This is a genomic window from Erysipelothrix anatis (genome assembly GCF_009828745.1).
Classification (GTDB): Bacteria; Bacillota_I; Bacilli_A; order Erysipelotrichales; family Erysipelotrichaceae; genus Erysipelothrix; species Erysipelothrix anatis.
Genome location: NZ_WTSX01000007.1, coordinates 1 through 57671, shown reverse-complemented (window position 1 = coordinate 57671; position 57671 = coordinate 1). Strand labels below are relative to the sequence as shown.

Genomic DNA, 57671 nt, shown 5'->3' with positions numbered 1-57671 from the left:
CACCGAAAGGTGTGTTTTTTTATGATTGAACATAGGAATAAACCACTTAATCACAAAAAAGTGCCTCAAAGACATTTTGCGAATGTTATACATTGGGAACATGATAATATACGAAAGGAAAAAGATTAGAAAGAACATATTTGATACTAGAGAGGTGAGTTATGAAAAAAAATGTGATAATAAGTTGCTTGCTATTAACAATGATGACAGGACATATTTCAGCAGATAGTGGTTGGTATAACGAAGGATGGTCGAACATAGATTTTGCTGGCAAAGCGTGCAATTCCAAGACAACCGTCTATAGTCCAAACTACGAATATATACGGACATGGGTAAAAATGGGGAATCGACGACATACCAACACAAAATATTTTCCAAATGAAGGTGATTCGGTTCATACCTGGATTGTTGGACGCTTCGACCAAACATGTGAATATGGTGGCGATGCAGATGATTAGATAATCTGAACGTAGAATGACTTTTGGGAGAAAATATGAAAAAACATATAGGATTATGGATTAGTAATTTAATAGTTTCAAGTGTAGTTATCACATCAACGTATGCGCTCATTCATCTTGGTGTGAAGCACTGCACTAGAGACTCTATAGCTCGAAGTTCGTGTTCAATATTTACGTTTATAAGTGAACAGAAGCTCCTTTCTCTTTTGATTGTTTTAGTGATAGCATCTGCAGGTTTGTTTTTCTTCAAAGTTTTAGAGTATTGGATTTTTATAACAAAGGATATCTATAAGGTACAACGGCTCGTTGGATACAGTCTCTGTGAACAACGGAGGTACATGGTTCGAAAAATAATCATACATTATCTATCTAGTTTTGCAGGCGCATTTATGCTGTTCTTCATCATAATTCGTCCAGTTGTAAGTACCGTAGTGATTAGTGGAATGGTTGCTATCGTGATAGAAAGCGTTGCTACACTATGGGGAATAACCAAAATTTTGATTGAGATTGATAAGCCAGACGAGCACGTAAGCTCCGAATCCATGCGTTATATATCGAAATCGTTTACTGCTGGATTAAATATCATGCAAGTAACATTAACCTTAGTGGTAATTGCGTTCTTTGCAACTGTGCTTGAAAATAAATTAAAAGATACAAAAGCATATCAGCAGTACAGTAATAATGAAAACCTACATGCTATACGCTTGATCGAAGATAGCGGTCCTAACAATATGTTCGTTCATAAACTACGTAAGCAGACACCAGAAGAGAATGCATCGTTTCTTAATAATTTTAGAGCAATGCTTATTGACCACGAACAGGATATGTTTACTTTTTATGAACCTGCTGGTAGTGCATCGTCAACCCTTAAAGTGAAAGTTGATCATTACTACAGTTCCAGTGAGTATGTAATGAAAGCCAATGAGATTCAAGTCGCTTCAGGAAGAATGATCAAAGATGACGATTTTACAAGCATTAGAGAACCAATCCCAGTTTTGATTGGAGCTGATTTGTCCGACAAATTAGTCATTGATCAAATGTATCAAATGATGGGAAATACGTATCAGGTTGTAGGTATTATGAAAGCAGGAGAAACTGTTTTAGCACCAAGTGACTTTAAATCAACAACGGTAAATAAAAGTATCATTGCACCGTTCAATCCGCGTTTAATTCGCGACGATACGCTTAAATATCATGAAGCAATCTATAATAATCTTTATGTCAAAAATATGGACATATCGGAACTAGAGTTCAAGATTAAAAAGATATCGATGAGCTCGTTAAAACATGAAGCTGTAGATATTAAAGACTCAGTAACGAAGACGCATCAAGCTGCATTGAAAATTGCATATTTTTGGTTAGTGTTAGCGTTGGTTTTCTTAATATTTGTACAATTCACCTTTACGAGCAGTGCAATTATGGATATTGATAAAAAAGCATATCGAAATGCTATTTATCTGAAATTGGGATATCGCGTAAGGTATATCATCTACAAAACAATAATACCAACTATAATCTATTGCTTGGTGGGGTATATCGTTGCAGGTGCACTAATTACTGTCATGGGGATTTACTCGGTTACGTACGCATTCTTAGCGATTTCTGTATGCTTCACAATTATTGGAGCAACGGTTATATGTCTCCAAATCAAATATAAGAAGCAATCATTGATTAATGACATGGTCGCACATGAAGACTAAAATAAAAATGAATGTAACCGCTATCGAATTTCATTGCATGACTGTTGGAGACATAGTATGATTGACACAATAAATACGTAACAAGAAAGGATCTACTATGAATCGGATAATAGAAAAATTTGATACCTTAACTGAAAGTGAACGCCGTGTATGTAATTACATTGTGCAAAATATGCATGAGGTAGAAACCATCAATATTAATGAATTGGCTGATAAATCATTAACCTCAAAAACAGTTGTAATTACAATGTCTCAGAAGCTAGGTTTTTCGGGTTTTTCGGATCTAAAGTACTACATTAAGACCTACAATGCGTCTCAACATGAGCATATTACGACGGAGGCTTTCAACGATTCAGTCATTGCGCTAACAAAAATGACGGGTAACTTAGTGAACTACAGTAATTTACAAAAATCTGCTGAAGCAATACTAAATGCTAAAACGGTTTATATTGCTGCAAGAGGAACATCAAAATCAGTTGCACAGCATCTTAATCATTTATTATTAACTATTGGATTAAAATGTATTATTCTAGATGATTATAATTTGCTATCAATTATCACGCCGACAATTGATCCTCGTGAAGTAATTATTTTAATTTCATTATCAGGAGAAACACGAAAAATAGTAGAAGCAGCTAAAATTGTTAAGTCACGAAATGTTCCTATCATTTCCATTACATCGTTCACACATAATGTTCTTGCTAGAATGTCTGATATTAATCTGTACACTGCATCAGATTCAGTGGCTACAGCAACGAATGATGGAATATCTCGAGTTGGGATGTTTATGATTGTCGAGATGCTCGCAAACGAAATTTTGTATCAGAAAAATCCGACCTAGGTCGCAAGACACGACCTAGGTTTTCTAATGCGTCCAATTCCGTGAGAATTAAAGAGTAAGCGGTTACGAAGTTTTGTATTATGGTCTTAGAAACGTGATATACGTTACAGGAGGAAGAAGATGTTCAAGAAGTATAGTAAGCAAATTCAGACATTTGGTCGATCACTGCTTCTTCCAATTGGAGTTTTAGCTCCGGTTGGAATGATTCTTGGTATTAGTGGTGCGTTCGTACAACCGTACATGATTGATAAATTACCATTTCTCGGAAATGAAGTAATTCAAACAACTCTGAAAAGCACACGCACGATTATGAGTGTTGTCTTTGACAACATTCCATTACTATTTGCAATGGGGGTTGCATATGGTATGAGTAAGCGCGATAAGGGGATCGCGGTCTTTGCATCCGTTGTTGCCTATTTAGTCCTTATCATTACGATGAGCGTATGGCTCACGGTTACTGGAAATTTAGCAGATCCAGAACTTATCTCACAAATGGGGCAAATCAAAGTGCTCGGTGTTCAAACCATGAACTTGAACACAGCAGGTGGAATCTTTGCCGGATTAATGGCAGCATGGGCTACTGACAAATTCTACAACTTAGAATTACCGATTGCGTTTGCCTTCTTTGGTGGAAAAAAATCTGTTCCAATTATTACATCAGCACTTATGATTGGATTTGGTTTGTTAATTCCATTTGTGTGGCAGTTCTTTGTCCAGATGTTAACGCATCTATCGGTTGTCATTCTTAGTCCACTCGGACCACTCTTTACAGCAGGTGGAGAACGCTTGTTCATTCCATTTGGTTTACACCATATCTGGAATGCAATGTTCCGCTTTACCGAAGCTGGTGGAACATATGTCATTAATGGTACAACCTTTGTTGGTGTTGTTCCTGCGATGCAAGAAATTCTATTCAATCTTGGACCTAACAGCGAATATTGGTCAATGATGCCGAGCCTTACACGTTTCATGGCTCAGCAACAAATGTTGGTTACGTTGTTTGCTTTCCCAGCAATTTCATTGGCGATGTATCATACAGCAAAACCAGAAAACAAAAAATTTGTAAAACCATTACTGATTACTTTATGGATGACAGCGTTGCTTGGAAACGTCACTGAGCCTCTTGAATTCACATTCGTGTTTATAGCTCCATTCTTATATGTAATCTATGCACTCATAATCGGTATAAGTGCAGCAATCCTACCACTCTTCAATGTTGCGATTGGTTATATTCGTGGAACTATCTTCGATTTTGCAATCTTTGGATTAATGTATGAAGATACACAATGGATTTACTTTGTTTTAGTGGGATTAGTGATGGCGGTCGTCATGTATTTTGTATTCCGTTGGTACATTCTCAAGTTTGATATTAAGACACCGGGACGTGAAGATGAACAAAATCTCGACAATACACTTATCAAAGAGAAAAATTATAAACGAATTGCTGAATTAGTAGTTGAAGGGCTCGGTGGAAGCGGAAATATTGCCCATGTTGATAACTGTATTACTCGACTTCGCATTGATGTTGTAGATACCCAATTAATTAACAATGATATCTTGAAGGAATCTGGAACGACAGGTATTTTCCTTCCTTCAAAAAACCATATACATATTGTATTTGGTCCATTAGTAGAGTTTGTGCGTAATGCAGTAGATGATGAAATTAGAAAGTAGTGATAATCGTGAGACAAGCATATTCAATCACAATAGTAGGGGCAGGAAGTTCCAGAACTCCCGCTCTTGTAGGATCAATAGTGGACTACAAAGAACGTTTTCCACTGAAACAGGTAGTATTCTTCGACATTAACAATGATCGTATGAGTAAAATGGATGATTATATTCGATTGGTGTTGGCACAAGAAATGCCGGACACCGAAGTTATCTTTACTACCGATAAAGCAGTTGCCTATCAACAAGCGGATGCAGTACTCGTACAAATGCGTGCTGGCGATACTCACATGCGTAGTTTGGATGAGAAAATTCCATTACAATTTGGTCTTGTTGGCCAGGAAACATGTGGTCCGGGTGGCTTTGCATATGGCATGCGATCCATCGGTGCTATGGTTGAAATGGTTCATGACATACGAGCTGTTAATGAAGACGCATGGATTTTAAACTATACGAATCCAGCGGCTATTGTAGCTCTCGCTCTCCATAAAATCTTTCCGAACGATAAGCGATTGCTGAACCTTTGTGATCAGCCATACTCAATGATGCGCTCATATGCAAAAATTCTAGATGTTCCGCAGGAATCTTTACGAGCAACCTATTTTGGGTTGAATCATTTTGGATGGTTTACGGACATATATGATACTGACGGAAATTCACATTTTGATGTCTTAAAAGCGTTCTTAAAAGATAATGAATTCAAACCCTATAATGCTGAACAACGATCGGCATCATGGCTTGAAACATATAAACGAGTCAATAAATACCTTCAATTTTTCCCAGAATATTTACCGAACACTTATCTTCAATATTACTTCTTTCCAGAAGAAATAGTTGCTGAAAGTAATCCAACATATACTCGTGCGGATGAAGCGAAAGATAGTCGTGAAAAAGAAGTATTTGAACTGTGTGCTCAAGCAGTTGGTCGAGATACACTCGGTAATCTTGAAATTTTAACTGGATCTGTTTTCGGTAACTTGATGATTGAGATTGCGGAGTCGATTCTGCATGATCTGAACAACGAGTTCGTGATTATGGTTCCGAATAATGGATTAATTCCAAATTTCCCTCAAGAAGCAATTGTTGAGCTTGCGGGAAGATTAGGCTCTAATGGTCCAGTATGTAAACCTTATGGTGACATTAAACCGTTCTACAAAGGGTTAATGGAAGGGCAATATGCTTACGAATTGTTAACAGTGGAGTCATGGATTGAGCGTGATTATACTAAAGCACTCCAAGCACTAACCTTAAATCGTAGTGTGGTTGATCCGCAAAAAGCCAAAGCCGTTTTAGATGCACTCATGGAAGTCAATAAACCGTATTGGACTCTTGAAATGAAATGAGTAGAGCATTAGATTTACACGATAAACTTCGCGGAAAACTAACTGTTGAGGCAAAGTGTGATATACAAACTGCAGATGATTTGGCGTTAGTTTACTCACCAGGAGTAGCAGACCCATGTCTCAAAATTAAAGAAGATGTGGATCAAGCCTATACCTATACATGGAAACAAAATACAGTTGCGGTTATTTCTGATGGTAGTGCAGTTCTCGGGTTAGGAAACATTGGACCCGAAGCCGCATTACCAGTTATGGAAGGAAAAGCAGCTCTTCTCAAGCGTTTTGCGAATATTAACGCAGTTCCAATTGTTTTAGATACTCAGGATACGGAAACGATTATTGAAGTATGCAAAGCGATTGCTCCTGGATTTGGTGGCATCAATCTTGAGGATATTTCCGCGCCTCGCTGTATTGAAATTGAACAAAGGCTAGAAAAAGCACTCAAGATTCCAGTTTTTCATGATGACCAGCATGGAACCGCGATTGTGACGCTTGCAGCACTCATTAATGCGTTAAAACTCGTCAACAAATCTGTAGATTCAATAAAAGTCGTTGTAAGTGGAACCGGTGCTGCAGGGAGTGCAATTGTAAGACTCCTAAAGGACTACGGTATAAAAACTATCTACGCATTTGATGTTCACGGAATCGTTGCTTTAAAAACTGCGACCACAGAGCATCAAAAGATGATCGCGACCTTAACAGAAAATCAAGATGATTTGTTTACGATGGACGAAGCGTTGGTGAATGCGGATGTATTTATTGGTGTCTCCGCCGGAAACATCATAAAAACATCAATGATTAAACATATGGCGGAGCACGCAATTGTCTTTGCAATGGCTAATCCAATACCTGAAATTTCCTATGATGATGCACTTGATGCCGGTGCCATGGTTGTTGGAACAGGGCGCAGTGACTATCCCAATCAAATTAACAATGTTCTCGTATTTCCGGGTCTTTTTAAAGGGCTACTTAAAGTTAAAGCGATTTCTGTTCCGCAATCAGTGCATATTGCAGCGGCCCAAGCAATTGCCGAATGTATTGGTGATATAGAATTAAGTGCAACAAATATCGTGCCTTCAGTGTTTGATCCACGCGTTGTAGATAATGTAGCGGACGCCGTTGCTCGTACGGTCATGACACTCAGAAAAAAAGGAGTGAATATATAATGTTTAAGAAATTATTTGGAAAAAAGGAACTTGAATTTTTTGCACCCGTCACCGGGAAACTTGTTCCATTAACCGAAGTATCAGATCCTGTTTTCGCATCCTTTGCAATGGGGGATGGATTTGCAGTAATTCCAACGACTCATGAAATCTATGCTCCTGTTTCAGGGACTGTTGTTGCTGTATTTCCAACGAAGCATGCGATTGGCATAAAAACACCAGACGGTACAGAAGTGTTAATCCACATTGGAATTGATACAGTGACACTTCAAGGAAATGGCTTTAAAAATTTCGTTGATGTTGGCGATGAGGTCACAGAGAATTCAATGATTGCAACGGTGGAATTAGCGCTGCTTCAAGATAAGAACATTGAGGCAACGACAATGGTCATTGTAACGAATCAACCGACCTCACGGTTTATGGTTGCTGAGAATCATCAAAATGTAAACCAAGGCCAACTAATTAACCTTCAAAAAATATAAAAGGACGGGCTCCACATGCCTGTCCTTTAGTATTATTGTTGCCAAAAAAAATCGAGAATGGTATGATACAGAAAATGCAGAAGGAGTTGCTGATGAAACGTATCAATAAATTATCTTTATCATTTGGAATCAGCAATATGACTGCTGTTTTCTTCGAAAAATCCCACTAAGATGGGATAAGTGCGTCCAAACTAAGCCGAAATTGCACTCAGCAGGATTAGAATAGAGGACAAATAATGAAAAAAATAATAAGAAAAACACCACATAATGTAAATCAACCAGTCGGCAAGTATGCACATATTACGCGTATTCCCGCAGGTCTGGATACCATTGTATTCTCAGGACAAATAGGTGTCCAAGAAGATGGAACACTACCAACTGATTTTAAAAAAGAAATAGAACAGATGTTCTATAATATTCGCGATTTACTCAATCATGAAAGCATTACACCTGAAGACATCACAAAAGTAAATATATGGTCCGTTAAGGAAATAGATTGGGACCATTTCTATGCTACATGGGACGACTTCTTTAGTTATGATTATCCTTCCATGACAATCGCATATATCAGCGCTCTTGGTTTGCCGGAAATTAGTATCGAAATAGATATTTGGGCAGCTAAATAGTTTTAAAGGCTTAGTTTAATTGGGTTACCCGTGGGTAACCTTTTTTTGTGCGGACGGTTATTCAAATAACCTTTTATACAAAAGAATATGCCGTTCGCTCCAAAGCTGAGATTATCGAAAAATGTGATGCTAAAATAACAATACAATCGTAGGATTAAACTTGCTTTAGACATACTTGAAATAAAAAATGATTATAGCTGATATCGAAGATAGAGTTATTGAGTGAGGTGATACTATGAAAAAATACTTTGTTGCAATATTAGTTTTTTTGTTTTTAGCGGGAAGCATTAATCAGGTAAAAGCATATCGACATTATCAAGATGTCTCGCATCATGAATGGAGAACACCAGATTTTTTTGGATATGGATGCAATTCGAAAACCACCGCACGTAATTCAGGTCTAAAATGGATGAGAGCATGGGTTAAAGTTGGTCAAAAAAGGCATGCAAATACCAAGTGGTTTCCTAAAGTTGGAGATACAGTTCAAACATGGCTCGTAGCAAGACCAGGGCAATCCTGCACAACTGGTTCAGAATCCAAAAGGTAATTTTAGGCCATGTTAATTCATGGCCTTCTAGGAGATAAATTAATGAATTTTAATAAGTCAATTAAACTAAAGATACTCATGTGGGCAAATCAGTTTATAACCTCGATACTCTTCATTTGCATTATCGAAGTTATTATGTCAAGTTTTGGAGTTCACTGCTATCATCAATCGAAAAGTACACCACCACAGGTATGTACGATGCAAAGTTACATCATGGAACAAGGGTTTATCTTGATAAATGTCATTGCGTTGGTTATTACAGGTGTGATAGCTTTGAATCTCGTCATTAAATACTGGATCTACTATTATGCTGATATTACAAAGGTACTTCGACTTATTGGATATTCGACTCTGGAACAGGTTAAATATCATATCGTTGCTCTTAGATGGATTACGTTAAGTGCATACTTAATAAGTGCTCTGGTAATTGGATTTCATTACGGAAGTCTCAAAAGAGACATTCTTGTTGCATTAATTTTGAGTTTTTTGATTATTCATATATTAACTTACATCAAAGTACTTTTTCGGATTAGAAAAGAATACATTGAAGAGGCGGTAGGTATTAACAAATACAGGAATCGATGTATTAAAGTTCTCGAAGGTGTCATGAGTATAATTCAAATTGCTGTTCCTCTGACATTTAGTATGTTTCTCGTTATAAATATGCTAAATGCATATACTGATTTTCAAATGCAGCAGACGTTTAGTAAAAGTAAATCATTAACTTATTTTGAACCAATAGAAAACGATGCATTTAATGAAAGCTTCGAAGGTCATATTGGGAAACTTAATGACACGCAGTTAAATCAGTATAAAACGCGAATAGAACATTTACTCAATCAACATGAGAAGCAACTAGTTCTACTTTTTGAGCAAGTTGATCAAGAAAAATTTAACTTGAGAGTGTCCATAGAAAAATATCGATCGATGAGCAAACTGGTTGGTGAGTTCAATGACTTAGAAGTAGTAGCTGGAAGGGGTTTGATGGAAAAAGACTATGAGTTTAAAGATGGAAGAATTCCAGTATTGGTTGGATATAATTTGAGAAATAGTATTTCCTTAAATCAGACATTTGAGAAGGATACGATGCAGTTTGTTGTAGTTGGGATTATGAAACAACATCAAACAATTACATCGCCTCAGTACTTTCTACCAGAATCTATCGATAACGATATTGTGATTCCGTTTCATCCAAAACACATCCAAACAATGAATTTTGAAATAAATCATCATATATTGAAAAATGTAATCATCAATGATTTATCCGACTTTCAAATTAAGCAGGTGCAACAAACGTTGAATTATTCGCCAATTTCATATAAAACGATCGATGGACAGGTAGAACTTGTTGAGGCTTTAAAATCGAAGCTATCCTTTGCAATGGTTTGGGTATATACGGGTCTATACACATTGTTTTATGCGCTACTTTGTTACTTTATATCTATCTTTCTTGATTTGGAAATCAATAAATACAAGTACGCGGTTATGCAAACCGTTGGTTACTCGAAAAAACAGATCACGATTCATCTAATCGTGAATAAGCTAGTACAACTCATCATGGGTTTATTTCTTGCACAACTCATCACGACAGGTATGGGTGCTGCAACGAAAATAGGGATACTCACAAATAGCATTATTGCACTAACGATAATTGTTGGAATTTGGTACCTTGCGTGGGGGAGAATTGCGAATCTAGAGATCACTAAAATCATTGCCGGAAAACGATAGCAAGATAGAAAAGGAAGTTTATGAAAATTTATGAAGTTAGACGCTTGGAAAAAGTGTATGGTAAAAACGCTGCTAGAGGAATAGCATTAGATGGCATTAACTTAACAATAAATAAAGGCGAAATGGTCGCAATTGTGGGAAAATCCGGGTCAGGGAAGAGTACCCTTTTGAATCTACTTGCCGGACTTATCCCATTGACACAGGGAAGTATTCTATTTAAACAAGAAAATATCTCTGAATTTAAAGATAAACAAATGGCGTCATATCGAAACAAAAACATAGGATACATTGTTCAAAATTTTGGGCTTATTTCAACGATGACTGTACTAAAAAATGTGCTGTTACCGATGAAACGGAAGAAAGATGCAGCGAAAGCACTTGTTATTCTAAAACAACTCGGAATGGACGAGAAAGCAAACAAATATCCTTTTCACCTCTCAGGCGGTGAGCGTCAGCGTGTTGCGATTGCGCGAGCTCTCATCAATGATCCTGATGTTATATTGGCTGATGAGCCTACAGGTGCCTTGGATAGTGAGAATGGTGCCAATCTAATGAAAATATTCAAATCGTTAAATCAAAATGGATTAACACTTGTTATTGTGACCCATGATGAAGGAATTGCATCACAATGTAATCATCGCATTAAGCTTAAAGATGGTAAAGTCATCGAGGATATAGTGGTAAACCAATAAAAAACTCAACAGAGCCGGACCTTAAGATAGATTTGGCTCTGTTGAGTTTTTCATTAGGTAGTCGATGAGACTAAGAAGTAAGATTCGCGTAAGTATGAACTTTGATACTTCACGGCAAGTTTATACAGGAATTTTGTGATAGATTGAATCGTAACCGTTTCCGCTCTTAATCCATCCAAGTAGGAGAAGAAACGCTTTTGTTCTGCAGAGGATGCATGATGTTTAAAATATCCCCACACATGTTCCAAAGCATTGATTTGAGTTCCAATTGTAGTAGGACCTGAAAGTGTTTGATCAACAACACGATAAAATGCTACAGGATTAACGATTTTATTTTCTCTAAACAGTAGGCGGAGTTCGTTGTATGCATGCGTTGAATAAGACATGATTAAATATTTATAACGAGCCCACTCTTGTTCCAGTACTAATTGAGATGGGTTAAAGTATTGATTTACTTTCATAAATGAACGATTCTTATCTTTGACTTCCAACATAATATCAAGGTCAAATTGTGAATATAAAAGCTCATAGTCGTCAATGAATTGATCTAAGTTGATGGTATCAGTATGGGCCCCCGGTCGCTTGTTGTAGGCTTGTTGACTGTAGTGGACTTTCGGTATTCCATCATTGACTTTCCATGTATCGATGACTTGAGCAACAATTTCATGAGGAGCGAGCGAGTCTAAAGAAGGGTTGATGAGATGATGAAGGTTATCATAAATTAGTGGTACCCCCGTCATTTTCGAGAGATAGAGTATGTCAGCTACCGTATAGAGACGATCATCATTTTCAATCACCAAAAACTTTTTAATAGCTTCTGGCAAACGGTGATTGTAAACATCAATGAAACGATTCATTGCAGCTTGTTTATCGCCATAAACACCACCAACATGAAGAACTATTTTATGATTAGGGTTTCCCGATAAAAGTTCCATAAGCTGTGTATGATACCACAAATCTTCGATGGAAGCGGCAACTACCGCCTCATTTTGAGCGTTGAGTACTGTATATTGCCCAGGGTGACAGGAAATTCGGATTTGATGCGTTTGTATCTTTGTACGAAGATTGGCGAAATAATCTGAAAACTCAAGGGCCCAATCAAGGGTATTTAGGGGTGATGAACCAAAAGGAATAAGTGAAGAAGAAATTCTGAAGAAATAATTTTTTTGTTTAATGTTATAATCGATTATTGCATTTAAAGTATCCAAATTATCGCGAATTAAATCACGCAATAGTGACTCTGTGAGGTCGTCTTTACGACAGGTTCGGAACCGCGCATGCGTATCGATATTTAAACTCGCATATCCAATTTTGGGTGTGTTTATCATTAGTAGACCTCGTATCTTAATTAATTCAATAATATCGTAAAGATTCACTCCATGCAATGACGAAAAGCCTCAATAATCTAGCACAGTTTATATGCAATCAGCATCCGGTGTGAATACTCAATTTAGATAAAATGTGATACAATAAAACAAACTGTGAAATAATATTCACAATATAGAAACTTAACTAAAATGGATAAAGGAGCGCTCAATGTTTAAAATTGCGATTGTTGATGATAACCTACAATTTAGAGATCAGGTATTTCGGTTAATTTCAGAATCATCCGACACTCTTAATATTGCTACAATTGACACATATGAGTCATCAGAAGCCTATATTAATCGTTCACCATTAATCATTTATAATTTAGCAATTCTAGATATTGAGATGCCTGGTTTGGATGGCGTATCACTGGCTAAGCAAATCCAACAAACCGAACACGCAACAAAAATAATTTTTCTAACATCGTATGTTCATTATATGAAAGATGCGTTCGGTCTAAATGTTCATAAATACATCATGAAAGAAGATGTCGCTCAAGAGTTGATCCAAGCTATTGAAGAAATACGAGACGTATTCGTTAAGTCAAAAAGTAAGAAAATATCACTCAAAACCAACAATAAAGAAATTCAAGTAGATGTGGATGACATTATAATTATCGAATACATCGATCGTCACCCTTATGTCTATACGGAATCACACAAAATTAAAGTGATCAATGCATCTTTAACAGATATATACAAACGTTTGGATTCACGTTTTTTTGTACGACCAAATAGTGGTACTATAATCAATTTACTTCATGTTGATTCGGTATCATCTAAGAGCCTAGAAATGCGCTCATTTGATAAAGAAATTAGCATATCACGAGGGCGATATAAAGATATCATTCGCGTTTATACAGAATATCTCATGTTGGGAGATACCCTATGACACTCGACATAATCCTACGCACTGGTATTGAAGTGATGTTATGTTTTGTGGATATTATATTACTTGACTTCTACTGCAGTAAACTCGCAACTAAAAAAGACATTCCAACACCGTTTAAAGCAATTGTAGCAATTCTATCAGCAGGTTTATTATACTTCGCAACGAATACCCTTTACTCGAATGAAGGTACAATTTTTTCACTACTGCTGATGCTCAGTTACGCATTTGTGTTATATGAGGGGAGTAATACCAAAAGAATTTTTGCAGTCTTTGGTTATTATGTGCTAAGTGGAATTGTAACTTTGTTAGTAACATCCCTTGCATCATGGATTTTTAACATATCCTATGCCGAACTCCTACAACAATTTAGTGTTTGGGTTGTCGTAGCACTGATGATCAAGCTCGTGATGTTAATTATCGGTATTATTTTGAGTACGACGCTTTTACCAACGCAGACACGCCGCGAAAATCTAATTGGTATTGCACAGTATCTAGGTGTCTCGTTTATCGTTCTTGTACTCCTCTATGATTATTTATTTATCAATGCACTAACCCATATTGAAAATATCATTATTTTAATGACACTCACTTATGTCGTAAGCTTTGCACTTATTCTCGCGTTGATTACACGATACTTTAAAGAAAAAAATGAACGCATGCTTATGGAATCAGCGTTATTTGAAGCCAATCAAAAAAACGAGGCCTATATTCAAAGTGTTCAAGACAAAATAGAAACAGCAAAGCTCAAGCATGACTTAAAAAATCATCTGATTACACTTCAAAGTTTTATAGAAAATGACATGAATGACGAATCCATTCGATATATTAAGACGCTACACGCTTTGCCTGAACTTAAGTCCTATGTTAATACCAACAATCTCACGATTAATGCAGTTTTAAATTCGAAAATATCGTCTTACCCGAACATTCGCTTTAAGGTACGTCATGACGATGGTCGCTTTGCGATTCCGCATGATAAACTAACAATCATTCTAGGGAATGCGACTGATAATGCAATAAATGAAACACTGCTGTGTGCACAAGATCCAAAAGAAATCCAAATTGTAATTAGCGAAAATCATCAGTATATAAAAATCTATATTGCGAATAAGCTATCACATCCAGTCACAATGGTTGATGGGAAACCAATTAACAAATCTGGAAAACGAGTTGGGCTTGGAGTCGATAATATCTTGGATGCTGTAAGATCCTTAGATGGAAAAGCAATGTTTACGAGCGAAGGGGATATGTTTCAATTTAAAACTCTCATTCCACTTTCAAATAAATAATAGCTAAATTGACAACTTAAGCAACGAAAACGACGATATAAACCAAAAATCTTTAAACAAAGTTCGTTTGGACGTATTATAGATTCGGTGGGGGTATGCCATGGAATACATTTCACGAATGATTAGCAAATCGTTTTGTAAATTAGGCTATATAGAAGCAAGTCAAATTGAAGATTTGCGGTATGGATTAGAGGTCGTAATCTCTAATGCTATTACACTTCTCTCAATTTTAGTATTTGGGATTGCCATCCATAGATTTACCGAGACAATGATTTTCTTCTCGATATTCATTGTTTCACGTAGTCTTCGTGATCGCTATCATGCAAAAACATTTATGTCCTGCTTCATGATGACATTCGGTACGTACTTACTTGCTCTGGTATTATCGTATGTGATTGCAGCAGAAGTCCAAATGTATTGGGGAATATATTTGGTGCTCTTAAATTGTTTAATTGTATACTATACCAATGTATTGGGAAATGACGACCCAGAGAAACACAGTGATAAATTTGATTATTTCTTCTATGTGTTAAACTGTGTACTCTTATTAACTAGTATTCTCGCGCCATCTCAACTAACTGTTTTCTCGAGTGTCGTTACCCTAGTGATTGCTTCTACATCCTATTTCAATGTTGAAATGATAAACGAAAACGCATAATGTTTCGTTATCCGCGGTATTAACATCACGTTCATTTGGCGCTGTTTTAAAACCAAAGGAGGAGAGCAATGAAGTTCTTCATTAATGCGTTGTTGGGTCTCGCAGAGCGATCCACAACTCTTTCTATCTGGGCGTTCTACAGACCAAAAAAGTAGAAACTCTATAATATTAATTCAAAAGGATGGTGTGATTGCCATCCTTTTGCGTTTTCAAGGATGAAACAAAAAAATACCATGTTATAATTTTGTAAAAGGAGGCAAACAATGACACGAGATATCGAAATAAATTTTGTTGTATCAGATAGCTTGAACGCACTGGAAACATATCGAAAGATTTTCGAGGTGGATATCCTCGAAGTAACTAATTTCCCTCAAGGCAGTAATGAAGCAATCTTCACAATCTATGGTATGAAATTTCATATGCTTGATGAAAATGCTGAGTATGGTCTAATAGCACCATCTGGAGAAATTCAAGCGACAATTTGGTTTAATGTAACAGTGCCAAATATCATGCAAACCCATCATAATGCGCTTAGGAATGGGTGTGTGGAATTGCAAGCCGTAACTCCGATGTTGGATTATGGTGTAAGCAATTCGTTGTTCAAAGACCCGTTTGGGTATCTTTGGATGCTTCACGAGCAACACGAGCACGTTGCCGATGCGATGCGAGATGATATTCTAGCAGAGGTTTTTGAGTGATATTTACATTAAACAGATTTCGTGCTAAACTATAAAAAAATAAGGAGGTGATGACTGTGTCCATCTGTATGATTAAAAATATTAATAACAATAATGATACCATCAAGTACTTTGATGCTTTTAGTCGTACAGTTACTTTTACAACTCTTTCAATAACAAAGGGACGAGTGCGTCCAATTTAATTGAAAGAAGTGTAAGAACAGTCATTATCATGGCCTAGTTTACGCTAGGCTTTTTTCTTACCCTTCTTTAAGAAAGAAGGATAAATATGAAAATAAACTTAAATAATATAACAAAAATCTATGCTGATGAAGCAATTCTTGAGGCATGTGACCTCGAAGTAAAATTAGGAGATCATATCGCGATTGTCGGTGAAAATGGAAGTGGTAAATCTACACTCCTCAAAATAATAGCAGGTCTTGAAAACTATCAAGAAGGTCAACGTATCGTACCGAAAGATATCAAAGTGGGATACATGAATCAACAATTTCCAAGGTTTGAAGGTACTGCCCATGCGTATGTTATGGATCAATTTGGTGAACTTCTGGAGTTAGAACGAAGAATGCAAATCCTTGAACAGGGATTTGCAACTAGTGATGATCTCGATTTGGATCTTGAAAAGTATGAAAGAGTAACCCATCAATTTGAAGCACAAGGTGGCTATCAAGTGGGTAATGATATTCAACGCATCGCTACAGGTCTTGCAATCAGTAATGTTTTGGAACAGGACTATAATGAGCTTAGTGGAGGACAAAAAACGAGAATAGAGCTCGTCAAATTGTTAGTCTCAAATGTAGATGTACTGTGTTTGGATGAACCAACGAATCATCTTGATTATGATGGAATCCAATGGCTTGAGAATTATTGTAAATCTCTACGTAAAACATTAATCATTGTGTCCCATGATCGCGAGTTTCTGAATCAAGTAGTTGCTGTAATTCATGATATAGAAGATGGGAGTATCGTGACCTACCAAGGTAATTATGATAGTTTCCAAATTCAAAAGAAGGAGCGTTTTGCACGTCTCGTCCTCGATTATGAGGCCCAGCAAAAAATAATTCAAAAACTCAAATTAGCGATACGACGATATCGCCAATGGGGTCACGAAAGTGATAATGAAGACTTCTTTAAACGTGCGAAGGCAATTGAAAAACGTCTTGAAAAAATGGAGAAATTACCAAAGCCAGAAGAACTTGAACGAAAATTGAATTTAAGTTTTGATCTGAAAAACCGAAGTGGTAAACAGGTTCTTGTTGCTCAAGAACTTGAGGTCGGGTATACACAGCCTTTGGGTAATCCGAAGAATCTCAAGATTCTTTGGCAAGAGCGAGTTGCACTTCTAGGTGCAAACGGTACTGGAAAGAGCACACTTATAAAAACGATAATGGGTGAAATTCCGGCGTTGGGCGGAACCCTGAAAATTGGCGAAAGTGTATCAATTGGTTATCTGCCCCAACAACATGTCTTTGAAGATGATAATGAAAGGATTTTAAGCTTTACGCAACGCTCGTTAAGCTTGAGCGAGTTTGATGCCCGACGTATGCTTGCGCAATTCGGGTTTTACCAAAGTGACGTGTATAAACCAATTCGTTACCTTAGCGGTGGTGAAAAAGTACGTATTAAACTGATGGAGATTATGCATCGTAAACATAACTTGATTGTGCTTGATGAGCCGACTAATCACCTCGATATTCAAAGCTGTGAAATCCTTGAAGATGTGCTCATGCAATACCAAGGAACACTCATTGTCGTAAGTCATGATCGTTATTTTTTACGACGACTTAATGTCAAAAATATCGAAATTTAGAAGAGAGTCATGCTCTCTTTTTCTTGTGATTTAAATAACGTTGTACAAATTAACACTTTGTTTACACAAACGAAGAAAGCACTTACATAAATTTTGTGACTCGCTATACTAAGAACTGTAGGAGGAAAAACTGATTACTATTTATTCAATAAAGTGTTAATAGGGAGGACATATGTTGAAAAAAAGAATTCAAAAGTTTTTAGTAGTTTTACTATGCTTAGCAATTTTTCCGTTCGTAACGAATGATCTGCATGCAGAAGTCGTTACAGATTTTGAAACTAAAATAGAAGACTCATCAGTTGGTGAGGGACAATTCCAAGTCAAATATTCAAGAGGCTGGTCACAAAGTACCGGTTACCCTGACCGCTTTAGTAATGGTGATGAGCATTGGGTTAATCTGAAACCCGGTGATAAACCTTATTTAGAAGTTAATTTTATTGGGAATAAAATTGATGTTGTCGCAACAAAAGCACCAAATCATGGAATCTATGAAGTACAAGTTGATGATCTAGATTCTGTCCGCTTTGACGCTTATGCGCCAACCAAAATGGACCAACAAGTACTCGGAACCATCAAAGACTTAGATGAAGGTCCTCATACATTAAAACTTACAGTAACAGGGGATAAAAATCCGCAAGCAAGTGCCAACAGTGGTGAGATTGACTTTTTTAGAGTTTATCATAAAGCCATCAATCCAGAATCACTTGATTTAATTCAAAGCAACGAAGTTCTTGATAAAGGTCAAACTGAGATTGTAGATGCTACCGTAAAGCCATTCTATGCTACTAATAAAACAATCGAGTGGGAAAGTTCAAATCCTGAAATTGCAACTGTCGATGCACAAGGTAAAGTGACAGGAGTCGCACCGGGAACAGTAACAATTACAGCAACGATTCCTAACACAGACTTGACCCAATCAGTTACCTACCAAATTATTCATGATACACGTACATTCAATGCTTTTGTAGGAGACAGTAACCGTCATTACTTACAAAGTGATTATAACGCAATAAAAAATGGAACGAATAAGTCATATCACGATACAGCGTGGCGTAATGATGTACTATCATCATCAATCGTTGTAACTACACGAAACAGTGCAATTGAAGGTCTTGATGTAACAGTTTCTGACTTTTCAAATGGAACAGATACATTTTCAAACGAAAATATTTCAATAAAAGGACTTAAAGAAACCAATGCATATATTGGACGTGGTTTTAATTGGGGAAGTGTACCAACAGGACCAAAAGAAATGGTACCTGATGTTATTCATACAACATTACCAATGAATGTAGCAGCAGAACGTGTTCAACCGCTTTGGGTTTCAATTGAAATTCCAGAATCCACAAAACCAGGTACCTATACGGGAACCATTCAACTAAATGATGATTCAATGACAGAAACCATTGAATTAGCTTATTCATTTGAAGTTCTGGATTTAGTTGTCCCAGACTTGAATAGCACTGAAGCGTATGATTTTGGAATGGATATCTGGCAATACCCATATACATCAGCACGATACTATGGTATTGAAGCAGACGATTTATTTGGTCCATATCATATGGAAGTACTCACCAATCAGTTGAAATCATACAAAGAAAGTGGTGGCGATACCATCACTGTTACGATTGTTGAGGATCCATGGAACCAACAGACAACAGATAAATACCCATCCATGATAAAATGGACAAAATCTGTAGACGGAACCATGACATTTGATTATGAGCACTTCGATAAGTATGTCGAATTGGCAATGAGTCTTGGTATCGATAGACATATTAAGAGTTTTTCAATGATTCCTTGGGAAAATAGAATATTCTATTTTGATGAGGCACAAGGCAAAGAAGTTCAAGTAAAACCTGCACCAGGTTCCGAACTTTGGAATAAGCTTTGGGATGAATTTTTGGTCAGTTATGTCGAACATTTAGATTCTAAAGGGTGGTTTGAAAAAACATATATTGCAATGGACGAACGCCCATTGTCGACAATACAACCAGTCATCGATATTATCCAAAATCATCCAAATAAAGATGGTAAAACACTAAAAATTCATGGAGCGATGAACTATAACTCTGTCTCAGCAGATATTCTTGATAAGATTGATGATATTTCAATTAATCTTGGCCATACGAATCACGATAGTAACGAACTTCGAGAACTCTCAGAACACCGCCGTAGTTTAGGGCTAACAACAACGATCTATACATGCGTTGGTGACTATCCAAGTAGTTTTGCATTCAGCAATCCTGGTGAGAGTGCATGGACAATGTGGTATGCAGAATCTCATGGTGTGGATGGATTTATGAGATGGGCATTTGATGCATGGGTTGCGAATCCATTAGAAGACATTAGCCATTGGTATTGGGAAAGTGGTGATCCATTCTTTGTATATCCAAGAGAAAAAGGTCAAGATTTAACTGTACCATATACAACACCACGCTATGAAAAACTTAAAGAAGGAACACGTGATGTTACGAAAGCACGTTACTTAAAGAGTCTTGATCCAACGTTGTCCGAAGAAATTGATACATTAATTCAATCTATTGGTCGTCGTTATGGAAAAGGAAACGGTTATGGTGCGGCAGTCGCTTCAAGTCAAGCTGATAAAGATTTTATTGATACTGAAGTTCAACGTATGCGCGCAGGTATCAATGACATATCTCGAAAATATATTGAACAAGAAAATACAGTTCGTGAAATCATCATTACTGATCTTAAACATTCTGTTGACTTGAAAGATCGCGAGCAAGTTGTTCCAAGTGATTTTGTGAAGGCTGAATATCGCGAAACATTACCAAATGGTACAGTCACAGTTAATGAAGATATTACAGAACGTGTCGTTATGAATTTAGATAGTGTCAAGAATGCTGTTCAAGAAGGAAGTGTTGAAGTTGTTGCAACTGTTGAATATGGGGCATCAAATACAACTAAGACAATTCCAGTAACGCTCTATGACAGCACACGCACATATGCTATTAAAATGAATGATAGTAAAATATCACTTTCAAAAGCGAAACTTCAGGAACTCATTACGGGCGGTAGTCTTGAGTCATATCTTGCGACAACACTTGCAATTGAAGGTGTAGTAACAAGTGAAGTTACCGGTACTCATACGATGCCTGTGACACTTGATGTCAAAAACCTGTTGTTGGATAATGTGACGGGAGATGTCGCTGTTACAGCGTCTATCCTCTCGCAAGACATCCAGGTGCTGACAACAAAAGAATTCACTGTAACAGTTATTAATCCAACGGATCCAGTTGACCCAGTCGATCCGGTGGATCCTGTAACCCCAGTTAAACCTACGAACCCAGGTGAGGGAACAGAACTACCAAAAACAGGAATTAGTAATACGTTTATGATGTATGGTAGCATCATACTCCTTGGAGGAATTGGAATCGTCATGATTTCAAAACGCCGAAGAAAATCATAACGTTCAAAGAATCTCGTAAGAGATTCTTTTTTTACAGTATCAAAGAGTTATAAATTATGAAAAAATAGACCGGTATGGTAAAATAAATTAAATGTGAGGTATAAGAATGATTGCAGTAAAACAGTTAAGTGATGTGAATTTTGAATCACTTGTAAAAACCATCAATGAAGCGTTTCAAGATTACCCAGTACCAATGGAATTCACCCAAGAGACACTCAAAACGAAACTTGAAGGTGTGAATACCAATTTAGATTATTCGTTCGGAGTCTATGATGAAGAAGAACTTGTTGGCTTTGTAATCCATGCCTTGAACGGTGCAGTAGCTTACAATGTGATGACCGGAATCGTTTCTCGTTATCGAAAACAAGGATTGTACACGATGATGTTTGAAGCAGCATTGAGTTATTTTAATATGTTTGGAATTGATACATATCAGTTAGAAGTTCTGAAGGATAATACCAATGCCATTAAAACATATAAGAAAAACGGATTTGAAGTCACAGCGACTTACAATTGCTACAAAGGGAGTGTAAAGACAAAACCTACGACTCCGTATGAATTGAATTTAGACTTTGGGTCGGATGTATCGTCGTTACGTCATCTTGAGAATCATCATCCATCATTTGCTAATTATATTGGAACACCGCAAAATCAAAATATTTACACGATTCAAGAAAATGGTGAAATCGTTGCTTTTATAGCGATGCTCAACAACGGATCCATTCGTCATTTTGGATATTCCCATCCTGACCAATTACAAGCATTACTATTTAATGCATCAAATATGTATGAAACACTAACCATCAACAATATTGAAACGTATGCCGAAGATGTTATTAAGTTGTTGGAATTATTTGGATTTAATGCATATACGTATCAATATCAAATGGAATTGACAATCTAAAGGAGTATCCTATGAAAAAAGCATTGAGTATTTTTATTGTTATGATCATGGTCATTACGACAGTTGCACTTGTTAATCTTGTAGCGGCTCAGAGTCTTGTTAAGAATCCAGAAACGATGTTTCCAACAACTGAAATTGTCGAAAAACTTGAACCAACCAAGCTCATCGAACCAATCTTTCAAAATGTTCCTGTTGAATATCGGGACACAGTCACACAGGTTGTTGAACAGATTTCCAAAGATCCTGAAATTGAGGCGGCTATTAACCAACAAATCGGTGGCGCGTACCAAGACATTTTAAATGGAACCTCTTCTTTTAATGAAAAAGAACTTCTGGATAATATGAGTGCAATCATTGGAAATTATTCGAAAGAAATTGAAGCAGTAACGGGTCAAACGATTACGACTGAAACGATCCGAACAGAAATGGAATCAGTGCTTGTTGGTTATGATGTGAAAACGGTCTATGACACGGTTCTGACTGAAGTAACCAAAAATCTAACGCCTCGCCAACAACAAGTGCTTGAATTAACCCGCTGGTTTAATTCAAACAGTCCACTTCTCATTGGTGTTGCTACCGGTGTTCTGATAGCATTAATAGTGTTACTCTTTGTGTTAGAACGTCATTATTTCTGGATTCCATATATCGTGGGAGCATCAATCGCATCAGCAATTTTGTTGTATCCAACGTATATTGTTGCAACGATGATCACAAAATCAATGATTTCCCGACTAGGAGTTCAAGTTTCATCATCAGTAATTTCTAACACCCCTTATTTGATTACTATTGGCGTGTTAGTAGTTGTTGCGATTGCAGGTATAATTTTTACCAAAACGTCAACATACCAAGATGTTGTATATGAAAATTAAAAGGGAAGGCGAATGACTCGCTTTCCCTTTTAATTTACTGATTTAAGAAATCTAATGCTACGGTTGCTAAAGAAGCACTTGTGACTTCTAAGACTTCGTCATCCCATGCAAATTTCGGATGGTGATGAACCGGCTCGTCGTAGCCCTCGCGGTTGATGCCGACATTATAATAGGATGCAGGTACTGCAAGTGTTAAGAATGCAAAGTCCTCAGCACCAAGTGTCGGGAACTCTTTTTCAATAACTTGGTCAGCACCAAAGTACCCACTTAAGCTATCCTGAACTAAAGCCGTCATTTCTTGATTGTTAATTAATGGTGGATATGATGGTAGGAAACTAAATTCATACGTTGCACCGTGTAGCTCACAGGATGCATTTAGAGTTTGTTCCAACATTTCTGACACAATTGCTCGTGTATCTGGATATAATGTTCGAATTGTACCGCCAATGCGGCATACTTCTGGAATTACATTTAAACCATCACCAGCATGTATTTTTGTGAAGGAGATGACTGCAGGCTTAACTGGATCAATGCGGCGTGTAAGGATGTGCTGTGCGTTTTGAATAAACTGAACTGCAATGCTGATTGGATCAATTGTTTGTTCTGGACTCGCCGCATGACCACCACGACCACGAATTACGATTTCAAATTCATCAGGAGCTCCATACATTGCACCATAACGGACTTGGAGTTTTCCATGTTCTACGTCACCCGCAAGATGTAAACCAAATGCAGCATCAACGGTTGGATTTAGAAGAATGCCTTCATCAATCATCGGTTGTGCACCGCCGTCTGTTTCCTCAGCAGGTTGAAACATGAGTTTAACATTACCATGAATAGAATCTTTCATTTCATTTAGAATCATCGCTGCTCCTAAAAGACCGGCCGTATGACCGTCATGGCCACAAGCATGCATTTTTCCATCAATACCTGAACGATAGGGAACATCTGCCTCTTCATGGATTGGTAAAGCATCCATATCTGCACGAAGTAGTACAGTTTTTCCAGGGTGTGCACCTTGAATAAGTCCAACGACACCGGTACCAAATAATTGATGATTCTCGATTCCTAAAGCATCAAGTGTTTGTTGAATATATTTTTGAGTTTCATATTCTTCGTGTGCAAGTTCGGGGTTTTGGTGGAAGAAGCGACGTGCCTCTTGCATTGCTGGCAAAAATTGATGTGCATATTTTTTGATATTTGAATGTGTCATTATTGAGCTCCTTGGTTTCTATATCTTGCTAAAAAAGCTTGTGTACGTACTTCTTGAGGATTATTGAAAATTGCTTCGGGGGTTCCGGATTCAAGCACAACGCCATTGTCCATAAAAACAACGTGTGATGAAACATCGCGTGCAAACCCCATTTCATGAGTGACAACGATCATTGTTAGTGATTCATTGGCAAGATCTTTCATTACTTGTAATACTTCACCAACCATCTCAGGATCAAGAGCACTTGTTGGTTCATCAAATAACAATACTTTGGGATTCATCGCGAGTGCACGTGCAATCGCAACTCGTTGTTTTTGTCCTCCTGATAGTTGAATGGCATTTTTATTAGCAAACTGTTCCATACCAACTTTACGAAGTAAATCGAGGGCTGTTGCCTCAGCAGCTTCACGTGTACGGTTTAGGACAACCATTTGTGGCTTAACACAGTTCTCAAGTACTGTTAAATTATTGAAAAGATTGAAGTTTTGAAATACAATCCCGACGCTTGTGTTGAGTTCGCGTCCTTTTAATTGACGAATTGAGGTTCCATCAATGGCGACATCACCATCATCAAAGGATTCCAAATCGTTAATGCATCGTAACAATGTCGATTTTCCTGAACCTGATGAACCAATAATGGATACGACATCACCCCGATTGACATCGAGCGTGACACCTTTTAATACCTCAAGGGATCCAAAACTTTTATGTAGATTTTGAATGGATACCAATGGTGTTTCTGTCATAAGATTACCTGCTTTCTATATATTTTGTCCATCAGTAATTGATGATGGATAGCTACTTGCCTCAGTTTTTGTTTTATCAAGTTTCAATTCGATAAAGCGAAGTAATAGCGTTAAGAATGTAGTTAGGACTAAATAAATTACTGTCGTAATCGTGAATGTTTGGAATACTTGATACGTCGTAGATGCAATTCCATTTGAAACGAAGAAAAGTTCGGTTACTGCAATAACATTAAGAACGGATGTATCTTTAACATTAACGATTAATTCATTACCTAATGCTGGGATTGCATTTCTAATTGCTTGTGGCAAGATAATGTGACGCATTGTCTCCCAGCGCGTAAAGCCAAGGCTTTTAGCTGCTTCAAACTGTCCATCATCAATGGCTTGAATACCACTTCGCATAGTTTCAGCCATATAAGCACCGGTATTGATGCTTACAATGATAATCCCTGCAAGTATGTTACCCATTGGTAAGTTAGACCAACGGAATCCTGTAAACATCATTGAAATCCCATAATAGAAGACTAATGCTTGTACCATCATTGGGGTTCCACGGAAGACGGTAATATAGACTGAGGCAATTGCATTCGTAACTTTTGTGTTTCGTGAAATTGCAACGAGAAGTCCAATAATAAATCCAATCAATGTTGCGGTAAACGAAATCCCAATAGTGGTAAGCGTTCCACGAATTAAAGCTGGATAATTATGCGATAAAATGGTCATTACTTGTTCAAAGAAATTTCCAGTTGAAAAATCTCCTGCATTCACCGCTGTATTCATCAATTCTTTTTGTGTGTCACGGGAAATAAGAGCGAGTGCATCATTAACTTCATTTAGAAGTTGGGTATCTTCTTTACGAAGACCAATAGCAACCCCAGCCATTGATTCAGTGACCGTATATCCTTCAGGTCCATCCAACTGGATATACATCAAGTCTTTATTAGTTGCATTAATACGGTCGCCAGTACCACTATCAGCAACGAATCCATCTAATTCTCCAGATTGTAGGGCAACTGTCATTGTTGGAAAATCTTTCATGGCTTGTGCTGCATCAATATTCTCAAGTTGTTCCAATAATTCAGTGTGGAATGTACCGACTTGCGCAGACACACGCGCATTTTCGAAGTCTTTTAAAGTTTTTCCTTGACTAAAGGGGCCATCCCGTTTGACGACAATACCAAATGCAGTTTCGTCATCAAGATAATAGACATTGCTAAACGCAACTTCTTTTTTACGCTCATCAGTTGGAGACATTCCCGCAATGATTGCATCAATCTCTCCGGTTTGAAGGGAAAGGATCAATCCATCCCAACTCGTCTTACGAATCACCAATTCTTTATCCATTGATGCTGCTACACGTTTTGCAATTTGGACATCATATCCTTCACAAAACTGGTTGCCATCAATCGCAACTGCAGAATCATTTGATTCTGATTGAGTCCAGTTATACGGTGCATAACCACACTCCATACCAACTGTAAATGTTTCTCGATCTGTTGGTTTTACACCACAACCAACTAATACCAGAAGCATTACAGCAAATACTGTTACTATCCTTCTCATAGTAATCCTCCTATCAAATTGAATGATGGTTGGGGGAATAGAAAAACTCTAGCGGTTGGCTAGAGTTTTAGTTTCATAGTGCCAATCCGAATGGATCGAGTGATAGTGATATTTTCACTAACCCCATAGGTTAATTATGTCTAATTAATCTATTCGGCGATGGTTACCTTTCTGAAGCGTCAACGTATACCTACTCGACTTCATACTCTGATGCACCGCTACCTCTATATTCAATTTCATTAACCATACCGTTTAATGTAAAGATAGTCAAGCATAATGATGGTTTTTCAATATTAAGTTGTTTGTTTCAGAGTTTTTCATTGAAAGACCCCTTCTTAATAGACACATTTTTAACCTGAATATAAATAGATATTTTAAAAATGTTATCTTTGAACAATAATTCAGATAAGAAAGCGTATCCAATTCATGAAATTTGTTACATCTTCAAGTCGTTCTTTCATATCAATCCCACACATGATAGAATAGTACAGGAACAAGAACATCTGTTCTCAGTATAAATACTGTTTCTATGAAAAAAGAAAAGGAAGGTATACTAACATGGGAAGAAAAGTTGGTACAGTCTCACGTGGAATTCGTGGTCCAATTATTCGAGAAGGAGATGACTTAGCGTCGATCGTAACACAAAGCATCCTCGAAGCAAGCAAGAGTGATAATTTTGAGGTTCGTGATCGTGACATTATTGCGATGACAGAATCAATTGTAGCGCGTGCTCAAGGTAACTACGCTGATGTAGATGCGATTGCAAAGGATATCCGAACCAAGTTTGGAACAGATACAATTGGAGTAATTTTTCCAATCTTATCACGAAACCGTTTTTCAATGTTACTCAAAGGAGTTGCACAAGGTGTTAAAAAAGTTGTGCTCATGCTCAGTTTTCCATCCGATGAAGTCGGTAACGAATTGGTTACGCTTGACCAATTAGATGAAGCTGGAGTTAATCCTTATAGTGATGTTTTGACACTGGAGCAATATCGCGCATTATTTGGCGAAAACAAACATTCATTTACTGGTGTAGATTATGTTGCATATTATGGTGAAATAATTGAAGCAGAAGGTGCAGAAGTTGAAATTGTATTCTCAAATCGCTGTGAGACAATCTTAAATTATACAAAGCATGTTCTGGCTTGTGACATTCATTCACGTGCATGTACCAAACGTATCTTAAAACGTGAAGGTGCAGAACTCGTACTTGGTTTAGATGATATATTGACTGAGAGTGTTGATGGAAGTGGATACAATGCTGAGTTTGGTCTTTTAGGGTCAAACAAATCAACAGAAGATTCTGTTAAGTTGTTCCCACATAATAGTTTTGGGCTTGTTGAAGACATCCAAAAACGTATGCTTGAAGCAACTGGAAAACATGTGGAAGTCATGGTTTATGGAGATGGTGCATTCAAAGATCCAATGGGTAAAATTTGGGAACTAGCGGATCCTACTGTTGCTCCTGCATATACAAAAGGACTTGAGGGAACACCTAATGAATTGAAACTCAAGTATTTAGCAGATAATGATTTTAAAGATTTAACAGGTGAGGCTCTTAAAGAAGCTATCGAAGCTTCAATCAAAGAAAAAGGAGATGACCTTGTTGGCCAAATGGCTGCGCAGGGAACGACACCACGTCGTATCGTAGACCTCGTTGGGTCACTATGTGATCTCACAAGTGGCTCGGGTGACAAAGGAACCCCGATCGTATTTGTTCAAGGTTATTTCGATAATCTTTCAGACGAGTAACATACAGAAAGCCCTGGATGGGGATCCAGGGCTTTCTAGCATGTGTGTGTAATAAACTGTGCACGTTGAGTGCATTGATATAATATCTCACATGGACAAAAAGGTCAAGCGATTTACCTTGGTGTTTACGGGTTAAAAGATAAAAAAATATAGAGTATGATCAAATAATAGGAGGATCAACGATGTTACATAAATACAAAGAAATTAAACGCTTTGAAGTCACTAAAGATTACAGTCAAATCCATATGACAAATTTTATGGAAAACTCAATTGTTAAAGGATTACCTGGATTTGAATCAATCGAAATGGGGCTAAACTCAAGCAATCCAGATTATGATTTAGTTGTTATCTCTTTTACTTGGGAAAGCAAGGAAGCATTTATGAATTTTAAGAAAAGTGATGCGCACTTACAGTCTCATAAAAAAAGAACACCGAATCCCAAAATCTTGAAGTACAGTGCTACGCATTTCGAAGTTACGGATGAATGGAATCAATAGGTAAGATATAAAAAGCTCTCACAACTAATTGTGAGAGCTTTTGTCATTATAACGGTCTTACGTTACTTGCTTGAGGACCACGTTGTCCTTCAACGATGTCGAAGCTAACTGCTTGTCCTTCGTTTAAAGTTTTGTATCCTGTTGATTCGATAGCTGAGAAGTGTACGAACACGTCTTGGTTATCTGTATCATTTGTAATGAAACCGAAACCTTTTTCAGCATTAAAGAATTTAACTTTACCTGTTTCCATATATAGTGCCTCCTGTCTAGAATAAGGTTTAAACAGTTTAATAATAGACATTATATAAACGTTGAGTTCTTATTTCTAGTATAATCATAGGATAATACCTATGGTTTGTCAAATGATTTTCCGGTAGGTGACAAGACATAATTTAGGAATGCATCATATGTCTAAAATATAGCATGGAAACGTTCAAACGAAATCAATCTTCACAACTAATTTGCAAATTATTGTATATATTTTGGAATGCTATTGAAGTTTGGAAACTACTTCTCGAAGCGTTTGTAGTGTTTTAATCTCATTTGCAGGCGAATGGCCGAAATAATGTAGATGACTGCGAAAACAATACAACTCCAAAAGACGAATGTTGTGAATACAGTATAGAAGTCAGGAAATAGGTGACCGAGTAAATAAAGGCCGCCAATTAACAATAATAGTGTAAATTTAGAGTGTTTATTCATACAAAGTACCTTCCTACTATAATGGTATCATTATTGATTGGAGTTTTTTCTACAACCTAAACACCAAAATGCGCAGGTTAGCCATTTAATAACCAAAGGTGCAATCTAGGCGATAAAATCATCAACCTAATCGTACATATCAAAAAAAGATGGAAGACACTGCTATAATGCAGATATATGGGTGTACTAAGGTACTAGAGGGAAGAGAATGGTAAAAAATATAATAAGAAACTATCGTGACAGCATTATCATTGCTTTTGATATTTCATTCTTCTATATAGTTTTGAGTAGTGTTAAGTACGATGACTCTGCTGCAGTGGTTTTAATGCTCATCTTAAGAGCAGGATTTATCATTTTGAGAAATTCTGCATTACATAATAACCAAGATACAGATACGTCAAGAAAGCCCTTTGTTACTGCATTTGCAATCGCACTTGATCAAGTCTTATTCTATTTCATTTTGTCGACAGTATTTAGCTTTGAAGATATGAAGATAATCTTTTTAATGTTGTTAAGGGCATGTATTGAAATCCTCTTGTTTTCAGACGGAATGACAAAATACAAAGATTTTAGAGGAAATGTATGGTTTCGGAATATTGTTTTAATATTTCTGGATAGTCTTTTCTTTTTTGTGGTGTTGTACCAGATTTATGATGGGAACGTACTCCCTGTGTTTGGATTACTTATGATACGCGAAGTGACCACCACTTTGATGATTTATTGTAAGCTTAATTAATTATTTTCGTGAACTAAATAAAAAGAACCTCGAAATTGGTTCTTTGTTTTAAAATTTATGGTGCGGATGAAGGGACTCGAACCCCCATGCACAAGGCGCTAGATCCTAAGTCTAGTGTGTCTGCCAATTTCACCACATCCGCATGTTTGCTGTGTTTAATTCCTTAGTGCCTATAGATAATAACATTCATTTTACAAAAGCGCAATAGGTTTTAACATAAAAGTTAAAATAATTAAAGGCGGATATTTTCCGCCTTTAATTAGATATAATAGATCTTCAAATTACCGAATGAAACGTCTCCATTGAGTGTTAATGTTGGACCCGATTGTGGCATATGATGTGTTGAATCTGATATACCACCAAGGGTTGTTGTGACGTTGTTAATTACATTCACAGTATGAGGAATGTAGAGGACAATTTGTCCAAAATTACAATCGATATTTAGGTGTGATCCATTAGGATTAAATTTTGCTTGATCAAAGTATACGCGTAATGATGCGAAGTTACACTCGACTGATCCGTCTGTAAAGTTCTCTGAGCGAACATAACGTGTGCGGTCAGTGAAGGTTGCTTCCATTCTTATAAAGTCCTGACGTGCGTCATATTGCTTTTCGTGATTGTTTTCTTTGTTGAAGTTTGTGCCTTCTTTGGTTCCGTCAGAACTAAAGGTGAAATTTTGCTTGCTACCATCTCCATTTTCAACGTTTACCTCAACGTCAATGATATCATCATCGTTGAAGTCGTGACGATTATAGTCGGATTTTGGTGCATCATAAGTTTCACTGAAGAACTCAAAGTTGTGCTTTTTTCTTGGGAAAAGGGAATGTAATCCGATACTTAGGAAGATACCACCCCAAATGAGCCACCAGATGTTTCCTCTAAAATAGAAGAGATCATCATTTAAGGCAAAAGCAATGATAAGTGGCATAATAATTCCACCATAATTTAAATCCTTCAAATTGCTAATTGCAAATGCAACCAGCATTGCTGTTACAATAATTCTAAAAATACTGTTTCCTACTTCAAAAAGGTTAAATGCGGATCCAAAAATAACAACCGAAATAACTATGAAGAAGAAACCCCAGTAAAGACTACCGCTTTTTCTTTTCATTATAAGCTCCTTTCGTCCAAATGCTTTTTCACATTTGGGAAGTACATACGTGATACGTACACTATTTTGTGAGAGTCAAAGAACTGAATGGACCGTGCAGAGGTAATGTTTCGTTCAATCGCTGCCACATGATTAATATTCACAATGGCTGATTTAGATATTCTTACAAATGTATTGGGTAATTTATCTTCCAATTCATACAAACGATATCGTGTTCGGTAAGAATCTCGACTCGTATGAGCGAAAACACTCTCTGCCTCAGTTTCAAAGAATAGAACGTCATCTGTGTTGAGTGTTATATCACGATCATCACTAGATACGACGATTGCCTCTGTATGAAACTTTTGAATCCAACTTTGAATCTCAGAAGTCAGCGCATGACATTCGACAATCACGTCATCATCTGCTAATTCTGGATTTTCAATGATTCGAATTTTCATGTCTGCCTCCTCTATGTGTATCGTAGCAAAAAAATGTTAAATAATGTGGTAAATCCGGTAAGATGAAAGATACATGCGTTAAGTTGCATTATTTTCGGTTTTGACGGAGTAATTCAATTTCTTGACGGTAACCATCGTTATCGTCCTGGGGTGTTTCTAAGTAAAATGGCAAATGGCGTAGTTTGGGATGATTTATAATATTTACAAAGGCATCCAAACCAAGTGACCCTTGACCAATTTTTTCATGACGGTCTTTATGCGATTTAAATGGATTTTTGCTATCGTTAATATGTATTGCGTGAAGTTTGTTCAAACCGATAATGCGGTCAAATTCTGCGATAACTCCATCAAGATCGTTGACGAGATCATAACCTGCATCATAGAGGTGACATGTGTCCCAGCAAACGCCGAGTTTTTCTTTGACTTCCACACGGTCAATAATTTCTTTGAGCTCCTCAAATGTGCGTCCAACTTCAGAACCTTTACCTGCCATTGTTTCGAGTAGCACAATTGTTTCTTGGTTTGGATCAAGTACTCGATTGAGCATATCTGAAATCATAACAACTGCGGGTTCAACCCCTTGACCAACATGACTTCCGGGATGGAAGTTATAAAGACTCCCTTTGATAAAACTCATACGATAAATATCATCCCGCATTACTTCCTCAGCATATTCTCGTGTGTGTGGCTTATCGCTGCACGCATTCAAAGTGTAGGGTGCATGTGCCAATATATGTTTAAAATCGTTTGCTTCAATAATGGCATTGAGTTTCGCAACATCATCTAAATCGAGTGGTTTCGCTTTACCACCACGGGGACTACGGGTAAAGAATTGGAATGTATTCGCTCCAATGTTCAAGGCTTCTTTTCCTAAACCTTCATAACCTTTTGAAAATGATAAATGACTTCCTATATAAAACATAAGAACCTCCTAATGATGTATTTATTCTATCATATTCGTCTTATGAGAGTATGTGAGAATACTATGATATAATAACAAGTGAATATAGAAAGAGGTGTCGCATGGAATTAAATGGAAAACGCGTTCTAACAATCGTAAGCCCAGACTACGATGATTTGGAACTTTGGTATCCGATTATTCGACTTCGTGAAGCAGGTGCTCATGTAGATATTGCAGGTGAGCATGCCGATACAACGTATAAAGGGAAGTATGGCCTATCTGTAGTATCCAACCTATCATTCGATGAAGTTGATATTACTCAGTATGATGGTATTTTGGTGCCTGGAGGTTGGGCTCCCGACTACTTAAGACGTTTAGACTCTGTTCTTGAGTTTATTCGTTACATGGATAAAGAAAAACGCGTCATCGGTCAAATTTGCCATGCAGGCTGGGTTTTATCTTCAGCCGGAATTCTTGAAGGAAAAACGGTAACAAGTACGCCGGGAATTAAACATGATTTAATGTATGCTGGAGCAACATGGGTAGATGAACCAGCAGTTGCGGATGGTCATGTTATATCCGGGCGTCGCCCCCCAGATTTGCATATCTATTTGCCACTTGTAATTGAAGCGCTAAAAAAACAGTAAACTCTCGAAAGAGAGTTTTCTTACGATAATGATAGTCTATGTCAGAGCAATCCACCGTATAATGAATTAGAAATGAGGTGGATTATGACATTCGCAATTACAATTATAAAAGGCGTTCTTATTGGCGTTTCATTTTTAATACCCGGACTGAGTGGCGGAACGATGATGTTAATACTGAATGTTTTCGATGATGCAGTGCATGCTCTTAACGAACTCTTGCATTTTCGTGCATATCGCCTCAAATATTATCTTGTTATGACATTGGGGATTGGTCTGGGTATTCTCGCGTTCGCAGGTGTTATTGATTACCTGCTGATCAATTTTAATACACTCACAATGTCGTTTTTCTTAGGGGTAATTTTAAGTGGTCTCATAGAGATTGATAAACAGATTACAAACAAAGTAAAATCAATCAAAAGTCTCATTCCGTATCTAATAGGCATTCTGTTGACGGCAGGTGTTTACTTCTTACCGTCTCTTACGATTCAGGTAGACGCTAATCTATCGCTTCAAAATTGGATCCAACTTATCATAATCGGTATTCCAATTTCTGTTGCACTAATCCTTCCAGGACTTTCAACGTCATATTTGTTGTTGGTGTTTGGTTTGTATGAGCGTACGTTACGAGCAATCTCAACCTTGGATTTTATGTTTTTGTTACCCCTCATTATTGGTATTCTTATTGGGGTTGTCTTATTTACAACGCTGATTGATTCAGCACTACAGAATTATCCCAACCTTATCTACAAGATTATTTATGGACTCGTTTTAGGATCAGTCTATGGAATTGTTAAGGAACTTGGTATTCAATCATTACCAGAAGGCATGATAGCCATTGGAGTCGCAATTATCGGTTTTGTATGTGTGACGCGGTTCAAAAAAACTGCGTTGAAACTCGAGGAAGCCTCAGAAATGTAAGCAATTGTAGCAAGCAATTGCTTTTTTCGTGTGAACTCATGTGAGTAAGTGTTAACGCCATTGAAAGATGCTAAGATGAATTCTACAATAAATAATAGAACTGTAAACATGGAGGTTGCATGGATGCAAGACAATAAAAAAGATAGTCGTGAAACTATCGATACCAATACAGAAGATAATATACTGGGGAAGGACTCGCAAGAACTAGCGGATGAGGTGAACCTTGAAATGATGGAGGGTGAACACTTTGAACAGGAAGTAGAAGATGTATCTAAAGAATCTATAAACAATTCAAAAGAAAATAATTCTGAAAGAACTTCGTCGAGTCACTCAAATGGTAAGTCGAAAAAGCGCAAGCAAAAACACCAATCAAAACGAAAGCCAAAGGAAGATTCTCAATCCAAAGAGAAAGATAGATTTAAGGACAGTGTTGAAAAAGAATCAAGGAATCGAAAGCAGGAGCAACATACAGAAAAACGGAATATTATTCCGGTTATCCTAAGTTTAATTATAATGGCAGTCATCGCTGGTGGTGGCTACATTTTTTGGAATCAATACATGAATGAAAAACAATTAGATTTCTTATCACTTCGAACAATTTCATTGACTGGTTCAAATGGTGCAGGTCACTATGTCGATAATCGTGAAGCAATGATTTTTGATGGACCCGATCCGGTAAAAGAAGTTTTAAAGGCAGTCAAGGTTGAAATTACACCAAATGAAAACTTGAAAAATGGCGATGTTGTTTCGATAAAAATTGCCCCCGATGATTCCCAAATTGAAATATTAAAGGAACACCGCTACAATCTTAAGTTGGGATCACAAACGCTGACTGTCACAGGCTTGACGGACGATAATACCATTGATTTCTTCGAGAATATCAGTGTTTCCTATATAACAGAAGGTGATTTAATTGCCGTAAACACAACCATCGACCCTATATTTGATAATGTTGATGACACGCAAAATACAATTCTAAAACAGATTAAGGTTAAACCAATTGAGACAAAAAAATATCGAAACGGTGATACTCTTCTATTAGAATTAGATATTCCAAATCAGACTCGAAAGGCACTTCAACAGCAGGATGTGACCTTATTATCTGAAACCAAAACAATTACGATTCAAGGCTTAGTCGAAACACCACGAACCATTGGAGATATTGATACACTTGATACAATGAAACAACAGGCGCAACTTGGTATTGAATCAGATTATAAAAAAGGTCAAGAAGATGCTCGAAACTTCAAAGTTGTAAATACTTGCTATACAGATACAATTACAACAAATGAAAATTTTGAAAATTATTCGAATGGATCGTTAGTATTTATATTTGAATTTGAGCAAGATGCCGAGGCAGGTCCTATAAAAAAATACACAAGTTATCACTTTACAAACATCACGTCTTTGAATGGCAAGGTTCAACAAGATTCCGTAGTTATTAAAGGTACGCAAGCAACGCAAGAGAAAAAAGAGTCAGTCGTAGATCCATTACGAAACGTTGGATTCTCATGCAAATAAAAACAACGTCAAATTTCTGATGTTGTTTTTTTCTGATTGGCCAAATAAGCAACACCAAGCAAATGTGCATGTTGTGGATTTTGGAATCGTACAATTTTTGTACTGAGTGGTGGTGTATGGAAATACTGTTGCACGATTTCAAGATAAGCGTACTCAATGCGTTGCACAAGGCATGAGTTATTCGAAACACCACCACCAATTGAGATATGTTGCGGGTCATATGCTATACTCACCTGAAGTAAGGAATGTGCAATATCAGCGATCCACTGATCAACAACGTGAGCTGCATCGTCGTTTATTTCTGCAGCCTCGATGATTGCCTTAGCAGAAGGCAGTGGACGTTTTGAATATGCATGGTAACGATGATAAAGTGCACTTGCGGAACAACGCGTATAGGTCCATATTGGTTTATCTTCGTTAAAAGATAGCGGCATCATAGAGATGTTGGCAGCATAATTGTCGGTGCCTTTCTGAATCGAATCACCAATCATAAAACAACCACCAACCGCAGTTCCAATAATATAGGTAAATGAACTGCTAGTGTTTTTGAGTGAACCAAAATGAAATTCACCCATTGCAGCTGCATACGCATCATTACAGGCAAAAACCGTTAAGCCGGTTCGTTTGGTAATTTCATGCGCGACATTTGTGCCATACAATGATCTCACTCGAGGGGATGCCTTGGAAAGGACGTCGTAGGTATCAGAAACAATACCTGGTAGACAAATCGCGATCTGTTTGACGTCTTGTAGATTCCCCATATTAGCAACTAGGGAATCATAAAAAAGTGTGGAATCCGTCAGTGCGAATGTATCTATGCTCCAGGATGCTTGCATTGCGTAGTTTTCAGTAAGACGCGCAAACTTTATAAATGTGCCACCAATGTCAATGCTAAGTATCATTACTTGGTATTGATAAATAAAACACTAACTGGTTCAGGCGCATGAATGTCTTTCTCAACTAAAGAAAGGAGTCCTGTTTCGGGGTCGCGTTCAAAGAGTGTGAGATTGTCTGTGTGTAAGTTTGCTACGACTAAGAAACGATCATCCAGACTTAAGTTAAAGTCACGTGGATGTTTTCCCTCTGTCGAAACAGTGTTTAAGAAAGTTAATGTAAAATCTTCATTAACTTTAAAAATAGCGATTGAGTCATGACCGCGATTTGATGCATAAACATAGTTTCCGTCTTTTGAAATACGAATAGCTGCACCGAAGCTTTCAATCGATGTTTCAGGAAGCGTCGAAATTGTTTGTAAATGGATAAGATCAAAATCATCATCTTGCACAACGTCAATGGTACTGTTCAATTCACCAAAGATATAAAGAACAGGCTGTGTTGGATGGAATGCAATATGTCGAGGTCCCATTCCGGTTGCCGTTTTATAGGTCGCGATTTCATTCATTAAACGGTATTTATGAACTGTATCATTTCCTAAATCACAAACAAAGACATCATCGGTTTTAGGATCGTAGTCAATGTAATGAGCATGCGCACCATCTTGGTAACGGATTACTTTATCTTCAATCTTATTGTGAGTTACGGTTATCGAACCGGCATGATAATTCGCTTCGTAAATTGATTTCTCAGTGTCATGATAGCGAACGTAGCACGGTTGGACACCTTCTGTCATTCGTGTGTAGTCTAGAGTTGCATGCGTACCGTCAAAATCCCAAATAGCAATTCCACCCAAAGAATCTTCTTGATGAACACTGTAGAGTTTGCCAGTATTAGCATCAAAATCAAGATAGGTTGGGTTTTGTGCTGGAGCAACCAGGTTTAAATTCTCTAATTTTTTTGTATCTTCATTGAGGTCAATGCTGTAGATACCCTCGCTAATGCGTCGTGTATATGTACCGATTAGTATTTTTTGCATGATTATAATCAATCTCCTTTTTTATCATGATACCATAGAATCTATAAAAGCGAATCATGGTAATTATTTTCATAACCATCGTAAAAAAACAATAATATGTGAAAACCTGTGACCATTTATCACAATGAATTGAAAAGTAGAAAATTTGTAGGTACAATATCAGTAAATACAGGAGGACAATTGTATGAGTAAGAAACTTAAAATTGTTACAATCGGTGGTGGCTCAAGTTATACCCCAGAACTTATGGAAGGGTTTATCAACCGTCAAGATAAATTAGATATTAGTGAATTGTGGTTAGTAGACGTTGAGGCAGGACGTGAAAAATTGGAAATCGTAGGAGCGATGGCACAACGAATGGTTAAAGCTGCAGGTCTTGATTGGAAAGTTTTCTTAACAACAGACCGACGCGAAGCATTAAAAGATGCTGATTTTGTCACGACACAATTCCGTGTTGGTCAATTGGAAGCTCGTGTTAAAGATGAACGTATTCCAGGTAAATATGGACTCCTAGGTCAAGAAACAAATGGTGCTGGAGGAATTTTTAAAGCATTCCGTACGATTCCTGTCATTCTTGATATTATCAAAGATATGCGAGAATTAGCTCCCCAAGCATGGTTAATCGATTTCACAAACCCAGCAGGTATTGTTACTGAAGCAGCAATCAAAGTAGGTGGATGGGAACGTACGATTGGATTGTGCAACATTCCAGTCGGTGCAACAAAAATGAACCACGAAGCAATGGGATATGATAAAGACGCAAGTATTCTCTTTGAAAAATTTGCGGGTCTAAACCATTTCCACTGGCATCGTGTTTGGGATAAGGATGGAAGCGAAGTTACATCTGAACTAATTAATGCATTCTATAACCCAGAAAGTGAATACGCAAAGAGCAAGCAAGCAGAAGTTGCAAATATTGCAAATATTAATTATAGCTACGAACAACTTGCAGACTTGGGATTATTGCCATGTCCTTACCACCGTTACTATTATGTAGAACGCGAAATGTTGGCAGAAAATCAACAAAACTATAAAGATCATAAAACACGTGCGGAAACTGTTAAGGCAACCGAAGAAGAACTCTTTGAACTCTACAAGGATCCAAACTTGGATTATAAACCAGAACAACTTACAAAACGCGGTGGTGCTCACTATTCAGACGCTGCATGTGAAATCATTTCATCAATTCATAATGATTCACGTACCGTTATGACCGTAAGTACACAAAACAATGGCACAGTAACTGATTTACCATATGACTGCGTCGTAGAGGTTACATCAGTAATTACATCACACGGTGCAGAACCATTTAACTGGGGATCATTCCCACCTGCAGCACGTGGTCAACTTCAATTGATGAAAGCTATGGAAGAGGTCGTTATTGAAGCAGCTGTTTCAGGTGATTACAATAAAGCACTCCAAGCATTTAATATTAATCCACTTGTACAAAGCGGAATTTATACAAAAGATTTATTGAACGAAATGTTAGTAGCACATAAAGATCACCTTCCACAATTTGCAGATGTTATTGCAAAATTAGAAGCTGAAGGCGTTACATATATTCCTCAATAAGGAAAATTATTACTCGAACAGTAGGAATCTTCCTACTGTTTTTTTGTTAGAAAGGGATATTATGATTAAAGTATTTGTATCAGATTTAGATGGAACACTTTTTGACGAAGATCATCAACTGCCAAGTAAAACGCGAAGTCTTATAACAATGTTAAGACAGAACGGCTATCGATTTGGAATTGCTACAGGTAGACCAAGAATGTCAGCAGAAACAGTTATTGAGGATTTAGAAGACCTCGTTGATTTTGCAGTGTTTGAAAATGGTGCAGAGGCATATGATTTCACGAATGGAACGCAAATTTTCCAGTATCCATTAGACAGAGTATCGGCACTAGAGGTCATCCAAAATGCCCGCAAGTTTAACTTGAATCCGACATTAACGGTTAATGATAAAATGTATACCGATGATGGTTCACGATTTGAAGGGTACGATTCGAAAATTCGAAATATCCTTGTTGTCGGTGATGTAACCTTGGCAGTCCAAGAAGCACAGGCAAAAATTCTTGTTAACGGAACTCCGGAAGCACTACAACCTTTGATTGATTATACAAAAGAAGTAGGAAATCCAGCTTACAAAGCCGTTAAAACAGCAACAGATCTTCTCGAATTCATGGATCCGCGTGTGAATAAGACTTTAGGCATCCAGTGGTATTTAGAGAATCATGGTTTGACAATGGAACATGTTGTCGCTTTTGGTGATAATGATAATGATGTCGAAATGATTGAAGCTGCTCAAATAGGTGTAGCCGTAAAAAACGCAACAGATTCCGTTAAGGCTGTTGCGCGTATGCATTGTGATTCTAATATAGAAAACGGTGTTTACAAGTTTATTACACAGTTTTTGGAACAATAGTCTATCGAATTATTGAGCTGTCTTCGATGCGTGTTTGATTCATTTCATAGTCAAACGAGAAGACAAGTGCATAAATCATGTCTAAGACTAATTGGATTGCTGTTCGAGAAGAAAAAGAAGCCATCTTTGTCATGAGTTCTTCTTGAGGCGCAACATGAATGACTTCATCGGCGAGTGGAACTAAAGGATTATCATTTGGCCCGGTAATTAAAACAATCGGAACGTTTCGATCTTTAAGTGATGTCATGATACGAAGGTTATTGATGCTGGTGCCGTAGTAAGAAATAACGATAGCGAGACTGTCTTTGGGTTGAGTGTGGGTTTTCATAAACTGAAAGCCGACAGCTGACTCGAGGTTACAGTCTTTTTCTATGCGGAATAGTTTATACTGGAAATCCTGACACAAAATTAATGATTGACCTGTTCCATATAGATAGATGTGCGGTGACTGATGAATTGCCATCGCAACACGATTTAGTTGCTGTTGATCAATCGAGTTATAAGTATCCTGCATCGATTGGTAATTCAGGTTTAAGATACTTTCTAGGATTTGGTTTGGAGATTCGTTCTTATCAAAAGGTAAATCATCGCGAACGCGTTGACCACGTGGCGATGTGCTCAATTCTTTGGTTAATCGTACTTTAAAATCAGTGAACCCATCCGTTTGCATCTTCTTACAATAACGCGTAATTGTTGCGGTAGAAGTAAAGGTTCGCTGTGCTAATTGTTGAATACTTAAGGAAATAACTTCGTTGGGGTGGGCGAGTATATACTCTGAAATCTTGATTTCAGTTTCTGATAATCTATCAAAGTCGCGGATTCGGTTTATTAATAACATAATATCCTCCAATTTATTATATTATACATTGTTTTTGCCAGAATATTTATGTATAATGAGAAAGCAGTTGGAGAATTGGCCGAGTGGCTTAAGGCACCATCTTGGAAAGGTGGCGAAGCGCAAGCTTCCGTGAGTTCGAATCTCATGTTCTCCGCCATATGAAATTACACCCACTTAACAGTGGGTTTTTTATTTGTTTTGTCAATGATACCCCTACAATTTTTCTAAATTAGACTTCAAAGAATAGAAAGATGATAATGTCGAAAAATGATAGAATAATTATTGAATGTAGGTTTTCTAAGTAATCATTTGAAAACGAGTGAATGGGACAAACATAATACTCATGTTATTGAACCTCTATTCGGATATAGCATAGTAATTTTAATAACTTGTAGATCAAATAATGGGAGAACTCATCTTTAATCCGATATTTGCTGTTCAAGATGCTCAGTGAGAAAGTCGAACATTCGCTCTGATGATGCTTAGGGGAAATCAACGATAAATACCTACGACTTAATACTGTATGGCATAAGGATAAAGATTCGGATTTAAATAGATCCATATCTACAACATTTTAGAAAAAAGGTGATATTATGAAGTTCAAAGAGCTAGATATTGTAAAATTAAAGAATGACGATGATAAAAGAAATGTAAAATCAAACTTCTTTGGAGTGATTGTTGATGTTCAGGCAAATGGGCAAGCCATAAATATCGAATTCGTCAATGAGGCAGGCTACACAGTTCTTGAAGCGTTAGATCATTACTATTCACCAAATGAATTAATCAAGCAATAGAGGAGGATACACGTGGGAAAGCAAGAATCATCAAATGGTGAACTCACATGGGAAGTTTTTTATCTCAGTTGGAAAAAGATAGAAAAAAACACGAATGCATTGATACGAATAAACATCTTTTTAACAAAATGTCAGTGCAGAGGGTGGTTTGAAGTTCGTTGAGGATGAAAACGAGGAATAGTCAAGAAGGTGTAATTGCCGTCTTTTTCTATGAAGGCACGAAAGATAAACACAGAATGTGTCTTTTTTTACTGTCCTAAGCATACCACTGTAGACTTGTTGGAAATCATATCTTTTAACTAAATAGAAATTACTTTGAGGTAGAAAACTGATTAGTGAGATGTAAATATAAAAAATCATGGAGCTTTAATCGATAAGGACCGTAAGGGTGGATCTTTTCAAGCATGTTTGATTTGAAATAGATTCAGATAGTTTTTTGAGGTTAAAGTTATTGTAATCTAATCCGATTAAATAGGTTTATTTGGATATGGATACCTTATTTCTTAGGAGAAAAATAGAAATTAGACAATATACGAGAAATCATAGTATTTATTTAGAGAATTCCATTGTTGGTCGCTTTATCAAAATTATCTCTAGCAATCGTGACAAGAAATATACAGGGGCAGTGCATTCATGACAATCTAATCAATTGAATTGGAGTTATCTGAAACTTGGCTTGTACAAATGATTGCTTATTTAAACATCGATCACAATTCTAACGTCATGGCGGCTGTAAGTAATGATGCGATTGTTAATCGATTTTAACACTTGCACAAGCTGTTGCATGATAATCATGGGTGTAGTTGCAGTATATGTGAAGGATAACATTTCACTGTTTATATTGATCGCTCCGCAACCAACAACTATCGGTGAAAATAAAACAATTAAAACAGAAAGAGGACTTATAAGTACTAGCAATACAAAATTTTTTACACTGCACAGAATACACTACTCAGGTAGGATTAACAGTTAAACAAAACTTTTCGGGTAAAGAAAGTGCAGCTTACGGATCCACTCGAGCATCAAGCGTTGCACATCGTAAACCAATTGAAATGGTTGTTGTTCATACAACCGTAAATACTGCACCTGCAGTTAATGAAGCAGAAAACCTCGCAAACAACGATGGTACTAAATCAATTAATGCAGTAGTTGATGCAAGTGAAGTATATGAAGCTGTACGCTTCAGTGATGTTTCTCACCATGCTGGAGATAAGGATGTTAACCAACGTTCAATCGGAATTGAGCTAGTTGAAAAAAATATTGAAGAGGGTTACATCAACTTCGTTAAGTACCTGGGATACGTAATGGCTCAGTTAGGTCTGTATCCGTCCACAAAGACCGTAAGATTACATAGTGAGTTTGTATACGCTGCATGCGGTTCGTTCTACAAACGTAAAGGAATGAACAATATCGTTCGTGATACTATCAAATACTACGAGATTGCATTAAATGGAACTTCACAAGAAGTAAAACCAACTCCTAAACCTGAACCAATCGTTAAATTAAATGAACAGATTGCAGCAGAAGTTATGCGTGGTGATTATGGAAATGGTCAAGCTTGCTATGACAAACTACGTGCAGAAGGATATGACGCGGATGAAGTCCAATCTCGAGTGAATGAGATTTTAGGATAGTACTATGGATGAAAAAGAATTAAGTCTGTTGGATGCCATTCATAAAGTAGATAAACGTGTTGTTAATTTAGAAAGTAAAATCGATGACAGTGTGAATGGTCGGTTTAAAGATATTGAACGAAGAACTACAAAACTTGAAGATAACCAACGGTGGTTAGTGCTTGCGGTGGTTGGTGGCGTAGTTGCTGCATTATTGAAAATAGTTTTAAAGTAAGGAACTCCACTTTCTTTATTGAAGGTGGTTTTTTTTTGCAAATAAGGTATACTAAGTTTAGTTAATTGGATCGAATAAGGAGGGGCAATGAAGAAAGAGAAAATACAACCAACAATTGTGGAAATATTGATCTATGGATTAATAGTTTTTCCTGGAATAACTAGTTTTTTCTTTACTGATAGATATACAGGTGGGTTTGTAGCGTTAATTTCAATAATAGTTATGTCGGTAAAAAGATACAAGAACATCAAGTCTAGCAAGGTTCGCGAAAACAGATTGGATAGTAATCGGTAATCGAACTTACTAAAAGCCACTCGCTTGATTGAGGGTGGCTTTTTAATTTGATTAATATTATAATCAATGTATGTCAAAAACAACAATATTAATCATAGACGAATCAGGTGCTATGCATAATCCTAAGGATAGGTTTTTTATTATTGCAGGTTATTTAACTAGTAATTTCATGGCGTGTAGGTCACATCAAAAAAGTGTTGAGAAAGAATATAAAGAAAGGTACTCAATTCCGTTATCGTCAGAAGTTAAAGGGTCGTCAATTCAAACAAAAGATAATATCTTTATAAATGATACATATATCGCTCATGAACACATTACTCCGGTTGCAATTGTAATTGACAAAAAGCACTTAAAATTGCGTCTTTCAGAGAATATGGGATATAATTATTATACTGGACTTTTAATAAAGAATTTAGTTAATGAAGGATATATAGATTGTGAAGAGTGTGATGAAATAATATTAATGTATGATGATAGATCGTTAAAACTAGATGCTCGAATGGATCTAGGGGCTTATCTCCAACATCAATTAGTTGAATTAGGTTATGATAAAAAATTTACTTTTCAACCAAAAGATTCTAAGAATAATCCAGAAATAAAAATTGCAGATATTATCGCAAATACTCTGTATAGAGTATATCAAAAAAAAGACAGGATAATTCAAGATAGAATAAAAACTGATGATACATATTATATTTCAAAATTCCCAAGATATAATTTCGGTAAATAACACAAAATTATTTTTTTATAAAAAAAAGTTGAATTTGTTTTTCAATAGTGTATAATTTGAATGTAAAGACCGGCTGTGTTCCAACAACCGTAGGGCGTTTAAGTGTACTGTGTGTGCACGGACCAGCAGGCAAGAAGAGCTTAACAGCTCTTTTTTTTATTTTATTAAACTACTACGCTAAAATAGAGTTTACCGATGGACTTTTTTTTATTCATATTGAAAATTATTGATTAAGTAGTATATTGGTAAATTACAACACAACTTGATTGTTTGATATTTTATCAGTGCCTAAGAATAGAAAAAAATATTATAACGTCGTTTAGTTGTTCTGTTGTCGCAATTCTTAATAATTTCAAAAGGGCTAGTTAATATATCTCTATTTCTTCATCATTGTTTATTGATAACGAGAAGCTAGTATTGAAAAAGTTGCCAAATTAGGTATAGTTTACTCACATTATGAAGGGAGATTAATGAAAAAAACTAGCAGCAGTTGTTATAATGATGATTATTTCAGGGTGTGGAAAAAAAGAAAAGTATATTGAAGAAACTGTTCAATCTGATGATGGGGGAATAATTGCATTAATAGCTACGAAGGATAAAAAAGAATTGGTGAATGCTCAATATAGTAAAGAAAGTATTGTAGAAGGTAAAGTTTCATCTGATGCAAAGCCTTTGAATTATTACAGATTCGAAAATTTAGATGGTGGGGAGAAAAGTGGTTCTATCATTAATCATAGGGACATAGAGGAAGTCGTGTACACGATTCTGACCCATACAGAACAAGATCGTCGTGGAGTTAATCACTGTGTCATATCTACGTCCAAGGGTAAAACAACATATGAATTCGGAGCTGATGGATCTAATGATAAATGTGATTCAGGAGATTTAGAACTGATTGAAATACTAAAAGATAATTTCTCTAAATTTCAGAAAGAAGTAGGCATGAACGAGGATAAGATGAACGTCAGATTTAAAGAGATGGTAGAGGAATACGCAAGTAAACTGAAATAGAGATATTTAGTACATCAAATCATGTAGTTGAAAACTAATTCTTTGATATAATAGGAGAAGTTATGCAAGGATATTACAAACGCGTAAATATAGATGTTGAATTAATATATAATGCAAATGAAAAAATTCATTTACTTGCTATGTATTGGGGCGATAAACGTTTTGAAATTACAGAGTTCGTATCCAGGGTGTTTGTAAAGAGTGAAACTGGATACGTATCTGAAATGTGCCTAGCAACGATTGATGGAAACAGAAGAAGATTTATTTCTCTGAAGGATTGTTATTTTTAGAGGTGGCGAGGTGATAGCAATGCCGATTAATGAGGAAAGCAAAGTACCCCTATAAATATCCCTACAACATAAGTAATAGAATAAATTGTGTATATCTGAAAACACTTATTTGAGTGGGTTGACTTCACAATAAATCTGTCATGATCCTATTTTAACGTTTCTCATGCTCTCCACCATTTGAAATTACCCCCACTTAACGGTGGTTTTTTTTATTGCTTTTTTGTAGATTGGGAAGATTTTGAGAAGAATTCTTACAAACTATTTTTGTAGTTATCCGTTCTATCATTATCTTTACTGGTTAAATGAGAATAATTAGATAGAGTGATTGAAATGTTTTTATGATTAATCTAACTACTGATTGCAGTGACAGGAACTCCGGAACTTTAAATAGTAGCTTATGATTTCTTAAAATTCACTATTTCATGTAACGAAGGTGTATCCAGTTTAATTGCAATAGTTACTGGATAATTGAGATATTTCAATTTCAATTGATATTCTTATTTATTTCTAAGATTAATTAAAGAAGTAAGAAATATAACAATTGCGAATGCGGTTCAAATTTCAATGATTCGTCTATTTAAAGAAAACAATATCAGATCATCTTAATGGATCTAGATAATAAATAATAATATTAAGCTCATGAATCAAAATTTCAACATATTCGCATTACAAACTATGGTCATTTAATAAAATGGTGTGAAAAGCTTCGATTTATGAATTGTCCAAAATTGTTGTGTTAAAGTGAATATAGGAAAACAAATTATAAGGAGCGGGAATCATGTTTAAACGAAATACGCGGAAAAAATTAAATTATACTCGTGATGGTTTCATCAAGCTTGATGTTCGACACCTTATTGACTGGGATGAACCTACAGGCGATGGTTGCATTGTATCGGATATGATTACAAAAGAAGGGTGGAAGGTTGGTTACATGTTTAGAGATGAACCCAATCCCGATTATCCGGACAGTGGGTGGCGTTTTCTAAAAGGTGACGAGAGCAATGAGTATATGAGTCATGCTAGCAATCATCATGTGTTTAAATTGAATACAGTCTGTAATTACGATCAAGATATAATCCCATACTTGACAGCACCGGTTGGTACACACTTAATTCGTACCGAAAATGATTTGTTTATTGTCGATGATGAACAGTCAGGAATTGTCATGAGTCTGCAAGATAGATAACAAGCCACTTTAACTAAAAGTGGTTTTTTTATTGATACCGCCGACCTTAACAAACATAACAAATACTTAAAATAAACCTAAAATAAAACCGCTTTCCCATTGTTAATGAGAATAAGTAAGTTATAATAGATACGTTAAACGATGCTGCAAAGCATTAAAATGCGATAGATAATGGAGAAAAGAATGAATGAATTTGAGAAGCAACAAACCCAAGATGTAGAGATTTCGGAACTGGTAAATGCAGTAAAGCCACATAGCTTACTTATAATAATGGTAATGGCGGGTGCTGCAATCCTTAGTCTTCTTTACACCAAGATAGCAATAACACCGATTTACGAAAGTAGTGCAACCATGATTGTCAATAATCGTCAAAGTGAAGGAAATCGTGGTATCACAAATGATGATATTAATTCAGCGAAAGGTCTTGCGAACGTTTATGGCGTTATCATTAAAAGTGATTCCGTAATGGCTCCAGTAAATGATAAACTAGATCTTAAAATGACGACTAAGGCACTCAGTGAAGGTGTTAAGGTATCTTCGGTAGATAATACTCAAGTGATGAGAATTTCGGTACGTCATAATAATCCGGAAACGGCCCAAGCGATTGCAGGCGCAATTGTAGAGATTGCGCCCAATAAAATTGTTGAGATGGTAGAAGCGGGTTCTGTTAAAGTAATCTCTAATCCAACAACGCCATCAAAACCTGTTTCTCCAAACACAATGCGAAATGTAATGCTCGCATCAGCCGGAGCAGCAATACTAACAATTGCTGGAATCGTCATACGACATCTTATGGATAAGACATTTAAACGTGTTGATGACCTTGAAAATGCACTAGATTTACCTGTACTTGGAGTAATTCCAGATGTATCGGTTTCGACACGGAAGTAGGAGACACAATGTTCAATAAAACGAAACAACCCCTAAAAATTAAAAATAGAACTGAAATTATTAATGATAAATCACCATTCGCATTTGTCGAGTCATACAAAACATTGCGTTCTGGATTAAGTTTCATGGGTTTTCAAGATGAAGTCAAAACCATTATGATAACCAGTTCAATTCCAGATGAAGGAAAGAGTACAGTCGCCATCAATCTTGCTAAGGTGTTGGTAGAAGCAGAGAAAAAAGTATTGTTGATTGATGCTGACTTAAGAAAACCTGCACTCAGAGAATATTTGCGCGTTAAGAAGACAGGTAATCATGGATTGTCTGCGGTTCTAGCAGGGAAAGTTCAAGCAGAAAACGCAATCTACCTGCACACAATATACCAATTTGATGTTATGCTATCCGGAATTATACCGCCTAACCCATCAGAGCTTCTCGGAGGGGCAAACTTTGCACCAATGTTAGAATCTTTAAAAGAGACTTATGATTTCATTATTATTGATACTCCACCAGTCAATGTAGTAACGGATGCGAGTGTAATGGCTCCTCATATTGATGGTACATTGTTAGTTGTACGACAAAATTTCGCAGAAAGAGATGTCGTGTTAGCTGCAAAGCGCAAGCTCGAGCAAACACATGCGACACTCTTAGGATCAGTTATGAATTATTACGATGACTCGAAAGTTAAAAGCGGAACAACGCCATACTCATATAATTACGAATATGGAGAGTAATCATGATTACAGATATCCATACACACATTCTTCATGATATTGATGATGGCCCCGAAAATCTGAATGCAGTTGATGGATTGTTGCGATGCCACCTTGCGCAAGCTACGCATCAACTGGTTGCAACCCCGCACTTTAATCTTGAAAAAGATGACATAAATCATTTTGTGAAGGTTCGCGAAGTACGTTGTGAAGAAGTTCAGTCTTTAATTAAAAAGAAATCCTATCCAATAACCTTAAAATTAGGTGCAGAACTCTATTTCTCACCTCAACTCGTGACTGTACAATTGGATGACTTGGTTATTGAAGGGACAGATTATTTACTCATTGAACTTCCGACCCAAATATATCCATCACGATTAAAGGATACGTTGCGCGATATCATTTCGAACGGATATACGCCAATTTTGGCGCATATTGAGCGTTATCCATACTTACTAGCGTCCTCTGATATCTTGATAGAGCTAATCAAAATGGGCGTTCTCATTCAAATGAATGCAGCAACTTTTGTGGACGCACGCCAACAACAACTTGCAAAAATGATGTTAAAAAAAGATCTTGTCCATTTAATCGCGTCAGATGCTCATAACTGTGATCGAAGAGCACCCAATCTTTCCGATTTGCAGAAACAATACTTTGGTACAAAACTATTTGAGAATTTACAACGTTGTTACGAAAATGCACAGTTAGTTTTTAAGGGAGAGTGCGTTGTTGTTCATCAACCACGACCATTTCGAAAAATATTCGGTCGATATCTGTAAAAATGAGCTTAAGTAAAATCTTAAGTTCTTTTTTATGGCATAATACTTCTAAGAGGTGATGACATGGAACACATTGAGCAACGCTTAGTACACATAATTTCAGAAATTGTTGGCAGTCCTGCGCAGGAATATCATTTGGGAAAATTTGAAGGTCTCGCATGGTATTTGAGCAATGCCGAAACACCGGTAGTGAGTTTGAAAAAATACGATAAAACGGTGAATGTCTATGCCATGACATGGTCGCAAAATCAAGAATTAGCAAAAGCCGTAGAAACTACGTTTTGGTAAGACTGCGATTGGAAAATCATGTATCCGAATCCGCAAACTTACACCTGACCGTGAACAAGTTCTTAAAAACGTAATTCAATTTGAAATCGGGCGCTAATTTCACACTAATTTCTATGTTATGGTGCTACAATAGAGGTAAGAGGTGATACAATGGACAAAGAAATTCAAATAGAGATTTTAGATAGAGTAAAATATATTGCTGAACATTTCGAGACGTTAACACTCATCGAAATTGCAACCCTATTTGTTGCTGCGGCAACCCTATTTACAGATACAAAGAATCAATTTTACTATTCGTATCTCAAGGTAATGCAACAAACTCTAGCGGCAAAACAAACAAATCGTCAAATGGGTGATGAAGTAAAACAGCTTGAGTATCATATGCGTTTAGATATATAAAAAAATCTGTGGAAATCCACAGATTATTTTTTTGTAAGTGCAATGAATGTTTCAATACGTTCAGCAACGACTTTCAAGCTGGATTCCCAGAAAGTGACACTGGTAACATCGATTCCAGCCAATGCTGCAACATCTTCACATGAAGCTGTAGTTGTTGCCTTAAGAAGTTCTTGGTATTGCGGAACAAAAGCTGCTCCTTCTTCCTGGTACTTCCCAAACAATCCAAGTGCGAATAAGCCACCAAATGCATATGGGAAGTTATAGAAGCTCAGGCCACCACTATAGTAATGCCCTTTGTTGATCCACATGTATGGATGCATGTAGTTTTGATCCAACCCATCCCCATAGGTATCCTTTTGTGCCTGAATCATAATTTCTTTTAGATCTTTAGCAAACAGAAACTCAGTTTTGCGACGTTCGAAAACTTCGCTCTCAAATTTGTATCGCGATAGAATATCCACGGTTATTTGTGCTAAGTCAGAAATGGAGTTCTCAATCAAAACCAACTTCTCTTCGTCACTCGCTTCGACAAGAGCAGCGTTGAGAACAACATTTTCGCAAAACGTTGATGCTGTTTCAGCGACAGGCATCGTATAATCTGTATTTAAAATTGAAAGGTCCTCAATCAACATTCCATGGTATGCATGTCCTAATTCATGAGCAAGAGTAATGATATCAGACATACTACCGTCAAAATTTGTGAGGATACGACTTTGCTTGATTTGAGGTTGATTTGAACAAAATGCGCCGCCTCGTTTTCCTTCGCGAGGTAAGAAATCAATCCATTTTTCGTCATAGGCACGTTGTGCCATGTCATGAAGGTCTGAAGAAAATGTTCCGAAGCTATCAAGGATCATGGTTCGAGAATCTTCAATGGTATATGTTTTAGGATTCTTTGTTTCGAATGGAGCAAAAAGATCATACCACGGTAAGCCGTTTTCATGACCAAACAGTGTTGCTTTGTGGTTAAGGTATTTTCTAAATACAGGTAAGTACGATTCGATTGCCGCTATAAGAGCATCCAGGGTTTCTTTTGACAGACGAGAATCCGCGAGTGTTTTTTCTAACGCTGACTCATAACCACGCATCTCAGAGAGTGTATTGACCTCGCCCTTAATACTATTCAATGCGAATGCAACCGCATCCTCGATACCTTGATACATTTCGAGTTCCTTCTCATATGCAATTTTACGAGTTGCAGCATCGGGACTGTATGCAAGATTTCGAATTGATGATAATGTATATGTTTTTCCATCAATTTCAGTTGTTATTTGTGAGGTGAGGTGTCCCTGAAGTTTGCTCCAGTTTGAGGATGCGTTCATTTTCATTTTAGCAATGACTTCTTCGACATCGTCATTCAATAAATGCTTACTTTCACTTGCAATTTCACGAAGCATAAATGCGTGTTCTGCAATAAGTGGGCTTGAAGCAATCCAAGATTCAAGTGCATCACCATGATGTGCAATGAATGCTTTAAATTGAGCATAAGGTTTTGACATTTCGGTGACGAGTGGTTGTAACTTACCATATGCGTTATTACTTTCTATATCAGTCGTATTTGTAGACAAGCGTAAAGAAATATAGCTAAATAACGACTGTGCATTTGCACTGGTTTCAGCATCGAGTTTAAGCCAAGCCTCCAAATCCTCCATTGTTTCTAAAGATGCAGCACTTTCTTGCATTGCTTGAATCTGGGATTTAAGACGGTTTACGTCGTTATCGAAAGATTCATTAAAATCTGAATATAATGCGTCTAATGACCAAGTATACATAATTAAGAGTCTCCTTTTACTGTGTGATTATACCACTAGAATGAAACAATTATCACTGATTTATGAAAATAGTATTGAAACAAATGTAAAATAATGTTAATCTTTCACTAGAAAGGTTGGGATCTTATGGTCAACAATCACAATATAACAAACATTAGCTTTTTCTTTTTCTTTAGATAATCGGTTAATTTCGCCAACGAGATTAACCATTTTCTAATGGAAATCGACTTGGCTAACTCACAACGTGTATTTCAAAGCCATGTCGAATGATATGGCTTTTTGTTTGAGAAGGAGGACGTATGAAAAAATACACTGTGATTCTATTAACTATGGTGATGCTCTTGTTTACAACAGCATGTAGTCAAAACACTGCAAAATACAAAATTGGAGTTATTCAATTGGCAGATCATCCTTCACTGGATGCTGCATATGAAGGAATGAAGCAAGAACTTGAAACACAACTTGGAAGTGAAACAGTATCGATTGATTATCAAAATGCGCAAGGTGATTTACTCAATGCCGATTTAATTGTAAATAAATTTGTATCTGATAAAGTTGATCTAATCTATGCTATTGGAACAAATGCAGCACAAGCGGCAATGAACGCGACATCAGGAACAGATATTAAAGTCATCTTCAATGCTGTAACAGATCCTGTAGCAGGAGCTTTAGTACAAACACTGGAAGTTCCAGGAGGAAATGTGAGCGGCGTTAGCGATATGAGTCCACTTGAAAAACAATTGGGAATCATTAATGAAATTACACCCAATGCCAAAAAAGTAGGTGTCCTTTATAACATTGGTGAGATCAACTCCCAAGTTCAAGTCGATTTATTGAAACAGACTGCACCTAAATTGGGTCTAGAAATTGTTGCTAAAGGGATTTCAAATACGATGGATGTCTCTACAGCGGCAACCCAATTAGCGGCCGATGTCGATGTATTCTTTAACATCACTGACAATATGGTTGTAGCAGCAACCGCAACACTGATTGATGTTGCAAATCGATCCAACAAACCTGTATTTGCGAGTGAAGATGGACAGTTTGACCAGGGGATTCTTGCAACAGCCTCGTTAAGCTATATGACATTAGGGAAACAAGCAGGTCTTATGATTTATGATATTTTAGAAAATGGCACAGATATCACAACGCTCTCAGTATATCAATCAAAAGAAACGGTCTTATACGTCAATCAAGATGTGGCGATCCAACTCGGAATTGAACTATCCGAAACTGTGCTCGCAAACATTTCTGAAAGGTAACACTTGTTTTCTGAAATACGATGTGATAAAGTTACATTAACAAAAGAGGTGTCTTATGTACATGAAACGATGGAGCAACAAGCGAATTGAATATTAGGGCTAAGCAGTAGCCCTTTTCGCTTGGGCACACCGATTCTTAGTAAGATCTAAAGACTACGTGGTTTACGCGTAGTCTTTTTTTGTGTATAAGGAGGAAGTTTATGAAAAGATTCATGATAGTTTTAGTGGTTTTGACGCTCTTATCAGGGTGCAGCAGCAGTTTTGAACAGAAGGACAGGCCAACAATTGCTGTATTGCAATTTGGAGACTTTGCTTCACTAAATGATACGTATCAAGGTATTGAAGAAATATTTGAAGAGCAAGGTGTTAATGTTGTATACAAAAATGCCAACGCAGATACTTCAGTCTTGATGATGAATGCCCAAAGTATACAGCAAGAGGAAGTAGATGCAGTCATTGGGATAACAACCCAATCAGCACAAACGGCAATTAATGTGTTTGAACATGATAATATACCAATCATTTTCAGTGCTGTCAGTAATCCAGAGGCTATCGGTATTACCGACGCAATGGACTTTGTAACAGGTGTTACCGATACAGCACCTTATCTTCAACAATTGCAACTTATCGAAAAACTAACACCCGATGTAAAAAAAGTTGGCATCGTTAACCGTATTGGAGATGTGAATGGAATATATCAGGTGGAACAAATTAAAGCTGCGGCAACCAGTACACAATTAGATATTGTGAATAAAGGTGTTAATGACGTTCAAGAACTCGGTGTTGCATTACCAATGCTTACGCAAGAAGTTGATGCCATGTTTGTGATAACAGATGATCTGAATGTTTCTGGTACATCTTTGATCGTCGATCATGCCAATAAAAAATCAATTCCTGTCTATGCTTCCGAAGATGGTCAGTTAGAAGAAGGAATTCTTGCAAGTGTTTCGATTAATTATGTTGAAATCGGAAGACAGACGGCAAAACTCGCACTTCGCGCTCTTAACGAAAAAAATCTAAAGATTGAAACACCAGAACATAAGGTTACTAAAATAAACCAAAAAGTCGCTACAGAATTGGGTATAAAGATTCCTGAAGAGTTTTCAGAATTTACATTCTGATGAATAAATTTTCATATAATTGAGTAAGAGGGTTGTCAACCGAAATAAAATCTGTTAATGTGTGAACAGAAGAAAGGTTGGGAACAACAATATGAAAACTCAAAATATCAATAACGTTACACGTGCCCAACAAATGAGCAACTATTATTATTTTAGATAATCAGTTAATAGCCTTTAGGATATTAACTATTTTGTGTTACTAAAATATCTACGAGGCTCATTGAATCAATAACGGTTATTAAACCCTAACTTTTGAAACACTAAGCCACGTAGCGTGGCTTTTTTGTTATAACGTTAGGAGAAAAGAAAATGAAAAAAATTATAACAGCAGGAATTATTGTATTACTAGTATTAACCGGATGTGCTTCAAAGCCGACATCGGAATTCAAGGTGGGAGTTATCCAGTGGGGTGAACACCCAGCACTCAATGAATCATTAGAAGGAATGAAAGAAGGCTTAATCGAAGTTGGCGTTGCCGATACGATTACAGTCGAAGTTAAAAATGCAAATGAAGATGCTAGCAATGCATCCATGATTGCAAGTCAATTTGTAAATGACAAGGTAGATTTGATCTTTGCGATTGCAACACCATCAGCACAAGTTGCGATGAATGCCGTCGAAGGCACAGATATTCCAGTTGTATTTAGCGCTGTTTCTGACGCTAAAGCTGCAGGATTGGTAGAAAATCCAACCGCACCCGAAGGTTCCATCACAGGTGTTAGTGATTTACCGCCACTCGCACAACAAGTTGCATTGATGCAAGAAATGTTACCGTCAATGAAAAATATCGGAATTCTCTTCAACACCAGTGAGGTAAATGGTCAAAACCAAATTAAAGAAATCAAAGAAATTGCGAAACCGCTCGACCTTGAAGTTGTAGAAAAAGGCGTTAGCAGTCCGAATGAAATAGCTCAAGCAGCAACTCAAGTTGCACTTGACAGTGATGCACTCTTCATTGTTAACGACAATATGATTGCAACAGCAACAGGACTTGTTGTCCAACAAGCACTAAAAGAAAACAAACCAGTCTTCATGGCTGAATCAGGACAGTTTGATCAAGGAATCTTTGCAAGCGACTCAGTAAGCTACAAAAAACTAGGAATTCAAGCAGGTCATATGATTAAGGAAATCTTAGTTGATAACAAACCAATCAAAGAGATTCCCGTACAAACTGCTTCAAGTACAGAGTTGTTTGTAAGTGAAAAAATGGCAGATCAGTTGGGACTTACGATTCCAACGAGTGTCTTAGAAAGAGCGATAGTTCGATAATGTTAGGATTTGTAATAGATGTTTTAATACAGGGGTTACTTTATGGCATCATGTCGATGGGAGTCATGCTGTCCTATAAAATTTTAGATATACCAGATTTAAGTGTTGATGGTACCTACCCATTGGGTGTTGCCATCAGCGCAATCTTAATTATTAATGGTGTAAACCCTTGGGTTGCACTCTTGGCATCAATGGCTGGTGGATTCTTGGCTGGTATTGTAACGGGCGTTTTCCATGTAAAATTTGGAATTTCAGCTCTTTTAAGTGGAATATTGGTGATGACAGGACTGTACTCAATTAATATGATGGTGGCAGGTGGAAAATCAAATCTTCCATTATTCAAATACGACAATATTTTTTCAACCACCTGGTTAGAAAATATGGGGGCACCATCATTCATAGTTGATAACTTCCAGATAATCGTCATGATTATTCTCGTAGTCCTTATCAAATTAATGATAGATACGTTGCTTACGACACGTGTAGGATACTTATTAAAAGTCACAGGTGATAACGAAGGACTTGTTACATCACTTGGACATAATGTGGGCACGGTAAAAATACTTGGCCTTGCACTTGCGAACAGTATTGTAGCCTTAAGTGGTGGTGTCGCAGCTTCAGTAGGTCGTTACTTTGATGTTTCACTCGGAACAGGAATGGTTGTACTTGGACTTTCCTCCGTCATACTAGGAACCACACTTTTTGGAAAATTGAAGTTCAAACAAACCACTAAAGTTATCTTAGGAGCTATCGTATACCGATTCATCATCGCAATTGCACTACGATTCAATATGGATCCTCAACATCTAAAACTAGCAACTGTAGTAATTTTTGTTGGTGCAATTCTACTCAACCAAAGCAAACTATCAAAATACTTAGGGAAAGGAAGCGAAGTAAATGCTTAAACTCAACAATATTAAGAAAAAATTTAATGTAAATAGCATCGCAGAAACAACGCTTTACGAAGACCTAAGTGTTGAAATTGAAGATGGCGAATTTGTCACAATTATTGGTTCAAACGGTAGTGGGAAATCGACATTGTTAAATCTTGTAACGGGCCAAGTGACACCTGATTCAGGAGAAATTTCATTCAATGAAGAAGACCTGTTAAAAGTTAGTGATTTCAAACGATTTAAAAAAATTTCACGTGTATACCAAGATCCAATGTCAGGGACGGCACCATCTTTGACAGTGCTCGAAAACCTATCTTTGGCAGTCGATAAGGGAAACTTGTTCAATCTAAAAAAGGCAGTCCGACGCGATAAAGAAGCAGAATTTGTCGCACAATTAAAGACATTAGATATGGGTTTGGAAGATAAACTTCATGTCCAAGTTGGGCAATTATCAGGTGGCCAACGTCAAGCACTTTCATTACTTATGGCATTGATGAACAATCCGGAAGTATTGTTGTTAGATGAACATACAGCGGCACTAGATCCTAAGAGTTCAGAAGCGATTATGATGCTCACGGATAAGATGATTGCTTCACGTAAAATAACATCGATTATGGTGACGCATAATCTTCAACATGCACTTGATTATGGCGACAGATTATTGATGTTTCATGGTGGGAAAATTATCTTTGATGTTAAAGGTGAGTCAAAAGAAAAACTAACACGCGATACGCTTATCAAATTATTTGTGGAACATGAGAATGCATTCGAGGAAACAATTTGAAGAAAAATGTGACGGTCATCCATGATCGTCTTTTTTTATTTATGGAATCAAAATTGCAGGCCTTAATAATTCATACACAAATAAATAATTACATATAATAAGGATAGAAAAAAATGCTGAAATAAAATTACAAAAAATGTGCGAAATATGTGTTGATTCGGTTGACAGGTCCTTATGCCAGTGGTATTATGTACAAGCGTTCAAGGGAACTTGGGTGCGAAATGGTCTTTGAAAACTAAACAGGAAACGTCAATTTCAAAAGAAATACAAGAAATAAACAAAACTCGTCAGAGTATAAAAATGAGAA

Annotated in this window: 57 protein-coding genes, 2 tRNA genes and 1 riboswitch; of the genes, 46 read left to right on the top strand and 13 right to left on the bottom strand. The window is 36.9% G+C overall.

Annotated elements, in window-relative coordinates; genetic code table 11:
* Positions 1–161: 161 nt before the first annotated feature.
* The 11 genes from GVV19_RS06465 to GVV19_RS06415 all read left to right on the top strand — a co-directional run bounded on the left by GVV19_RS06465 (position 162) and on the right by GVV19_RS06415 (position 11245).
* Complete coding sequence (locus GVV19_RS06465; RefSeq protein ID WP_159641684.1) at positions 162–458, top strand: hypothetical protein; 297 nt, start codon at positions 162–164, stop codon at positions 456–458.
* Positions 459–796: 338 nt separating this feature from the next.
* Positions 797–2158, top strand: a complete 1362-nt coding sequence (locus tag GVV19_RS06460) for a hypothetical protein (protein ID WP_159646500.1) — start codon at positions 797–799, stop codon at positions 2156–2158.
* Positions 2159–2255: 97 nt separating this feature from the next.
* Positions 2256–2999: a MurR/RpiR family transcriptional regulator gene (locus GVV19_RS06455; RefSeq protein ID WP_159633140.1), complete on the top strand. Its 744-nt coding sequence runs from the start codon at positions 2256–2258 to the stop codon at positions 2997–2999.
* A 120-nt stretch (positions 3000–3119) separates the two neighbouring features.
* On the top strand, positions 3120–4673 hold the full coding sequence (locus GVV19_RS06450) for a PTS transporter subunit EIIC (RefSeq protein WP_159633137.1): 1554 nt from the start codon (positions 3120–3122) through the stop codon (positions 4671–4673).
* Entirely contained in the window at positions 4673–6010 is a 1338-nt protein-coding gene (locus GVV19_RS06445; RefSeq protein ID WP_268891704.1) for a family 4 glycosyl hydrolase, read from the top strand. Before GVV19_RS06450 ends, GVV19_RS06445 begins: the two co-directional genes overlap by 1 nt.
* Positions 6007–7173 carry an NAD(P)-dependent malic enzyme gene (locus GVV19_RS06440; protein ID WP_159646498.1) on the top strand — a complete coding sequence of 389 codons (1167 nt, stop codon included), beginning with the start codon at positions 6007–6009 and terminating at the stop codon, positions 7171–7173. The genes GVV19_RS06445 and GVV19_RS06440 overlap by 4 nt, the downstream gene beginning before the upstream one ends.
* Positions 7173–7652, top strand: coding sequence for a PTS sugar transporter subunit IIA (locus tag GVV19_RS06435; protein WP_159646496.1), 480 nt, complete (start codon positions 7173–7175; stop codon positions 7650–7652). Before GVV19_RS06440 ends, GVV19_RS06435 begins: the two co-directional genes overlap by 1 nt.
* A gap of 236 nt (positions 7653–7888) precedes the next feature.
* Positions 7889–8278, top strand: a complete 390-nt coding sequence (locus GVV19_RS06430; protein ID WP_159646494.1) for a RidA family protein — start codon at positions 7889–7891, stop codon at positions 8276–8278.
* A gap of 235 nt (positions 8279–8513) precedes the next feature.
* Positions 8514–8825, top strand: a complete 312-nt coding sequence (locus GVV19_RS06425; protein WP_159633125.1) for a hypothetical protein — start codon at positions 8514–8516, stop codon at positions 8823–8825.
* Between the two features lie 42 nt (positions 8826–8867).
* Positions 8868–10553, top strand: a complete 1686-nt coding sequence (locus GVV19_RS06420; RefSeq protein WP_159646492.1) for a hypothetical protein — start codon at positions 8868–8870, stop codon at positions 10551–10553.
* A gap of 20 nt (positions 10554–10573) precedes the next feature.
* A complete protein-coding gene (locus GVV19_RS06415) occupies positions 10574–11245 on the top strand; it encodes an ABC transporter ATP-binding protein (protein WP_159646490.1) in 672 nt (223 codons plus the stop codon).
* 53 nt (positions 11246–11298) lie between these two features.
* Here GVV19_RS06415 and uvsE read toward each other — a convergent pair whose 3' ends face one another.
* A complete protein-coding gene (gene uvsE, locus GVV19_RS06410) occupies positions 11299–12573 on the bottom strand; it encodes a UV DNA damage repair endonuclease UvsE (protein WP_159646488.1) in 1275 nt (424 codons plus the stop codon).
* 208 nt (positions 12574–12781) lie between these two features.
* Between uvsE and GVV19_RS06405 the strand changes: the two genes are divergently transcribed.
* From GVV19_RS06405 to GVV19_RS06370, 8 genes are all read left to right on the top strand, one after another.
* Positions 12782–13504: a LytR/AlgR family response regulator transcription factor gene (locus GVV19_RS06405; RefSeq protein ID WP_159633113.1), complete on the top strand. Its 723-nt coding sequence runs from the start codon at positions 12782–12784 to the stop codon at positions 13502–13504.
* On the top strand, positions 13501–14793 hold the full coding sequence (locus GVV19_RS06400) for a GHKL domain-containing protein (protein WP_159646486.1): 1293 nt from the start codon (positions 13501–13503) through the stop codon (positions 14791–14793). Before GVV19_RS06405 ends, GVV19_RS06400 begins: the two co-directional genes overlap by 4 nt.
* 100 nt (positions 14794–14893) lie before the next feature.
* Positions 14894–15451: an accessory gene regulator B family protein gene (locus GVV19_RS06395; RefSeq protein WP_159641695.1), complete on the top strand. Its 558-nt coding sequence runs from the start codon at positions 14894–14896 to the stop codon at positions 15449–15451.
* A gap of 263 nt (positions 15452–15714) precedes the next feature.
* Positions 15715–16149, top strand: coding sequence for a VOC family protein (locus GVV19_RS06390; RefSeq protein ID WP_159646484.1), 435 nt, complete (start codon positions 15715–15717; stop codon positions 16147–16149).
* Positions 16150–16417: 268 nt separating this feature from the next.
* Positions 16418–17956 (top strand): ribosomal protection-like ABC-F family protein, encoded by a 1539-nt coding sequence (abc-f, locus tag GVV19_RS06385; protein ID WP_159646482.1) that lies wholly within the window; start codon positions 16418–16420, stop codon positions 17954–17956.
* A 172-nt stretch (positions 17957–18128) separates the two neighbouring features.
* Positions 18129–21389: a glycoside hydrolase domain-containing protein gene (locus tag GVV19_RS06380; protein ID WP_159646480.1), complete on the top strand. Its 3261-nt coding sequence runs from the start codon at positions 18129–18131 to the stop codon at positions 21387–21389.
* A gap of 106 nt (positions 21390–21495) precedes the next feature.
* Positions 21496–22293, top strand: coding sequence for a GNAT family N-acetyltransferase (locus GVV19_RS06375; protein WP_159646478.1), 798 nt, complete (start codon positions 21496–21498; stop codon positions 22291–22293).
* Positions 22294–22304: 11 nt separating this feature from the next.
* Positions 22305–23162, top strand: a complete 858-nt coding sequence (locus tag GVV19_RS06370; protein ID WP_159646476.1) for a hypothetical protein — start codon at positions 22305–22307, stop codon at positions 23160–23162.
* 34 nt (positions 23163–23196) lie between these two features.
* On the opposite strand, the gene GVV19_RS06365 is transcribed toward GVV19_RS06370, so the two are convergent.
* From GVV19_RS06365 to GVV19_RS06355, 3 genes are read right to left on the bottom strand one after another with little or no spacing between them, the layout of a single operon-like run.
* A complete protein-coding gene (locus GVV19_RS06365; RefSeq protein ID WP_159646474.1) occupies positions 23197–24375 on the bottom strand; it encodes a M20 metallopeptidase family protein in 1179 nt (392 codons plus the stop codon).
* Complete coding sequence (locus GVV19_RS06360; RefSeq protein WP_159633086.1) at positions 24375–25121, bottom strand: amino acid ABC transporter ATP-binding protein; 747 nt, start codon at positions 25119–25121, stop codon at positions 24375–24377. The genes GVV19_RS06365 and GVV19_RS06360 overlap by 1 nt, the downstream gene beginning before the upstream one ends.
* A gap of 15 nt (positions 25122–25136) precedes the next feature.
* On the bottom strand, positions 25137–26684 hold the full coding sequence (locus GVV19_RS06355; RefSeq protein ID WP_159646472.1) for an ABC transporter substrate-binding protein/permease: 1548 nt from the start codon (positions 26682–26684) through the stop codon (positions 25137–25139).
* Between the two features lie 68 nt (positions 26685–26752).
* Positions 26753–26919, bottom strand: a riboswitch (Lysine riboswitch).
* A 323-nt stretch (positions 26920–27242) separates the two neighbouring features.
* Between GVV19_RS06355 and GVV19_RS06350 the strand changes: the two genes are divergently transcribed.
* Entirely contained in the window at positions 27243–28436 is a 1194-nt protein-coding gene (locus GVV19_RS06350; protein WP_159646470.1) for a coenzyme F420-0:L-glutamate ligase, read from the top strand.
* 182 nt (positions 28437–28618) lie between these two features.
* A complete protein-coding gene (locus GVV19_RS06345) occupies positions 28619–28933 on the top strand; it encodes an antibiotic biosynthesis monooxygenase family protein (RefSeq protein WP_159646468.1) in 315 nt (104 codons plus the stop codon).
* Positions 28934–28979: 46 nt separating this feature from the next.
* Here the strand turns inward: GVV19_RS06345 and GVV19_RS06340 are convergent, their stop codons facing one another.
* Entirely contained in the window at positions 28980–29183 is a 204-nt protein-coding gene (locus tag GVV19_RS06340) for a cold-shock protein (RefSeq protein WP_159633074.1), read from the bottom strand.
* Positions 29184–29843: 660 nt separating this feature from the next.
* Between GVV19_RS06340 and GVV19_RS06335 the strand changes: the two genes are divergently transcribed.
* Positions 29844–30371: a hypothetical protein gene (locus GVV19_RS06335; protein ID WP_159646466.1), complete on the top strand. Its 528-nt coding sequence runs from the start codon at positions 29844–29846 to the stop codon at positions 30369–30371.
* A gap of 58 nt (positions 30372–30429) precedes the next feature.
* Here GVV19_RS06335 and GVV19_RS06330 read toward each other — a convergent pair.
* The 4 genes from GVV19_RS06330 to GVV19_RS06315 all read right to left on the bottom strand — a co-directional run bounded on the left by GVV19_RS06330 (position 30430) and on the right by GVV19_RS06315 (position 32844).
* A tRNA-Leu gene (locus GVV19_RS06330) sits at positions 30430–30513 on the bottom strand.
* Between the two features lie 117 nt (positions 30514–30630).
* Positions 30631–31482, bottom strand: coding sequence for a LiaF transmembrane domain-containing protein (locus GVV19_RS06325; RefSeq protein ID WP_159646464.1), 852 nt, complete (start codon positions 31480–31482; stop codon positions 30631–30633).
* On the bottom strand, positions 31482–31922 hold the full coding sequence (locus GVV19_RS06320) for a LytTR family DNA-binding domain-containing protein (protein WP_159646462.1): 441 nt from the start codon (positions 31920–31922) through the stop codon (positions 31482–31484). Before GVV19_RS06320 ends, GVV19_RS06325 begins: the two co-directional genes overlap by 1 nt.
* Before the next feature lie 88 nt (positions 31923–32010).
* Entirely contained in the window at positions 32011–32844 is an 834-nt protein-coding gene (locus GVV19_RS06315) for a deoxyribonuclease IV (RefSeq protein ID WP_159641707.1), read from the bottom strand.
* A 101-nt stretch (positions 32845–32945) separates the two neighbouring features.
* On the opposite strand from GVV19_RS06315, the gene GVV19_RS06310 reads away from it, so the two are divergent.
* From GVV19_RS06310 to GVV19_RS06300, 3 genes are all read left to right on the top strand, one after another.
* Positions 32946–33470 (top strand): type 1 glutamine amidotransferase domain-containing protein, encoded by a 525-nt coding sequence (locus tag GVV19_RS06310; protein WP_159633059.1) that lies wholly within the window; start codon positions 32946–32948, stop codon positions 33468–33470.
* Between the two features lie 84 nt (positions 33471–33554).
* Positions 33555–34388, top strand: coding sequence for an undecaprenyl phosphate translocase family protein (locus GVV19_RS06305; protein ID WP_159646460.1), 834 nt, complete (start codon positions 33555–33557; stop codon positions 34386–34388).
* Between the two features lie 75 nt (positions 34389–34463).
* Positions 34464–35909, top strand: a complete 1446-nt coding sequence (locus GVV19_RS06300; RefSeq protein WP_159646458.1) for a hypothetical protein — start codon at positions 34464–34466, stop codon at positions 35907–35909.
* Between the two features lie 8 nt (positions 35910–35917).
* On the opposite strand, the gene GVV19_RS06295 is transcribed toward GVV19_RS06300, so the two are convergent.
* Complete coding sequence (locus GVV19_RS06295; protein WP_159646456.1) at positions 35918–36811, bottom strand: ROK family protein; 894 nt, start codon at positions 36809–36811, stop codon at positions 35918–35920.
* Complete coding sequence (locus GVV19_RS06290) at positions 36811–37782, bottom strand: lactonase family protein (protein ID WP_201288193.1); 972 nt, start codon at positions 37780–37782, stop codon at positions 36811–36813. The genes GVV19_RS06295 and GVV19_RS06290 overlap by 1 nt, the downstream gene beginning before the upstream one ends.
* 184 nt (positions 37783–37966) lie before the next feature.
* Between GVV19_RS06290 and GVV19_RS06285 the strand changes: the two genes are divergently transcribed.
* Positions 37967–39352, top strand: a complete 1386-nt coding sequence (locus tag GVV19_RS06285) for a 6-phospho-beta-glucosidase (RefSeq protein WP_159646454.1) — start codon at positions 37967–37969, stop codon at positions 39350–39352.
* Between the two features lie 61 nt (positions 39353–39413).
* Positions 39414–40205, top strand: coding sequence for a Cof-type HAD-IIB family hydrolase (locus GVV19_RS06280; RefSeq protein ID WP_159646452.1), 792 nt, complete (start codon positions 39414–39416; stop codon positions 40203–40205).
* Position 40206: 1 nt separating this feature from the next.
* Here GVV19_RS06280 and GVV19_RS06275 read toward each other — a convergent pair whose 3' ends face one another.
* Entirely contained in the window at positions 40207–41043 is an 837-nt protein-coding gene (locus GVV19_RS06275; RefSeq protein WP_159633042.1) for a MurR/RpiR family transcriptional regulator, read from the bottom strand.
* A gap of 69 nt (positions 41044–41112) precedes the next feature.
* Here GVV19_RS06275 and GVV19_RS06270 point away from each other — a divergent pair.
* The 14 genes from GVV19_RS06270 (at position 41113) to GVV19_RS06205 (ending at position 50263) form a co-directional block, all read left to right on the top strand.
* Positions 41113–41200, top strand: a tRNA-Ser gene (locus tag GVV19_RS06270).
* 436 nt (positions 41201–41636) lie between these two features.
* A complete protein-coding gene (locus GVV19_RS06265; protein ID WP_159646450.1) occupies positions 41637–41837 on the top strand; it encodes a DUF4926 domain-containing protein in 201 nt (66 codons plus the stop codon).
* Positions 41838–42889: 1052 nt separating this feature from the next.
* A complete protein-coding gene (locus GVV19_RS06260; protein ID WP_159646448.1) occupies positions 42890–43471 on the top strand; it encodes an N-acetylmuramoyl-L-alanine amidase in 582 nt (193 codons plus the stop codon).
* A 4-nt stretch (positions 43472–43475) separates the two neighbouring features.
* Positions 43476–43685: a hypothetical protein gene (locus GVV19_RS06255; RefSeq protein WP_159646445.1), complete on the top strand. Its 210-nt coding sequence runs from the start codon at positions 43476–43478 to the stop codon at positions 43683–43685.
* A gap of 87 nt (positions 43686–43772) precedes the next feature.
* The gene (locus GVV19_RS06250) at positions 43773–43979 is read left to right on the top strand and encodes a hypothetical protein (protein WP_159646443.1); all 207 of its coding nucleotides are present in this window, start codon (positions 43773–43775) and stop codon (positions 43977–43979) included.
* Positions 43980–44049: 70 nt separating this feature from the next.
* Positions 44050–44709: a DUF3800 domain-containing protein gene (locus tag GVV19_RS06245; RefSeq protein ID WP_159646441.1), complete on the top strand. Its 660-nt coding sequence runs from the start codon at positions 44050–44052 to the stop codon at positions 44707–44709.
* 498 nt (positions 44710–45207) lie between these two features.
* Positions 45208–45720 (top strand): hypothetical protein, encoded by a 513-nt coding sequence (locus tag GVV19_RS06240; protein WP_159646439.1) that lies wholly within the window; start codon positions 45208–45210, stop codon positions 45718–45720.
* Between the two features lie 62 nt (positions 45721–45782).
* Entirely contained in the window at positions 45783–46010 is a 228-nt protein-coding gene (locus GVV19_RS06235; protein ID WP_159646436.1) for a hypothetical protein, read from the top strand.
* Positions 46011–46788: 778 nt separating this feature from the next.
* Entirely contained in the window at positions 46789–47196 is a 408-nt protein-coding gene (locus tag GVV19_RS06230) for a DUF2185 domain-containing protein (protein ID WP_159641898.1), read from the top strand.
* Positions 47197–47379: 183 nt separating this feature from the next.
* Complete coding sequence (locus tag GVV19_RS06225) at positions 47380–48087, top strand: YveK family protein (protein WP_159646433.1); 708 nt, start codon at positions 47380–47382, stop codon at positions 48085–48087.
* Positions 48088–48095: 8 nt separating this feature from the next.
* On the top strand, positions 48096–48818 hold the full coding sequence (locus GVV19_RS06220) for a CpsD/CapB family tyrosine-protein kinase (protein ID WP_159641892.1): 723 nt from the start codon (positions 48096–48098) through the stop codon (positions 48816–48818).
* Between the two features lie 2 nt (positions 48819–48820).
* Entirely contained in the window at positions 48821–49576 is a 756-nt protein-coding gene (locus tag GVV19_RS06215) for a tyrosine-protein phosphatase (protein ID WP_159646430.1), read from the top strand.
* A gap of 63 nt (positions 49577–49639) precedes the next feature.
* Complete coding sequence (locus GVV19_RS06210; protein ID WP_159646427.1) at positions 49640–49864, top strand: hypothetical protein; 225 nt, start codon at positions 49640–49642, stop codon at positions 49862–49864.
* 150 nt (positions 49865–50014) lie between these two features.
* Complete coding sequence (locus tag GVV19_RS06205) at positions 50015–50263, top strand: hypothetical protein (protein WP_159632994.1); 249 nt, start codon at positions 50015–50017, stop codon at positions 50261–50263.
* A gap of 23 nt (positions 50264–50286) precedes the next feature.
* On the opposite strand, the gene GVV19_RS06200 is transcribed toward GVV19_RS06205, so the two are convergent.
* Positions 50287–52035, bottom strand: coding sequence for a M3 family oligoendopeptidase (locus GVV19_RS06200; protein WP_159646424.1), 1749 nt, complete (start codon positions 52033–52035; stop codon positions 50287–50289).
* 299 nt (positions 52036–52334) lie between these two features.
* Here GVV19_RS06200 and GVV19_RS06195 point away from each other — a divergent pair, with 299 nt between their 5' ends.
* From GVV19_RS06195 to GVV19_RS06175, 5 genes are all read left to right on the top strand, one after another.
* Positions 52335–53297, top strand: coding sequence for an ABC transporter substrate-binding protein (locus GVV19_RS06195; RefSeq protein WP_159646421.1), 963 nt, complete (start codon positions 52335–52337; stop codon positions 53295–53297).
* A gap of 200 nt (positions 53298–53497) precedes the next feature.
* A complete protein-coding gene (locus GVV19_RS06190) occupies positions 53498–54418 on the top strand; it encodes an ABC transporter substrate-binding protein (protein ID WP_159646418.1) in 921 nt (306 codons plus the stop codon).
* Positions 54419–54727: 309 nt separating this feature from the next.
* On the top strand, positions 54728–55687 hold the full coding sequence (locus GVV19_RS06185) for an ABC transporter substrate-binding protein (RefSeq protein WP_159646415.1): 960 nt from the start codon (positions 54728–54730) through the stop codon (positions 55685–55687).
* Positions 55687–56592 carry an ABC transporter permease gene (locus GVV19_RS06180; RefSeq protein WP_159646412.1) on the top strand — a complete coding sequence of 302 codons (906 nt, stop codon included), beginning with the start codon at positions 55687–55689 and terminating at the stop codon, positions 56590–56592. The genes GVV19_RS06185 and GVV19_RS06180 overlap by 1 nt, the downstream gene beginning before the upstream one ends.
* The gene (locus GVV19_RS06175) at positions 56585–57364 is read left to right on the top strand and encodes an ABC transporter ATP-binding protein (RefSeq protein WP_159646409.1); all 780 of its coding nucleotides are present in this window, start codon (positions 56585–56587) and stop codon (positions 57362–57364) included. Before GVV19_RS06180 ends, GVV19_RS06175 begins: the two co-directional genes overlap by 8 nt.
* Positions 57365–57671: the final 307 nt, after the last annotated feature.

Coding starts and splice junctions, on each gene's coding strand:
- GVV19_RS06310 (WP_159633059.1), top strand. CDS start 32,946: ATGGAATTAAATGGAAAACGCGTTCTAACAATCGTAAGCCCAGACTAC.
- GVV19_RS06460 (WP_159646500.1), top strand. CDS start 797: ATGGTTCGAAAAATAATCATACATTATCTATCTAGTTTTGCAGGCGCA.
- GVV19_RS06235 (WP_159646436.1), top strand. CDS start 45,783: ATGCAAGGATATTACAAACGCGTAAATATAGATGTTGAATTAATATAT.
- GVV19_RS06435 (WP_159646496.1), top strand. CDS start 7,173: ATGTTTAAGAAATTATTTGGAAAAAAGGAACTTGAATTTTTTGCACCC.
- GVV19_RS06455 (WP_159633140.1), top strand. CDS start 2,256: ATGAATCGGATAATAGAAAAATTTGATACCTTAACTGAAAGTGAACGC.
- GVV19_RS06220 (WP_159641892.1), top strand. CDS start 48,096: ATGTTCAATAAAACGAAACAACCCCTAAAAATTAAAAATAGAACTGAA.
- GVV19_RS06420 (WP_159646492.1), top strand. CDS start 8,868: ATGAATTTTAATAAGTCAATTAAACTAAAGATACTCATGTGGGCAAAT.
- GVV19_RS06355 (WP_159646472.1), bottom strand. CDS start 26,684: ATGAGAAGGATAGTAACAGTATTTGCTGTAATGCTTCTGGTATTAGTT.
- GVV19_RS06180 (WP_159646412.1), top strand. CDS start 55,687: ATGTTAGGATTTGTAATAGATGTTTTAATACAGGGGTTACTTTATGGC.
- GVV19_RS06365 (WP_159646474.1), bottom strand. CDS start 24,375: ATGACACATTCAAATATCAAAAAATATGCACATCAATTTTTGCCAGCA.
- GVV19_RS06245 (WP_159646441.1), top strand. CDS start 44,050: ATGTCAAAAACAACAATATTAATCATAGACGAATCAGGTGCTATGCAT.
- GVV19_RS06280 (WP_159646452.1), top strand. CDS start 39,414: ATGATTAAAGTATTTGTATCAGATTTAGATGGAACACTTTTTGACGAA.
- GVV19_RS06205 (WP_159632994.1), top strand. CDS start 50,015: ATGGACAAAGAAATTCAAATAGAGATTTTAGATAGAGTAAAATATATT.
- GVV19_RS06195 (WP_159646421.1), top strand. CDS start 52,335: ATGAAAAAATACACTGTGATTCTATTAACTATGGTGATGCTCTTGTTT.
- GVV19_RS06405 (WP_159633113.1), top strand. CDS start 12,782: ATGTTTAAAATTGCGATTGTTGATGATAACCTACAATTTAGAGATCAG.
- GVV19_RS06320 (WP_159646462.1), bottom strand. CDS start 31,922: ATGAAAATTCGAATCATTGAAAATCCAGAATTAGCAGATGATGACGTG.
- GVV19_RS06285 (WP_159646454.1), top strand. CDS start 37,967: ATGAGTAAGAAACTTAAAATTGTTACAATCGGTGGTGGCTCAAGTTAT.
- GVV19_RS06450 (WP_159633137.1), top strand. CDS start 3,120: ATGTTCAAGAAGTATAGTAAGCAAATTCAGACATTTGGTCGATCACTG.
- GVV19_RS06325 (WP_159646464.1), bottom strand. CDS start 31,482: ATGAAAAGAAAAAGCGGTAGTCTTTACTGGGGTTTCTTCTTCATAGTT.
- GVV19_RS06255 (WP_159646445.1), top strand. CDS start 43,476: ATGGATGAAAAAGAATTAAGTCTGTTGGATGCCATTCATAAAGTAGAT.
- GVV19_RS06335 (WP_159646466.1), top strand. CDS start 29,844: ATGGTAAAAAATATAATAAGAAACTATCGTGACAGCATTATCATTGCT.
- GVV19_RS06225 (WP_159646433.1), top strand. CDS start 47,380: ATGAATGAATTTGAGAAGCAACAAACCCAAGATGTAGAGATTTCGGAA.
- GVV19_RS06275 (WP_159633042.1), bottom strand. CDS start 41,043: ATGTTATTAATAAACCGAATCCGCGACTTTGATAGATTATCAGAAACT.
- uvsE (WP_159646488.1), bottom strand. CDS start 12,573: ATGATAAACACACCCAAAATTGGATATGCGAGTTTAAATATCGATACG.
- GVV19_RS06230 (WP_159641898.1), top strand. CDS start 46,789: ATGTTTAAACGAAATACGCGGAAAAAATTAAATTATACTCGTGATGGT.
- GVV19_RS06175 (WP_159646409.1), top strand. CDS start 56,585: ATGCTTAAACTCAACAATATTAAGAAAAAATTTAATGTAAATAGCATC.
- GVV19_RS06200 (WP_159646424.1), bottom strand. CDS start 52,035: ATGTATACTTGGTCATTAGACGCATTATATTCAGATTTTAATGAATCT.
- GVV19_RS06315 (WP_159641707.1), bottom strand. CDS start 32,844: ATGTTTTATATAGGAAGTCATTTATCATTTTCAAAAGGTTATGAAGGT.
- GVV19_RS06265 (WP_159646450.1), top strand. CDS start 41,637: ATGAAGTTCAAAGAGCTAGATATTGTAAAATTAAAGAATGACGATGAT.
- GVV19_RS06210 (WP_159646427.1), top strand. CDS start 49,640: ATGGAACACATTGAGCAACGCTTAGTACACATAATTTCAGAAATTGTT.
- GVV19_RS06465 (WP_159641684.1), top strand. CDS start 162: ATGAAAAAAAATGTGATAATAAGTTGCTTGCTATTAACAATGATGACA.
- GVV19_RS06440 (WP_159646498.1), top strand. CDS start 6,007: ATGAGTAGAGCATTAGATTTACACGATAAACTTCGCGGAAAACTAACT.
- GVV19_RS06370 (WP_159646476.1), top strand. CDS start 22,305: ATGAAAAAAGCATTGAGTATTTTTATTGTTATGATCATGGTCATTACG.
- GVV19_RS06190 (WP_159646418.1), top strand. CDS start 53,498: ATGAAAAGATTCATGATAGTTTTAGTGGTTTTGACGCTCTTATCAGGG.
- GVV19_RS06260 (WP_159646448.1), top strand. CDS start 42,890: ATGGTTGTTGTTCATACAACCGTAAATACTGCACCTGCAGTTAATGAA.
- GVV19_RS06430 (WP_159646494.1), top strand. CDS start 7,889: ATGAAAAAAATAATAAGAAAAACACCACATAATGTAAATCAACCAGTC.
- GVV19_RS06305 (WP_159646460.1), top strand. CDS start 33,555: ATGACATTCGCAATTACAATTATAAAAGGCGTTCTTATTGGCGTTTCA.
- GVV19_RS06240 (WP_159646439.1), top strand. CDS start 45,208: ATGATGATTATTTCAGGGTGTGGAAAAAAAGAAAAGTATATTGAAGAA.
- GVV19_RS06375 (WP_159646478.1), top strand. CDS start 21,496: ATGATTGCAGTAAAACAGTTAAGTGATGTGAATTTTGAATCACTTGTA.
- GVV19_RS06300 (WP_159646458.1), top strand. CDS start 34,464: ATGAATTCTACAATAAATAATAGAACTGTAAACATGGAGGTTGCATGG.
- GVV19_RS06400 (WP_159646486.1), top strand. CDS start 13,501: ATGACACTCGACATAATCCTACGCACTGGTATTGAAGTGATGTTATGT.
- GVV19_RS06395 (WP_159641695.1), top strand. CDS start 14,894: ATGGAATACATTTCACGAATGATTAGCAAATCGTTTTGTAAATTAGGC.
- GVV19_RS06295 (WP_159646456.1), bottom strand. CDS start 36,811: ATGATACTTAGCATTGACATTGGTGGCACATTTATAAAGTTTGCGCGT.
- GVV19_RS06360 (WP_159633086.1), bottom strand. CDS start 25,121: ATGACAGAAACACCATTGGTATCCATTCAAAATCTACATAAAAGTTTT.
- GVV19_RS06250 (WP_159646443.1), top strand. CDS start 43,773: ATGAAGAAAGAGAAAATACAACCAACAATTGTGGAAATATTGATCTAT.
- GVV19_RS06415 (WP_159646490.1), top strand. CDS start 10,574: ATGAAAATTTATGAAGTTAGACGCTTGGAAAAAGTGTATGGTAAAAAC.
- GVV19_RS06290 (WP_201288193.1), bottom strand. CDS start 37,782: ATGCAAAAAATACTAATCGGTACATATACACGACGCATTAGCGAGGGT.
- GVV19_RS06345 (WP_159646468.1), top strand. CDS start 28,619: ATGTTACATAAATACAAAGAAATTAAACGCTTTGAAGTCACTAAAGAT.
- GVV19_RS06215 (WP_159646430.1), top strand. CDS start 48,821: ATGATTACAGATATCCATACACACATTCTTCATGATATTGATGATGGC.
- GVV19_RS06350 (WP_159646470.1), top strand. CDS start 27,243: ATGGGAAGAAAAGTTGGTACAGTCTCACGTGGAATTCGTGGTCCAATT.
- GVV19_RS06185 (WP_159646415.1), top strand. CDS start 54,728: ATGAAAAAAATTATAACAGCAGGAATTATTGTATTACTAGTATTAACC.
- GVV19_RS06425 (WP_159633125.1), top strand. CDS start 8,514: ATGAAAAAATACTTTGTTGCAATATTAGTTTTTTTGTTTTTAGCGGGA.
- GVV19_RS06340 (WP_159633074.1), bottom strand. CDS start 29,183: ATGGAAACAGGTAAAGTTAAATTCTTTAATGCTGAAAAAGGTTTCGGT.
- GVV19_RS06390 (WP_159646484.1), top strand. CDS start 15,715: ATGACACGAGATATCGAAATAAATTTTGTTGTATCAGATAGCTTGAAC.
- abc-f (WP_159646482.1), top strand. CDS start 16,418: ATGAAAATAAACTTAAATAATATAACAAAAATCTATGCTGATGAAGCA.
- GVV19_RS06380 (WP_159646480.1), top strand. CDS start 18,129: ATGTTGAAAAAAAGAATTCAAAAGTTTTTAGTAGTTTTACTATGCTTA.